Here is a 57,671-nt window from a genome sequence, read left to right on the forward strand (position 1 = left end):
GGTCACAGTTCTTCGGACGGCAAGAAAACCCGGATCTACGCGGCGACCAAGTTCTTCATCTTCACTCAGGCTTCCGGCCTGATCATGCTGGTGGCGATCCTCGGTCTGGTCCTGGTCAACTTCAACAGCACGGGCGTGATTACGTTCAACTACGCCGACCTGCTGAAAACCAAGATGTCGATGACCACCGAGTACATCCTGATGCTCGGCTTCTTCATCGCCTTCGCGGTCAAGCTGCCCGTGGTGCCGTTCCACTCCTGGCTGCCTGACGCTCACGCCCAGGCACCGACCGCAGGTTCCGTCGACCTCGCCGGTATCTTGCTGAAAACCGCGGCCTATGGCCTGCTGCGTTTCGCCCTGCCGCTGTTCCCGAACGCCTCGGCCGAGTTTGCGCCGATCGCCATGGCCCTGGGCCTGGTCGGGATCTTCTACGGTGCGTTCCTGGCATTTGCCCAGACCGACATCAAGCGCCTGATCGCGTTCTCCAGCGTTTCGCACATGGGCTTCGTGCTGATCGGTATCTACTCCGGTAGCCAGTTGGCCCTGCAAGGCGCGGTGATCCAGATGCTTGCCCACGGCCTGTCCGCGGCGGCACTGTTTATCCTCAGCGGCCAGTTGTACGAGCGCACCCACACCCGCGACATGCGTGAAATGGGTGGCCTGTGGTCGAAGATCGCCTACCTGCCGGCCATCAGCCTGTTCTTCGCAGCCGCCTCCCTGGGCCTGCCGGGTACCGGCAACTTCGTCGGTGAGTTCCTGATCCTGATCGGCACCTTCGCCAGTGCCCCATGGATCACCGCGATTGCCACCTCCGGCCTGGTGTTCGGTTCGGTCTACTCGCTGATCATGATCCACCGTGCCTACTTCGGCCCGTCCAAGTCGGACGCGGTGCTGCACGGCATGGATGCTCGCGAACTGATCATGGTGCTCGGCCTTGCGGTACTGCTGATCTACCTCGGCGTCTACCCGCAACCGTTCCTCGATACCTCTGCTGCGACGATGCATGGTGTGCAGCAATGGCTCGGTACCGCCTTCACTCAACTCGCTTCGGCCCGGTAAGAGCGCTATGGAATTCACGATTCAACACTTTATCGCGCTAGCGCCACTGTTGATCACCAGCCTCACCGTGATTGTGGTGATGCTGGCTATCGCATGGCGCCGCAACCACTCACAGACGTTCCTGCTCTCGGTGGCGGGTCTTAACCTGGCCTTGCTGTCTATCCTGCCGGCACTCAAGGTCGCGCCGCTGGTCGTCACCCCGCTGATGCTGGTCGACAACTTCGCGCTGCTGTACATCGCACTGATCCTCGTGGCGACCCTGGCCTGCGTCACCCTCGCCCACGCCTACCTCGGCGAAGGCGGCACTGGCTACCCGGGCAACCGCGAAGAGCTGTACCTGCTGATCCTGCTGGCTGCGGCCGGCGGTATCGTGCTGGTCAGCGCGCAACACCTGGCCGGCTTGTTCATCGGCCTGGAGCTGCTCTCGGTACCGGTCTACGGTCTGGTGGCGTATGCCTTCTTCAACAAGCGCTCGCTGGAAGCCGGCATCAAGTACATGGTGCTGTCGGCCGCCGGTTCCGCGTTCCTGTTGTTCGGCATGGCGCTGCTCTATGCCGATGCTGGCAGCCTGAGCTTCAGCGGTATCGGTCACGCCCTGGCCGCCAGCGGCGCAGCCAGCCCGCTGGCGCAATTGGGCATGGCGATGATGCTGGTGGGCCTGGCGTTCAAATTGTCCCTGGTGCCTTTCCACTTGTGGACGCCGGACGTGTACGAAGGTGCTCCGGCCCCTGTCGCCGCGTTCCTGGCGACTGCCTCGAAAGTCGCAGTGTTTGCGGTCATGGTGCGTCTGTTCCAGATCTCCCCAGCCGCCAACACCGCCGTGCTGAGCAACGTCCTGACCGTGATCGCGATTGCCTCGATCCTGTTCGGTAACCTGTTGGCACTGACCCAGAGCAACCTCAAGCGTCTGCTGGGTTACTCCTCCATTGCCCACTTCGGCTACCTGCTGATCGCCCTGGTGGCGAGCAAGGGCCTGGCCCTGGAAGCCATCGGCGTGTACCTGGTCACCTACGTGATCACCAGCCTCGGCGCGTTCGGCGTGATCACCCTGATGTCCTCGCCGTACAAAGGCCGTGACGCCGACGCCCTGTACGAGTATCGCGGCCTGTTCTGGCGCCGTCCGTACCTGACCGCCGTGCTGACCGTGATGATGCTGTCCCTGGCCGGCATCCCGCTGACCGCAGGCTTCATCGGCAAGTTCTACATCATTGCCACGGGTGTCGAAGCGCACCAATGGTGGCTGGTCGGCTCGCTGGTGCTGGGTAGCGCCATCGGCGTGTTCTACTACCTGCGCGTGATGGTTACCCTGTTCCTGATCGAGCCTAACCTGCGCCGCGTCGACGCTCAGCTGCACTGGGAGCAAAAGGCTGGTGGCGTGATGCTGCTGGCCATCGCCGCCCTGGCGTTTTTCCTGGGCGTCTACCCGCAACCGTTGCTGACCCTGGTCCAGCAAGCCGGCCTGGCGGGCTGATCGCTCAAGCGAATCGCAGCAACAAAAAAACGGCACCCTCGGGTGCCGTTTTTGCATTTCATCAATCCGTTCAGGCGCGAGCGTGCAACGCCGGACCGTAGCCTTCGATGAACTCGGCGGGCATGCGCTTGGGTTTGCCGCTGGACAGCTCGATACAGACAAAGGTGGTTTGCGCGCGCAGCAGGGTCGCGTTGTCACTGGGGCGAACCAACTGGAAATGCCGGGACATTTTCAGGCGCTGGTCCCAGTCGACGATCCAGGTCGCCAACTGCAACTCGTCACCTTCATAGGCCGCTGCCAGGTAATCGATCTCGTGGCGCACCACGGCCATGGCCCGGTCCAGCCGCCGATACTCCACCAGGTCCAGCCCCAGACGCTGTGAATGGCGCCAGGCGCAGCGCTCGAGCCAGGTAACGTACACCGCGTTATTGGCGTGCCCCAGCCCGTCGATGTCCTCTGCGGCCACCTGCAGGTCAATCACAAAGGGTGTTGCCCGATCCCAGCCCATGCCTCACTCCCGGTCCGCTTATTCGACCGGGAGCAGTGTAACGGATGATCAGGCCGATTGCCGCGCCTGCAGGCTGCTACCCGCGAGCAATCCCAGCACCCCTTCGATCACTCGCGGGTCGGCCAGCACCCGTTGGTGACCGCCCTCCTCCAGGAGCAGCAGGCGACTGTCGAACCAGGCTTCGTGGATCAGCTGCGACTCGCTCACCGGGACAAAGGTGTCGTCCTCGGCATGCACAATCAATCCGGGCATATCCAATTGATAGTGGGCGACATCGAGCCTTGAAGCCTGAATGCCGACATCCTGCTCGACCTTGCGGATAAACGCCGAGCGCGCACGCGGTGGCAAACCGAAGTAGCGGGCAAAACCACGCAGCACGCCAAGAATCCGCGCCGGTGCCGCGATGCTCACCAGGGTCTGTGTACGCAGCCCCAACTGCACCGCAAGCATTGCACTGGCGCCGCCCATGGAGTGGCCGACGACCCCTTGCAGCGGCGGCAACTCGGCCGCCGCTTCGAGCATGGCGCGGGCAAACAGTACGACGTTGGCCTCGCGTCCCGGCGAACGACCGTGGGCAGGACCGTCCAGGGCAATCACCGTATAACCGGCGTCCACCAGGGCGCTGATCAGGCTGGCGAACTGGGTCGGCCGCCCTTCCCAACCATGCATCAGCAACACTGCCGGGCCCTGGCCCCAGCGCAAGGCCGAGAGCCCAAAGCGCAAGGTAATGCGCTCGGCACTGGCCAGCAGCGGCATCTCCCAGTCACGGGGTGGCAATTCACGCGGCGTCATGAACACCTGACGCATCTTGTTCGCAATCAACTTCGGCGCCACCCAGCCCAACGTGCCGTTAACGCCGCGAACCCAACTCAAGGTGTTCATCGCTCATCTCCAAAGGCCAACGCTTCAGGTCACAGCACCGCCGACTTGGCGGCACGCAGCAATCGATCAGACAACTCACCGGCTCCCAGCGCTCGCGCCAGGGCCAGGCCTCCCACCATCAGCGCCAGGTCCGCGAGGACCTTATCGGCGTCTTCCGGGCTGCTGGCCAACTGCGCGACCATCAGCTCGACGTGCTCGTTCAAGGCCACCCGGAAGTCATCCGGCAGGCGACCCAACTCCCCCACCGACGCCGGAATCGGACAGGCGTTTTCGGTGGAGTCGCGGTGTTTGCGCGACAGGTAGAACGCCGCGACCAACGCCCGGCGCTCTTCCCCGGTCAGCTCGGCATCCATGTCGGCGATCAACGCCCGACGCTGGCCGAGCAACTGGGTGAAGGCTTCCAGCATCATTGCGTCCTTGCTTTCGAAGTGCGCATAGAAGCCGCCGACGGTCAGGCCGGCCGCCCCCATCACTTCGCCCACGCTCGGTTCCGCCGGGCCACGTTGAATCAGCGCAGAGCTGGCGGCCTGGAGAATGCGTTCACGGGTTTGAGCTTTTTTGTCGTTCATCGTTGCCTCCGAATATTACGATAGAAATATTATTCTCATAATAAATTTACGCAAGGGCTGGATTTGACCGTTGGTCAGAAGAGCAGAGAGGGTATGGGGGAATTGGCCAAACGCCAGACAAACAAAAGGGCCATTCAATAATTGAATGACCCTTATAAAATCCCGCAGAGCGGGTAATCGTGGCGTCCCCTAGGGGACTCGAACCCCTGTTACCGCCGTGAAAGGGCGGTGTCCTAGGCCACTAGACGAAGGGGACGCAAACCCTTCTATACACTGATCAGCGCTGAGTACTGATCGCTTCAAGGCCGGTGTGGCCAGACCTTGAAGTGTAAAATTGGTGGAGCTTAGCGGGATCGAACCGCTGACCTCCTGCATGCCATGCAGGCGCTCTCCCAGCTGAGCTAAAGCCCCGGATTTTTCGCCTCGCGGCGGAGTGACATCTTGCAACATCACTTCTGTAAAACTGGCGTCCCCTAGGGGACTCGAACCCCTGTTACCGCCGTGAAAGGGCGGTGTCCTAGGCCACTAGACGAAGGGGACACAAACCTTCTATACAACTGATCAACGCTGAGTGTTGATCGCTTCAAGGCCGGTGTGGCCAGACCTTGAAGTGTAAATTGGTGGAGCTAGACGGGATCGAACCGTCGACCTCTTGCATGCCATGCAAGCGCTCTCCCAGCTGAGCTATAGCCCCTCATCGTTGATGTCATCGCTGAGGACGGGGCGAATCTTAAGGGCGTATCGAATGTCTGTCAAACTTATTTTTCAAAAAATTTAAAATTTTTTGCCGACATAACAATCACTTACCGCCCTCCCCCCGGAAATCCGGGGGTTTGGCACAGGCCAAGGGCCTGCCAGGAGCTACCGCAGGGAATCAGGCAATCGCGGCCAGCAGCTTTTCCCACTCCTTGTTTTCTTTCTTCGACACGCCACCGAGCAGGTCGATGGCCTGGCGCAGGCGGAAACGGGTCAGGTCCGGGCCGAGGATTTCCATGGCGTCGAGCACCGACACCGAGCTCGCCTGGCCGGTAATCGCGGCGAACATCAACGGCATGGCATCGCGCAGTTTCAGCTCGAGGGATTCGACCACCGCCTGAATCGTCGCGGTGATGTTGTCCTTCTGCCACTGACGCAGGCTCTCCAGCTTCCACAGGATCAACTGCATCAACTGGCGCACCTGGTCGCCCGAGAGCTTCTTGGATTCGAACAGCTTGGCATCCGGGTTGACGCCACCGGCGAAGAAGAACCCGGCGAGCGGTGCCACCTGGCTGAAGGTTTCCACCCGGCCCTGCACGTGGGGGGCGATCTTCATCATGTACTCGGGGTTCAGCGCCCACGTCTGCAGGCGGCTGGCAAACTCTTCCACCGGCAGGTCACGCAGCCACTGGCCGTTGAGCCAGGACAGCTTCTCGATGTCGAAGATCGGCCCGCCCAGGGACACGCGCTTGAGGTCGAAGTTGTCGACCATCTCTTGCAGGGAGAACTTCTCGCGCTCGTCCGGCATCGACCAGCCCATGCGCCCCAGGTAGTTGAGCATCGCTTCCGGCATGAAGCCCATGCGCTCGTAGAAGGTCACCGAGGTCGGGTTCTTGCGCTTGGACAGCTTGCTCTTGTCCGGGTTGCGCAACAGCGGCATGTAGCACAGCTCCGGCTGTTCCCAGCCGAAGTATTCGTACAGCAGGATCAGTTTGGGCGCCGATGGCAGCCACTCTTCGCCGCGCAGGACGTGGGTGATGCCCATCAGGTGGTCATCGACCACGTTGGCCAGGAAGTAGGTCGGCAGGCCGTCGGTCTTCATCAGCACTTGCATGTCCATGCGATCCCACGGGATCTCGACGTCGCCACGCAGCATGTCCGGCACCACGCAGACGCCTTCGGTCGGCACCTTCATGCGGATCACGTGAGGTTCGCCAGCGGCCAGGCGGCGAGCCACTTCTTCCTTGGACAGCAGCAGGGCACGACCGTCGTAGCGCGGGGTCTCGCCGCGAGCCATTTGCTCGGCGCGCATCTGGTCCAGCTCCTCGGCGGTGCAGAAGCACGGGAACGCGTGGCCCATCTCCACGAGCTGCTGGCAGTACTTCTGGTAGATCTCGCCACGCTCGCTCTGCCGGTACGGGCCGTGCGGGCCGCCGACGTCCGGGCCTTCGGCCCAGTCGATGCCCAGCCAACGCAAGGCATCGAAAATCTGCTGTTCGGACTCGCGGGTCGAGCGCAACTGGTCGGTGTCTTCAATGCGCAGGATGAACTCACCGCCATGCTGCTTGGCAAAGCAGTAGTTGAACAAAGCGATGTAAGCGGTGCCGACATGGGGATCGCCGGTAGGCGATGGCGCGATGCGAGTGCGGACGGTGGTCATGGCGTGTCTCGAAAGATGATGAAAAGCGGAGATGAAACAAAGGGCGAATGGTAACAGGCGACACCCGCCCGGCTCCAGTGAGCAGGGCATATAAGCCAAGATTGAGGCTACAAAAGGCGCTAACAGCGGCAAATGCCTGATTATCATTTAGTGGCATTTACCACCTGTCGGCTATGTGCCAGATTCACCGCCTGTTAAATTTCCTTACACTTTATCGACTACAAGCTGCCCATGCCTGCCCAACTCAAGCGTCGCCTGTTTATCTTCCTGTTTATCGTCCTGCTGGTCGCCGGCGGCTTTTTCGCCGAATGGTTCTTCAAGGGACGGTTTTACGAAAGCACCGATAACGCCTATGTGCAGGGTGAAATCACCCGCGTTTCCAGCCAGTTGAGCGCGCGCATCGACGAGGTGCTGGTGCATGACAACCAGCACGTGGAAAAAGGCCAGTTGCTGATCCGTCTCGAAGGTGAAGACTTCCGCCTTGCCGTCGACCGCGCCGCCGCCGCCCTCGCCACCCGCCAGGCAGAGCGCCTGCAGGCCCAGAGCAAACTGACCCAGCAAGCCAGCCTGATCGCCTCCAGCGAAGCCCAGGTCGCCTCCAGCCAGGCCAGCCTGGGGCGCTCGCAAATAGACCTGTCCCGCGCCGAAACGCTGCGCAAACCCGGCTATGTCTCGGAAGAACGGGTCACCACCCTGTCGGCGGAAAACCATATCGCCCGCTCACAAGTCACCAAGGCCCAGGCCGACGCCCAGGCACAGCGCCAGCAGGTCAACGCCCTGAGCGCCGAAATCAAGCGCCTCGACGCGCAGATCGCCAACGCCCAGGCCGACCTGGCCCAGGCCGAGCTGAACCTGACCCGCAGCGAGATCCACTCGCCGATCAGCGGCCTGGTTGGCCAGCGCGCGGCGCGCAACGGCCAGGTGGTGCAAGCCGGCGCGTACCTGCTGTCGATCGTCCCGGACCAGGACATCTGGATTCAGGCCAACTTCAAGGAAACCCAGATCGGCCACATGCAGCCCGGGCAAAAGGCCGAGCTGATTTTCGATGCCTACGGCGACACCCCGATCGAAGCTCGGGTCGACAGCCTGTTCGCCGCCTCCGGCGCCCAATTCAGCCTGCTGCCGCCAGACAATGCCACCGGCAACTTCACCAAGGTGGTGCAACGGATTCCAGTGAAGCTGACGTTTGCCGCGGATAACCCGCTGCACGGCAAGATCCGCCCCGGGATGTCAGTCACCGCCAAAGTGAACATCAAAGACCCTGTCGATGGCCGGTGATCAACTGATCCGCCCGGTCGGCGAACCGACCCGGCGGGACTGGATTGCGGTGATGAGCGTGATGCTCGGCGCCTTCATGGCGGTACTCGACATCCAGATCACCAACTCCTCGCTCAAGGACATCCAGGGCGCGCTGTCGGCGACGCTTGAGGAGGGCTCGTGGATTTCCACCTCCTACCTGGTGGCGGAAATCATCATGATCCCCCTCACCGCCTGGCTGGTGCAGTTGCTCTCGGCACGCCGCCTGGCGGTCTGGGTCTCGGCCGGTTTCCTGTTCGCCTCCCTGCTCTGCTCCATGGCCTGGAGCCTGGAAAGCATGATCGTGTTCCGCGCCTTGCAGGGCTTCACCGGCGGCGCGCTGATCCCCCTGGCATTCACCCTGACCCTGATCAAGCTGCCCGAGCACCACCGCGCCAAAGGCATGGCCATGTTCGCCATGACCGCCACCTTCGCCCCCTCCATCGGCCCGACCCTGGGTGGCTGGCTCACGGAAAACTGGGGCTGGGAGTACATCTTCTACATCAACATCCCGCCCGGCCTGATCATGATTGCCGGCCTGATGTATGGCCTGGAGAAGAAAGAAGCGCACTGGGAACTGCTCAAGAGCACCGACTACACCGGCATCCTCACCTTGGGTGTCGGCCTGGGCTGCCTGCAGGTATTCCTCGAGGAAGGCCATCGCAAGGACTGGCTGGAGTCGAGCCTGATCGTGACCCTGGGCAGTATTGCCCTGGTCAGCCTGATCACCTTTGTCATCGTCCAGGTGTCCAAGCCCAACCCGCTGATCAACCTGGGCATCCTGCGCAACCGCAACTTCGGCCTGTCGAGTATCTCCAGCCTGGGCATGGGGGTGGGGCTGTATGGCTCGATCTACCTGTTGCCGCTGTACCTGGCACAGATCCAGAACTACAACGCGCTGCAGATCGGCGAAGTGATCATGTGGATGGGCGTGCCCCAGTTGTTCCTGATTCCGCTGGTGCCCAAGCTGATGCAGTACATCTCGCCGAAGTGGCTGTGCACCCTGGGTTTTGGCCTGTTCGGCCTGGCGAGTTTTTCTTCGGGAGTGCTCAACCCGGACTTTGCCGGGCCGCAGTTCAACCAGATCCAGATCATCCGCGCGCTGGGGCAGCCGCTGATCATGGTCACCATCTCGCTGATCGCCACCGCCTACATCCTGCCCCAGGATGCCGGCTCGGCGTCGAGCCTGTTCAACATCCTGCGCAACCTCGGTGGCGCCATCGGCATCGCCCTGCTTGCCACTCTGCTGGATGCCCGGACCAAGACCTACTTCGATTACCTGCGCGAGGCCATCGTGCCGACCAATCCGCAAGTGGCCGAACGCCTGGCCAGCCTCACCGACCGTTTTGGCAGCGAGACGGCCGCGCTGGGCAAGCTCAGTGAGATCGCCCACCAGCAGGCATCGATCATGGCGTACAACGACGCCTTTCATTTCGTCGGGATTGCGCTGGGGGTGAGCATGTTGGCGATTTTGCTGACCAAGGCATTGCCGGCGGGGCTCAAGGCGGGTGAGGCGCACTAGGTGAATTTGTAGCGCACTGGCGGGCCTCATCGCGGGCAAGCCCGCTCCCACGGTGATTGAAGGACCCTGTGGGAGCGGGCTTGCCCGCGATGAGGCCCTGCCAGGCGCCGAGGATCAGACCGCCAACAACCGCTCGCGCATCTTGGCGATTTCGTCGCGGGTCTGGGCCGCGGCTTCGAATTCCAGGTCGCGGGCGAGCTGGTACATCTTCTCTTCCAGTTGGCGAATGCGCTTGGTGATCTCGCTCGGCGAGCGCAGTTCGTTTTCGTACTTGGCGCTTTCCTCGGCCGCCTTGGCCATGCCCTTGCGCTTCTTGCTGCGCGAACCCGGCACGGTGGCGCCTTCCATGATGTCGGCGACATCCTTGAACACCCCTTTGGGGGTGATGCCGTTGGCCAGGTTGAAGGCGATCTGCTTGTCGCGACGACGCTCGGTCTCGCCGATCGCCCGCTCCATCGAACCCGTGATGCGGTCGGCATACAGAATCGCCCGGCCGTTGAGGTTACGCGCGGCGCGGCCGATGGTCTGGATCAGCGAACGCTCGGAACGCAGGAAGCCTTCCTTGTCGGCATCGAGAATCGCCACCAGCGATACTTCCGGCATGTCCAGGCCTTCACGCAACAGGTTGATCCCCACCAGCACGTCGAAGGTGCCGAGGCGCAAGTCGCGGATGATCTCCACCCGCTCCACGGTGTCGATGTCCGAGTGCAGGTAACGTACGCGCACGCCGTGGTCCGCCAGGTAGTCGGTGAGATCTTCGGACATGCGTTTGGTCAGCGTGGTGACCAGCACCCGCTCCTCCAGCGCCACCCGCTTGGTGATCTCCGACAGCAAGTCGTCGACCTGGGTCAGCGCCGGGCGGATTTCGATCTGCGGGTCCACCAGGCCGGTCGGACGCACCAATTGCTCGACCACACGCCCGGCATGTTCAGCTTCGTAGTTGCCCGGGGTGGCCGAGACAAAAATCGTCTGCGGGCTGATGTTTTCGAACTCGTCGAAGCGCATCGGCCGGTTATCCAGCGCCGAGGGCAGGCGGAACCCGTACTCCACCAGGGTCTCCTTGCGCGAACGGTCGCCCTTATACATCGCCCCGACCTGCGGCACGCTGACGTGGGATTCGTCGATCACCAGCAAGGCATCGGCCGGCAAGTAGTCGAACAAGGTCGGCGGCGCCTGGCCAGAATCCCGGCCGGACAGGTAGCGCGAGTAGTTTTCAATGCCGTTGCAGTAGCCCAGCTCGAGGATCATCTCCAGGTCAAACCGGGTGCGTTGCTCCAGGCGCTGGGCTTCCACCAGCTTGTTGTTGGAACGCAGGTAGTCGAGGCGCTCCTGCAACTCGACCTTGATCCCGTCGATGGCACCGAGCAGGGTTTCGCGGGGCGTCACGTAGTGGCTCTTGGGGTAGAAGGTGAAGCGCGGCAGCTTGCGGATCACCTCCCCGGTCAGCGGATCGAAGGCCGAGAGGCTTTCGACCTCATCATCGAACAGCTCGATGCGGATCGCTTCCAGGTCGGATTCCGCCGGGTACACATCGATCACGTCGCCGCGCACGCGAAACGTGGCGCGGGCGAAATCCATGTCATTGCGGGTGTACTGCAGGTCGGCCAGGCGGCGGACCAGGGCACGCTGATCGAGCTTGTCGCCACGATCGATGTGCAAGACCATCTTCAGATAGGTTTCCGGACTGCCCAGGCCGTAGATGCACGACACCGTGGTGACGATAATCGCGTCCTTGCGCTCGAGCAGCGCCTTGGTCGCCGACAGGCGCATCTGTTCGATGTGGTCGTTGATCGAGGCGTCCTTCTCGATGAAGGTATCGGACGACGGCACGTACGCTTCCGGCTGGTAGTAGTCGTAGTAGGAAACGAAGTACTCGACCGCGTTGTTCGGGAAAAACGCCTTGAATTCGCCATACAACTGCGCGGCCAGGGTCTTGTTCGGCGCCAGCACCAGGGTCGGACGCTGCACCTGGGCGATCACGTTGGCGATACTGAAGGTCTTGCCGGAGCCTGTCACACCGAGCAGCGTCTGGTGCGCGAGCCCGGCCTCGATGCCCTCGACCATCAGGCGGATGGCTTCCGGCTGATCGCCGGCAGGCTCGAAGCGGGTGACTAGCTGGAATTCGGACATACCTACCTCTGGTTTTGCGCGGCGCGGGTGCCTGCCTGAGCGGGAGGGCCAGGCAGCCACGATAAACAACGCTGACGACGGATGTCGCGGGGAAAAATCATGATAACCGTTGATGTGGTGGCGAATACCTGTAGTTTCAAGGTAATCGTCCTACATGCCCCGTAATAGACCGTCACGACAATAAGACTAACGGTTGGCAAATAATCCGAAAAACTTGCCGGAAAAGGTCAAACGCCTGTCGCCCTGCCCGGTGATGGCCTCTATACTAGCTCCCCGTTTGTGCACCGCTCTAGTGCATTCGGCTGGAGCGCTACACGTCCCTCCATATTCCATTCAGAGCCGCCGCAATAATGAGCCTGTTCTCCGCTGTCGAAATGGCACCACGCGATCCAATCCTGGGCCTCAACGAAGCATTCAACGCTGACACCCGAACCAACAAGGTCAACCTGGGGGTCGGTGTTTACTGCAACGAGGAGGGGCGAATTCCACTCCTGCGCGCCGTAGTCGAAGCCGAGACAACTCGCGCCGCTCAACACGCTTCGCGCGGCTACCTGCCGATCGACGGCATCGCTGCCTACGACCAGGCCGTGCAAAAGCTGCTGTTTGGCGCTGATTCGCCGCTGCTGGCCGCTGGCCGCGTAGTCACTACCCAGTCCGTGGGCGGTACCGGCGCACTGAAAATCGGTGCCGACTTCCTCAAGCAACTGCTGCCGGACGCCGTAGTCGCCATCAGCGACCCGAGCTGGGAAAACCACCGCGCGCTGTTCGAAACCGCTGGCTTCCCAGTGCAGAACTACCGCTACTACGACGCCGCCACCCATGACGTCAACCGCGCCGGCCTGCTGGAAGACCTCAACGCCCTGCCTGCCAACTCGATCGTGGTGCTGCACGCCTGCTGCCACAACCCGACTGGCGTTGACCTGAGCCCAGCGGACTGGAAAAACGTCCTGGAAGTGGTCAAGGCGAAAAACCTCGTGCCGTTCCTCGACATGGCCTACCAGGGCTTTGGCGACGGTATCGACGAAGACGCCGCTGCCGTGCGCTTGTTCGCCGAGTCGGGGCTGAATTTCTTCGTTTCCAGCTCGTTCTCCAAATCGTTCTCGTTGTACGGCGAGCGCGTCGGCGCACTGTCGATCGTCAGCGAATCAAAAGAAGAAAGCGCGCGCGTGCTGTCGCAAGTCAAGCGCGTGATCCGCACCAACTACTCCAACCCGCCAACCCATGGCGCGGCAGTGGTTGCCGCCGTGCTCAACAGCCCGGAACTGCGCGCCCAGTGGGAGCAGGAACTGGCCGAGATGCGCCTGCGCATTCGTGGCATGCGCACCCAGATGGTCGACCTGCTGGCACAGCACGCCCCGGATCACGATTTCAGCTTTGTAGGCCGCCAGTGCGGGATGTTCTCCTACTCCGGCCTGACCGTTGAACAAGTGACCCGCCTGCGCAACGAGTTCGGCATCTACGCCCTGGACACCGGCCGCATCTGCGTGGCCGCACTGAACCAGAACAACATCGACGTAGTGACCAAGGCCATCGTTGCGGTGATCTAAGCCACGCCCGCGACAAGCAAAGGGGAAGCCGTCTGGCTTCCCCTTTTCGTTGCTGCGCGGACAATCACTAGACTGAAAGATCCATCCAGTAGCCCGCCCTTTCGAGAGATCCCATGAAAAACGACAATTTACGCGCCGACCGCGATGACGACCTCGATCACTTCACCCCTCGCCCCACAACCAAGCGCGGCAACAGCCTGGTGCTGCAAGTGGCAAGCGGCGTGTTTCTCGGCGGCCTGGCCTTGTGGCTGGTGCAACTGGCCGCCACTTCGCTGTACGCCAAGTTCATGCTCGGCACCGTCACCTTCGGCGGCTGACGCTTCAGCCGGCCAGTTGGCTCGAACGCTGGCTGGCGGCATCGTCATAGGCCACATACAAGGCCTCGGCCACCTGGCTCTTGATCGCCTTGGCGCTTTCCAGCCCCAGCACAAACCCTTCGGCCTTGCCCCCGGCACGGTTGAGCTCCTCAGCGGTGCCCGCCTGGGTGATCGCTTCGAGCAGTTTTTCGGCCGGCGCACCCACGCCTTTGGGCAGGCTGATCTGGGCAATGCTCATGCAAGCACCCCGTACGCCAGGATTGGGGAGAACTGCGGTTGTTGAGTCATGACGCCTACCTTGTGGACGAATGGCCGGCAGCGCGTGAACCACGCCCGGGAACGCATGGTAGTCCTCTACCGCGCTTCTGGTAACCGCCAATGGCTGTCGACTGCCCGCCCCGCAACAAATCGATACCACTCACCGGAAAAGCCGCCACAGATACAATTTTTTGTTGACTTGTTCTTTTTAATCAGTAACATACGGCGAATTCCGCGATAGCTCAGTTGGTAGAGCAAGTGACTGTTAATCACTGGGTCCCTGGTTCGAGTCCAGGTCGTGGAGCCAGACAGCAAGATCAAAAAGCCCCTGAATCGAAAGATCAGGGGCTTTTTTGTGGCCACTAAAAAACTGCGCCGGTTAAAGATCGCTGCCCGATAAAAAAGGCCGACCTGTCTAAACAACAGGTCGGCCTCTTTTTTCAGCAGTGACTGCGGTCAGACGTGCTCACTACTCTTCAGCTGCGCAGGTCGATGTTCCGGCGCGCCGTGACCGTGGTCCTCGACTATCACCGGCACTTCATTACCGTCGCAGTCATGCAACTTGCCATCACTGAAGTAGTCGCCTTCACGCAGCGCAGCCAGGTCCTGGAAGCGCAAGGTGCGCTCGGTGCCCGCAGCGAATACCGATTGCTGGTCCGAGTTGCCGGTGGTGAAGTGGTTGAACGCCAGGTTCAACAGGATCGCCATGATCGCCGACGAACTGATGCCGGAGTGGAAGATGGTGGCGAACCAGCTTGGGAAGTGATCGTAGAAGCTCGGCGCGGCGATCGGGATCATGCCGAAGCCGATCGAGGTGGCGACGATGATCAGGTTGACGTTGTTGCGGTAATCGACCTTGGACAGGGTACGAATGCCGCTGGCGGCCACGGTGCCGAACAGCACGATACCGGCTCCACCAAGTACCGAGGTCGGTACTGCGGCAATCACCCGGCCCATGAACGGCAGCAGCCCGAGGATCACCAGGAACAGGCCGCCGGTGGCCACCACGTAACGGCTCTTGATCCCGGTCACCGCCACCAACCCGACGTTCTGGGCGAAGGCGCTCTGGGTGAAGGAGCCGAAGATCGGCGCGATCATGCTCGACAGCATGTCAGCCCGCAGGCCGTTGCCCAGTCGCTTGGAGTCGACCTTGGTGTCGATGATCTCACCGACCGCGAGGATGTCCGCGGAGGTCTCGACCAGGGTCACCATGACCACAATGCACATCGATAGGATCGCGGCGAAGTGGAAAGTCGGCATACCGAAGTGGAACGGTGTCGGGAAGCCGAACATCGGCCCTTCGCTGACGCTTGAGAAGTCAGCCATGCCGAGGAATACCGCGATCAGGGTACCGATGACCATGGCCAGCAGGATCGACAGGCGGGAGATGGTGGCGCTGCCGATCTTGCTCAGCAGCAATACCAGCATCAGGGTCACGGCCGCCAGGCCGATGTTGGCCATGCTGCCGAAGTCTTCGGCATGACTGTTGCCACCCATGGCCCAGCGCGCGGCCACCGGCATTAGCGTCAGGCCGATGGTGGTGATCACGATACCGGTCACCAGCGGCGGGAAGAACTTGGTGATCCGCGAGAACACCGGGGTGATCAATAAGCCGATCAACGAGGCGGCAATCACCGCCCCCAGGATCGACTGGAAGCCGCCCTCCCCACCACTGCTGACAATCGCCACCATGGTCGCGACGCCGGAGAACGACACACCCTGCACCAGCGGCAACTGACAACCGAAAAACGGCAGACCCAGGGTTTGCAGCAGCGTTGCCAACCCCCCTGCAAACAACGATGCCGCGATCAACAGACCAATGTCCGCCGGAGAAAGCCCGGCCGCCTGGCCGATGATCAGTGGTACCGCAACGATACCGCCATACATGGTCAGAACGTGTTGCAGGCCGTAAGCCATATTCGCGCCGACCCCGAGGTTTTCATCCTCGGGCCGTTGGTGTGAAACAGAGGGCGTTTTCATCGTGGGGGGTTCCCTGGGTTTTTGTTATGCGCACACTGTATTCAACACCCAAGACAAATGTCCATAGAGTTGTATACAACTTATCAGTCACATAATGGACAAGCATCCACCCAAGCCCGCTTCGAACCGTCTAGCCTGCACTTTCCGGGCTTTACCGTCGGTCGAAAAAAGCTGATCAACTGATCAGCTTTTTTTTGCGAAGTCGCTACTTATTGCTCAATGGCGATCAATCCTGCCAGGGTCGCCCGCAGTGCCGGATGCTCGGGTACCTCGAGCAAGAACTCACTGCGCAGCAACTCGATCAGCTCCTGCACATCATTGATCTCGCGCCGCTCGCTGGGGCTGCCCAGGCGATGCACGGCATAGCTGCCGTTGTTCAGGGTGCGGCGCACGCCCTCCCCGGTCCGCGCCACCATCAGGCGCTGCAAGAACGGTGATTGCGGGTGAGTCGAGACGTACCAGTTGCCGATCTCATAATCGATATCGCCCTGACGCTGCAGGTCGAAGACATACATTGCCCGCCACTCGCCAGCGACCTTGGCGTGCAGGGTGTAGCTTTCGTCCTCGCGGAGGATGCGATACGGCTCATGGGGCGTGGCCTGCTCCTGTTCGGTATCGAGCAGCAGCGGCGCCGTCGGCACCATGCCGCCAAAGCCGACATCGGTGATGTAGCGCAGGCCATTGAGGGTCACCAGAGTCAGGCGATGGGTACGGGCCGCCCAGGCGTCCTGTGGCGCGTTCATCACCACGCGCCCGGTGATACCGCGCACCTGGTACCCCAGGTGCTCCAGCAGGGTCATGTATAGATTGTTGAGCTCGTAGCAATAACCGCCACGCCCCTCATGCAGCACTTTGTGCTGGATCGATGGCAGGTCGAGGGGCACCGGCAATCCGGCCAGGGGCGAGAGATTTTCGAAAACAAAGGTGCTGGTGTGCCTTAGCTGCAGTTCACCCAAGGCTTCCAGGGTGGGCTTGGGTGGCGTGGCAAAACCAAGACGCTGAAGGTACAGGTCGATGTGTTCGAGCGCAGTCGCGGTCATGAGCGATTCCTTGGACATGAAGGCGCACCGGACCTGGAGCGGTCGAGTGCCGTGCCGATGGGCAAACGTTATACGATAGCCGCCACAGGCAACGACAATTGATTTCCCTCATCGGCCCGGTGAAGAAAAGGTGACGCCCGAACATGCACATCGACCCACAGCTGATCGTCCATCAAACCGCCCACTGGATCGTCAACCACCGGATCAACTCGCGACTGCCGGGCTATCTGATGCTCGGGGCCAGGGCCAACGTCAATGCGCTCCACGAGCTGCCCGCCGAGGCGCTGGCTGAACTCGGGGTGTTAATGGCGCGCACCCAACAGGTGATGCAGAGCCAGTTGCAGCCAAAACGCCTGTATATCGGCCGCTACGGCCATACCCCCGACCAGCCCATCCACTTTCACTTCATCCCGGTGTTCGACTGGGTGGAAAACCTGTTCTGGCAGGACTCGCGCTATCGGCTCCTGCAGGGTTTTGGCGCGCCCAACCCCCAATCCCTTACCGATGGCGCAGAGCTGACGCTGTTTGTCTGGCGCGAGTTCTGTGAACGCCCGGATCCGCCGCCGGCTCCCGGGCTGTCCACCGAGCAGACCATCGCACGGCTACGCAAGGCGTTCAGCGCCGACTAGGGGCATCGCTCGGACGCCCCTCCATGGAGGCCACCTGCGTGCGATTCCTGCCGAAGTTCTTGGCCTGGTACAACGCCGCATCCGCGCACTCGATGAGCCTCTCGATGCTGTCGCCCTCCCTGGGCACAATCGCATGGCAGCCAAGACTGACGGTCAACTGCCCCGAAGGCGCGCCGCTGTGGAGAATGTTGGCGCCCTGGACGCTGTGCCGAATCTGCTCGGCAATGGCGACGGCACCCTGGATATCGGTATCCGGCAACAGCACCGCAAACTCTTCCCCGCCGTAGCGCACCACCAGGTCGGACGGGCGTTGGCAGCACCCCTTGATCACGCCAGCCACCTGCGCCAGGCATTGGTCGCCGGCGACGTGGCCGTAGTTGTCGTTGAAGCGCTTGAAGTAATCAACATCGAGCATGATCAGGCTTAGCGGACGTTGCTGGCGCAGTCCCCGGGCAAACTCGATCTGCAGCGCCCGCTCGAACAACCGTCGATTCGCCAGGCCGGTCAGGCTGTCATGGGTGGCGATCACTTCCAGGCGCTCCTGGGCCGCACGCAGGTCTGCCTCGATGCGCTCACCGTTGCGCACCTGCAGCACGAACACCCAACCGAACAGACTCACGCCGAGCACCACCAGGGCCACGATGACACTGGACTGCACCGCATTGGCATACCAGCCGCGCAGCACCACCGCCTCAGGAGTAGCCGCCGCTACCACTAGCGGATACGCGTCCAGCTGCTGGTAGCCGTACAGCCGCAGCTCGCCGTCCACCTTCGAGCGAATCATCGCAGTGCCCGAGGGTGCATTCGGCAAGTAGTCCTTGAAGATCGCCCCCTGGGCCAGCGACTCACCAATGCGCAACTCCGCACCTGGCCGCCGGGCCAATAAAGTGCCATCCGCCAGGGCCAGAAACATCAAGGCGTGGTCGTCGAGGCTGAAGCTTTTGAAAAACCGGTCGAAATACTCCATGCGGATGCCCGCCATCAGCACGCCCTGGAATTGACCATTGTGGTCATTCACCCGTCGCGACAACGGGATGATCCACTCACCATTCTGCCGACTGCGGATCGCCGGACCGATATGCGCCTGCAACGAAGCGTTCTGTTGATGGAACCGGAAATACTCACGATCGGCGATGCCCTGCCGGGTCGGCAACTCACCAAACGAGGTCACCACCCACTGCCCTTGGCGATCGAACAGAAACAGTCCATGCAACTGTTCCAGGGCCTGCACCCGACGGGCAAAGGTGCGCTGCAGGCGCGGGCTCGACGCCACGCCAAAACCGTCGGCCTGAATCCAGTCGACCAGGCTGGTCACCACCAGATCGGCAGCCAGGAAGGTATCCTCGGCCTGTTGCGCCATCGCCCGCGTGAGGTTCACCGAAGCAATTTGCGCCTGGGACAAATCGTGATGCCGGGATTGTTCGAGCTGCAGGTACAGCAGGCCACACAGGCTCAGACACACCGCCGCAATAAAGATCACCGCCGCCTTGCGCAGGGGTAAACGCTTCAATGGGCCGCCGAGCGTATCGCGGGAATCGTGAATGGGGGTTGGCAAATGCATCATCCTTGAAGGGTAAAACGCGAGCAGACGCCCGGATCCCTTGATCGACAAAGCTTAGCCTACGGCGGTGACGAGGGGCAAACCACGGCAGCGCGATAACACCTATACCGGCAGCCCCCATGTGTTCTGCTAGGCTGGGACCTTCATTCTTATCGGCTATCCATGGAGGAACGCATGAACCATCAGGACCATCCGTCCGCCATCGACACCGTGGTCTTCGACCTGGGCAATGTGCTGATTCGCTGGAACCCGAGAAACCTCTACCGCAAGCTGTTTGGCGCTGACGAGCACGGCATGGAGACCTTTCTGTCCGAGGTCTGCAGTACCGACTGGAACGAACGCCAGGACGCCGGACGCTCATGGCAGGAAGCCATCGACGAAGCCATCGCCCACCACCCGACACACGAGACGCTGATACCCCCAACATCGAAGGCGCCCGCCGCGAAGGCTTCAATGCACTGCAGTTCAGCAACGCCGGGCAACTGCGCAAAGACCTGGCCGCCCTGGGCCTGCCCCTATAAAAGCGGCCGTGTCGAGCAGTTGTGCACCTGTAACGACTGCGGACCACTTGTAGCAACTGTCGAGCGTAGCGAGGCTGCGTTCGGCTGCTACAAAAACGCATCCAGCCCCTCAACGCTTCGGCGGCACTCGGATATCACCCGAGCGACACTGGTTTTTCACTCCCTTGCCGCACGCCTGGAACGACAGGTCCTTGGCCATGCACACCCGCACCTCAGACAACTCCGGGCCGCGACAGATCACCGCAATACCGTCAGCCGGTATCCCGGGGTTGCTGCGGCGAAACATCTGCGTGATGTCCTGGGCAGAGAAATACACCTCTTTGCTCAAAGGCTGCAGCGGCTCGGGTATCTTCACCGCGCCGAGCGCCTTGTCCGCAGCCGCCAGGTAGCCCATGGCACCCAGCCCGCTGCAGGTACCGTGCTTGGCCCACTCATGCTTGAGCAAGGCCGGCGTGACAAACAGCGTCAGCCCCCTCGCCCGCTCGGCCGCCGACAACCGCGCATTCGGCACGCAAGACTGCGGCCAGCCACCCTTGGCGTACTGCGGCCACAGACCGTGCAACACAAACCCGTAGCCCTTGCCCGAACACTGGGCATTTTCCGGACGTGTCAGACAAAAGGTCGGCGACCAGGACAACGCCAGCAGGTAATAGTCGAACACCCCCGACGCCGACTCGTTCTGCTGTTTGTTGCGCGAGGATTGCGGTGTATTGCTCAGGATCACACTGCCAATCGCCAGCACAGCAAACAGGACCCATACAGACAGTTTTTTCATTCACCCACCTGAAAACCAAACATCCAATGGGCCTATTGTGAGGGCTGGCCGCGCATCAGCAGAAGACATTCTTGTCTAACCCGCACCAGGGTGGTGCCGGCGACTGGCAATCACTCGGTCAAGTGCAGTACCTTGAAAGCGCAGACTACTCTGAACGCACGATAGGGAATCGGAATGAGCAAGGCAGACGAACTCGCCACGAAACTGAAGCAAAAACAAAAAACCCGTGTGGACGCCGAGGCCCGCGCCGACCTGGCCATTGAACACTGGCCAAGCCAGGTCTATGACATGTACCACCAACTGGAAACCTGGCTCGAGCCGCTGACCCACGCCGGCCTCAACATCCGCAGGGTACCGACCCGCGTGTTCGAGAGCCTGCCATCCGGCGAGACCTTCAACTACGCCATCGACAAGCTGCAGATCGAGGGCAACCACAACACCATCACCCTGGACCCCATTGCCCGTTTCGTCATCGGTGGCACAGGCCAGGTCGACATCCGCGGTAAAGGCCAGGCGCTGTACATCCGCCGCACCGAGAACGACATGGCCGAGCCCGTATGGCAAATCCAGCCCGTGGCCCGCACCGGACAACCACGCCCCACTCCGGTGGCACTGGATGAGCTGAACTTTCTCGCGGTGATCGAGCAAGGGCTGGAGCTCTGACGACTCCCGAGCGATGCACTAGAACGGGCGACCCACAACGGTCGCCCTTTTCGTTTAAGCCGCCGGCGCCGCATCGATAAAAATCACTCCCGCGCTTTACCTAATATTCGATAATTCGTATATTCGATAATCCATATGTATGACCAGTCACGACTCTGGCCTACACACCACGGAGAAATCGATGAAAGTCCTGTTCATGTGCACAGCCAACAGCTGTCGCAGCATCCTGTCCGAAGCGCTGTTCAACCACCTCGCCCCCACAGGCTTCACGGCAGTGAGTGCCGGCAGCTTCCCCAAGGGCCAGGTCCTGCCCCGCAGCCTGAGCACCTTGCAGGCGGCCGGTATCGCCACCACAGGATTGCACAGCAAAGGCAACGAGGCCTTCGCCGACAGCCCGCCGGACATTGTCATCACCGTCTGTGACAAAGCCGCCGGGGAATCCTGCCCCGTGTACTTCGGCCCCGCACTCAAGGCCCATTGGGGCCTCGAAGACCCCTCCGAGATCAGCGGCAGCGAAGCCCAGATCAATGGCGCATTCAACGCCACGCTGGCCATCATCGAAACCCGTTGCCGCGCATTCTTCCAACTGCCCTTCGCCCAACTCGACGCCGCCGCCCTGCAAACCGAACTCGAACGCATCGCCCGCCTTTGACCCGGAGCCCCTGATGAACGAACACCTGCCCAACCTCGACACCCTGCTGTCCAACACCCTGCTCCCGACCAGCAACGACCAGCACCCACCGCGCATCCTGCTGCTCTACGGCTCGACCCGCCCGCGCTCCTTCAGCCGCCTGCTGGTAGAGGAAGCCGCCCGCCTGCTGCAACACTTCGGCGCCGAGACCCGCATCTTCAACCCATCCGGCCTGCCCCTACCCGACGACGCCCCCAGCGACCACCCGAAAGTCCAAGAACTGCTACAGCTGATGCAATGGTCAGAAGGCCAGGTCTGGTGCTCACCAGAACGCCACGGCTCAATGTCCGCCGTATTCAAGGCGCAGATCGACTGGGTGCCCCTGGCCCTCGGCGCCATCCGCCCGACCCAGGGTAAAACCCTGGCCGTGATGCAAGTCTCAGGCGGCTCGCAGTCCTTCAACACCGTCAACCAACTGCGGGTCCTGGGCCGCTGGATGCGCATGTTCACCATCCCCAACCAGTCCTCCGTGCCAAAAGCCTTCCTCGAGTTCGACGAACACAACCGCATGAAACCCTCGGCGCTCTATGATCGAGTAGTGGATGTCATGGAGGAACTGGTGAAGTTCACGCTGCTGCTGCGTGATCGGCCGGACCTGGTGGATCGGTATTCGGAGCGCAAGGAGACTGCGCAGGAGTTGAGTGGGCGGGTTAATCAGCGGGGGATTTGAGCAAAGCGAACCGACCTTTATAGTTACACCCCACTCCCTCAATCAGCCATTGCTCGCAACCGCTGACGCATGCCGGCGCTGGCCGCCGGCCCCGCCTGGACCGTGCATTGCGCCAATGGCACCAGATGCCCATCAGCAATATCCGCCATCATCGGCTGCACCGGCCTACCAGTCTCACGCTCGACAATCTGCACGCTCTGTCCTTCCGGCGCATAGTGCGTATTACCCCATGCCACAAAAGCCATGAGCACCACACGAAAGTCTTCCCCTTTAGCGGTTGGCACGTATTCATAACGCAACGGCCGCTTACTGTAAGCGTGGCGCTCCAGTAACCCATCCTCGACCAATGAATTCAGGCGCCGGGTAAGCATGTTCGGCGCAATGTCCAGGCTGCGGGAAAACTCGTCGAATCGGCGCAACCCGTGCAAGGCGTCACGCATGATCAAGATACTCCACCACTCACCCACCCTTTCCAGGCTGCGGGCGATTGGGCATTCGGCGTGGGCCAGGGTTTTGCGTTGCATGGCGGCTCCTCGGGTGATGCGCTCGGACATTTGTCGTACGGGCATGTTACTTTCATGATGATAGTTACGTCCATACATCACTACCCCCCTACAAAGCTGAAGGAGCTGGACTGTCATGAGCAAACGCATTGTTGTCACAGGCATGGGCGCATTGACCCCGCTGGGCTGCGGAGTCGAACCGGTTTGGCAACGCCTGCTGGCGGGCGATTCCGGTATTCGTCGACTCCCGGAATCGCTGATTGGTGACCTGTCGATCAGCATCGGCGGCCAGGTTCCCGACCGGACGCAGGACCCTGAAGCCGGCTTCGACCCCGACCAACTGCTGGCGGCAAAAGAACAGCGCAAAATGGATCGCTTCATTCTGTTTGCCCTCGCCGCCGCCCATGAAGCCCTGGCACAAGCCGGTTGGGCGCCACAGACCGCGGAGCAACAGGAGCGCACGGCAACCATCATCGCCTCGGGCGTGGGTGGCTTTCCGGCGATCGCCGAGGCCGTACGCACCACGGATAGCAAGGGGCCGCGACGCCTGTCGCCATTCACCATCCCTTCCTTCCTGAGCAACATGGCCGCCGGCCACATCTCCATTCAACATGGGTTCAAGGGACCGCTTGGAGCCCCGGTGACGGCCTGCGCCGCTGGGGTTCAAGCCATTGGCGACGCCGCACGCATGATTCGCGCAAGCGAAGTGGACGTTGCTGTTTGTGGCGGGGCCGAAGCGGCCATTCACCGGGTCAGCCTGGCCGGCTTTGCTGCGGCACGAGCACTATCAAGCGATCACAACGAAACACCTGAACAGGCCTCTCGCCCCTTCGATACGGCGCGCGACGGTTTTGTCATGGGCGAAGGCGCCGGCCTGCTGGTGATCGAAGAACTGGAGCACGCCCTGGCTCGTGGCGCCAAGCCAATCGCCGAACTGGTGGGCTACGGCACCAGCGCCGATGCCTACCACATGACCGCCGGCCCGGAAGACGGAGACGGCGCCCGCCGAGCGATGCAGCAAGCCCTGCGCCAGGCCGGCGTGCAAGCCTCCCAGGTCCAGCACTTGAACGCCCACGCTACCTCGACCCCGGTCGGCGACAAAGGTGAGCTCGCGGCGATCAAGACGGTGTTCGGCACCCACAGCGGCCTGGCGATCAGCGCCACCAAATCCGCCACTGGCCACCTGTTGGGCGCTGCCGGAGGCATCGAAGCGATCTTCGCCATTCTAGCCCTGCGTGACCAGGTAGCCCCGGCAACGCTCAACTTGCACACGCCAGATAGCGCAGCCGAAGGCCTGGACCTGGTTCAGGGTGAGGCGCGGCACATGCCGATGGAATACGCACTGTCCAACGGCTTCGGGTTTGGTGGGGTGAATGCCAGCGTATTGTTTCGACGCTGGGCCTGAATCGCGGTACACATCAGATCAAATCGATCGTTCAGCCGAGGTTTCAGCGCCGACTCGCTGGGGCCTCGACTTTTCCGTCCAGCCTTGGTGTCAGTTGCTGATGAAGCCTCTCTGAGACTCGAGAGCAAAACCTGTGGGAGCTAAGGTAGCTGTCACTACATTACAAACACCGCACTGCGATTAGTCTCTGAGAGCCGTGGGACAAGTCGCAGTTTGAGTGAGATAAAACGAACCCACATGAATGAAATGCAATGAACACCGCTTTATGTTTCGACATCTATCTAGATGAAATGCTGCTCAATACTGCTGCGATTGAGATACAAAGACTGGGACAATCGTCCCAGTCAAGCGCTGACCTAGTAGCCTCTATACATACTCGCACCATCATTCAATAGCCGAGGATCAACTCGTACCTACCGCATATTCATACACATCTAACTTACTTACCGCCTCGATCATCGCCACCAACGCCTTTCCAAATCCAAAATCTGCGGCTCCCCCCATGCAATTTCACCGCCGTTTCCGAGCGGAATCCCGTATGCACAATCTTTCAGAGCCACAGTAACCACCTGCCTACATCCTACAAACCTATCGCGCGCCAGAGGCTTTGCCCGGTATCCACTCTTTGTGAAAGTTGTAACCAGTCCACCTAAACGCCAAAGAAATATACAAATAATTTATCTTGTACAACTTTCTCAGGTTGTACTGGACATATTAGGCAACGCACAATTGATAGCTTTTTGATATCACCGAGCCCACCAACATAAATCTGTCATTTGTAGGAAGTATGCTCGCTAAATGTCAGCATTATCTCCACCGAATACCAGCCATGCACGTAGGCAGATTGAAAGGGATGTGTAGGAACATGGAAGGATTCTCACTTGACGCTAATACCACCCAGCGATTAATCTCCCGGCCCTTAGAGCACGGAAGCCGCCCGAATCCCCAAATCACCGCGCGGGAAACGGGCATTTCCTGAAATGAATTCACCGGTGTGCCCAGGCACGCCGCTTCGCTGTGCGGTAACCATCTTGAAATCTCGCTCCTCCTTCCAGATTCAAAAATCGGTCATCTTCGCCTTGGTGTTACGCGAAGCCCGAGCCCGTTTTGGTGAGCGGCGCATGGGGGCGGTTTGGACGCTGATCGAGCCGATTTGCCATCTACTGATTTTTACCCTCCTATTCACCCTGATTCGTGGCCGCACCGTGGCAGGCGTTGAGTATCCAGTATTTGTCCTCGTAGGCATGGCCCCTTTCCTACTCTATCGCAACATCGCCCTGCGACTGATGGACAGCCTGCGGGAGAACCGATCGTTATTTGCCTATAAACAGATCAAACCACTGGACACGTATATAGCGCGGGCTCTGGTGGAAGCCTGCATCAGCGCTACGGTCTACGCTATTCTACTGTTCGGCTTTGCGTGGTTTGGTTTCGACATGACGGTAAGCGACCCAATTCAGTGGGCGGCGACCCTGGGCTTGGGTCTATGTTTTGCCTTTGGTCTGGGTATGCTGCTCGCACTGATCACCCATGCCATGCCTAGCCTCAAGCTCGTAATACGCATGGCATTCTTTCCACTGTACTTCATCTCAGGCGTACTGATGCCCGCCGCCTACCTCCCGCAGGCGATGATGCCATTGCTGCTGCTGAATCCGTTCCTGCATTTGGTCGAGCTGATTCGAGCTGAAGTTCTGCCCCACTACACCCCGGTCGATGGTGTTTCTGAAGAGTATGTAATCACGTTCACGGTGGTTTTGCTGTTCATTGCCTTGGGCAGCTATCGCGCCCGTCGATTGCACCTGATTTCCACGAAGAACGGATGAGTACAGGCCCACGTGTTCGAGCTTAAGAACGTCACCAAATCCTACCTGACCCCCAAGGGGCGTCGGTATGTTTTTCGCAACCTGTCACTGTCCATTCCGCCAGGTAAAAACATTGGCCTTATCGGCCGAAACGGCGCGGGCAAGTCGACGCTGATGCGCCTGCTTGGCGGTGCCGATATCCCTGACTCAGGCTCCATAGTGACCGACAAAAGCATTTCCTGGCCTGTGGGTTTGGCGGGAGGTTTTCAAGGCAGCATGACCGGCCGCGATAACATAAAGTTCGTCTCCCGGATCTACGGCGCGGAAGGCGAAGCCATGCGCGAGAAGGTTCGTTACGTCCAGGAGTTTGCCGAAATTGGCGACTGGATTGATGAGCCTATCAAAACTTACTCATCCGGCATGCGCTCGCGCGTGGCCTTTGGCCTGAGTATGGCTTTTGACTTCGATTACTACCTGATCGACGAAGTGATGTCAGTTGGCGACGCCCAGTTCAAACGCAAATGTGCAGAAGTATTCCAGCAAAAACTTCAGCAATCGAAAGTCGTGCTGGTTACCCACACCATGCCGGAAGTAGAAAAGCTCTGCGACATAGTCTTGCTGGTACGCGAAGGCGGCATCCAGATCTACGAAGACGTCGCCGAAGGCATCAAGGCCTATAACACCTGATACCCCCCCCCTTATATCGCAGCACCGTTCCATTTCAAGGATGCATCACATATGAGCAGTACGGGTAAACTCAAGGGCTGGCGCCTGGCAATTGGCCTGGTGATCCTGCCACTCGCCTTGGCAGCCATTTACTACGGCGTGTTCGCCACTGACCGCTACGTCAGCTCCGCCCAGGTAGTCGTCCGCCAGGACGGTGGCAATCAAGGCGCTGCCGTACCTGGGTTGGCGACCCTGATCACCGGCACCAATCCGGTCTCGCGCGAAGAGACCCTCTACCTGCGTGAATATATCGTGTCCATGGACATGATGTTGTTGCTCGAAGAACGCCTGCACTGGATCGAGCAATACGCCACCCAACGCAGCGATATCTTCTTCTGGCTAAACAAGGACGCAGAGCGCGAAGACCTGCTCAAGTACTATCAGCGCATGGTTTCAGCTCACTACGACGAAACCACCGGCCTGCTCCGGGTGGAAGTGCAAGCCTTCACCCCTGAACTGTCGGAACAGATGCTGCGCACCATCCTTGAGGCCAGCGAACACTTCGTCAACGAAGTCAGCCACAGCATCGCCCGTGAGCAGATGAACTTCGCCAAAGGTGAATTGGCAACTGCACGCGCCAACTATGCCGAGCGCAAAACCGAGCTGATCGATTTCCAGAACGTCAACAAAGTACTGGATGGCGGCAACACGGCCCAAAATCGTGCAACCATCATCGCCGACCTCGAAGGCCAGTACACCAAAGAGCAAGCCGTGCTCACTGAGATGCAATACAAACTGCGCCCTGACTCCCCCCAGGTAAAACAGCAAAAGCAGAAGGTCAACGCCATCACCCAGCAACTGGCCAAGGAAAAACGCTTGCTGGTTTCCTCACCCAACGGCTCGCAACTGAACGTTGTCGCATCGCGTTTCCAGCAATTGACTCTGGACGCCGGTATTGCCGAAGAAAGCTACAAGACTGCAGTAGCCGCGCTCGACAACGCCCGGATCGAAGCCAGTAAAAAGATCCGCACCCTGGTTACCGTAGTCAGCCCGAACACGCCACAACTCGCCCTGTACCCAGAGCGCTTGTATAACCTGGCAACCATTTTGCTTGGCCTGCTCATGCTGTACGGCATCACCCGCTTCATCCTGGCTTCGATCGAGGATCATCGTGATTAAATCCCTGGCTGTCCCACCAAAGTTCAAACTGAAACTGGCAGCATTGGCCCTGGCAACATTGGGCCTGGCCGGATGCGGCGGCACATTGTCGGGCGCAGGCCCGTACAAGGGCGATATTGAAACCAAGAACGAGTCGTACAACCTGGTCGAGATCAACGCCAACACCATCGCGCCATACATGCGTGGTGCAGCGCGGCCGATGCAAGCCTCCATCGCCAAGCCGGTCGCACCCTCCGCGCGCTTGATGGCAGGAGACATCCTGAGCGTACTGATCACCGATAACGCTCCGGAGGGTTCGGCATTGTTTGCCCCGCTCTCCAGCGGCGGCACCCAACTGAAGACCCGCATCGACGACCAGGGCATGATCTCCTTGCCTTACGTGGGCCGTCAGTTCGTCGCCGGCATGACCCTCAACCAGGTTGAGGAAATGATCCGCAAGCAACTCAAGGGTGTAACCACCGACGTGCAGACCCATGTCGAACTGGTGGGCGACCTCTCCGGCTCGGTACTGGTAGCCGGTGCCGTCAAATCCCCAGGTCGGTTCAGTACCTTGCAGGGCCCCCTGACCTTGCTGGACGCAGTTAACCAGGCCGGTGGCCCGGTCATGGAACCACACCTGGCAAACGTCACCGTGCGCACCGGCAGCCAAGTCCAGCAATTCAACTACGAAGATGTACTGGCCGGCAACAATATGGTGCTGCGACCAAATTCGGAAGTTGTTCTGGACCGTGCCCGCCAACGCTTCGTTGCCATGGGTGCTGTCGGCGAACCCGGACTCAAGGACCTGCCAGCGCAAAACACCAGCTTGCTGGATGCACTGGGTAGCGTCGGCGGCCTGAAAGAAGCCAATGCCAACCCGGAAGGTGTGTTTGTATTTCGCATGGGCGAAGGAACCAATCCTAAACCCACGGTCCTACGTCTGGACATGCGTGATCCAGCGGCCGTTTTCTACGCCCGCCAGATCATGATTAAACCCGACGACACCATTTACGTGACCAACGCAGCGATCTACGAATGGCAAAAAGTTATCTCGCCAGTCGTACAAACCATGCTGTTAGGCCGCGCCACAGGCGCATACAAGTAATTATTTCAATTTGATCAGCGATAGGGAAATTACATGATCCCGGTAATTCTTTCTGGCGGCTCCGGCTCCCGACTTTGGCCACTGTCTCGTGCCATGCACCCGAAACAGTTCCTGACCCTCAGTGGCGATCAGTCACTGTTCCAGAGCACGCTTTCGCGTCTTGCTGGCATTCAGGATGGACCACTGACACCCATTGTGGTCAGCAATGAAGATCATCGCTTCCTGGTTGCCGAGCAGTGCCGCGCGCTAAATATCAATCCGCAAGCCATTTTGCTTGAGCCCGTTGGCCGCAATACTGCCCCTGCAATCGCCGCCGCGGTTGTAAAAGCCCTGGCAACCGGCAAGGATGAATTACTGCTGGTACTGCCTGCCGACCACGTCTTCGATGACCTGGACGCGCTGCGCGAAGCCTTTGAAAAAGGTGCTCCGGCAGCCCGTGATGGCCGAATCGTGACCTTCGGGATCGTGCCAAACAAAGCAGAAACGGGCTACGGCTACATCCGCGTGGCAGATAAGTCCAACCAGATTCAGGCTGTTCAAGCGTTTGTCGAAAAGCCCGACCTAGCCACCGCTGAGCAGTATGTGGCCGACGGCCGCTACTACTGGAACAGCGGCATGTTCCTGTTCCAGGCGTCGAGCATGCTCGCCCAATTGCGCGAGCACGCCCCTCAAGTGCTGGCAGCGGTAGAAGCGGCACTGAGCAACGCCAAAGAAGACATGGATTTCACCCGCCTCGACATGCTGAGCTTCGCGGCAGCTGAAAACATCTCGATCGACTATGCCGTGATGGAACGCTCCGATCAGGTCTCGGTAGTGCCCCTGAATGCAGGCTGGAACGACGTGGGCTCGTGGTCGGCAGTCTGGGAAATCGCTGACAAGGACGCGCAAGGCAATGCCGCTCGTGGCGACGTTATGCTTGAGTCCACCAGCAATGCCTATGTTCACGCTGAACATCGTATGGTAGCGGTACTGGGCCTGGATGACGTAATCGTGGTTGAAACCGCAGACGCCGTGATGGTCGCCGCCAAAGACAAGTCACAAGACGTCAAGCTCCTGGTTGATCGCATCAAACAGAGCGCCCGCACGGAAGCGACCAACCATCGCAAGGTATATCGTCCATGGGGCGCCTACGATTCCATTGATAATGGACCTCGTTACCAGGTGAAGCGCATCACTGTTTCCCCAGGACAGAAACTCTCGGTACAGATGCACCATCACCGTGCAGAACACTGGATTGTTGTGACTGGCACAGCAAAAGTGTCGATTGGCGAGAAGCAGATACTGCTCACTGAAAACCAGTCGACCTACATTCCAGTTGGAGTAGTACACGCACTTGAGAACCCAGGGAAAATCCCTCTGGAAATGATTGAAGTGCAGTCTGGCGGTTACTTGGGCGAAGACGACATCGTTCGGTTTGAAGACCGCTATGGTCGTGTAGATGCAGCTATCGAACCCGCCTGAATGCCAACATCCATTTTCTCATCGGCAACCTTATTCTCATGAAACAAGAAAAGCACATACTCGTCCTCACTCCCGAGATTCCTTACCCAGTTTTCAAGGGTAATCAGAGCCGCATTGATCAAACTCTAAAAGTTCTACTGGAGGCTGGTCACAAAGTCTCATTAGCTATCTTGAATTTCAATCAAGAAGACAGAAGTTCAATCACTGTACAAACAGAAATAAAGAACCACTACCCAACGATTGAGGAAGTGGAAGTAAGGCGGCACCCACGCTTCAACAAGCAAGCGGCAAACCCTATTCTCGCAAAGCTCAAAAAACTTACCGACACCGGGCAAGTTTCAAATACAGACTCCTGCCCGGACAGTTACAAAAAGCTTGTACACCAGATGGTGAAAACCATTAAGCCTACACATATCCTGGTGAACTACGTCAAGCTAGATCGCGCCATCCCGAGCAGCTTTCGCGGCACAAAAATTGTAGACACTCACGACATCCAAACCAACATCATCAGCGCAGCGATAAAAAGCGGGACTTTTAAAAAACAAATCGACATGAAAAAGTTCGAGGCGGAGGAATTCGGCCTCCTATCGAAGTACGACTACGTCATTTCGATCAACCCAAATGAAACAAAGGAAATAAAGGACAGACTTCCACAACAGAAAATACTGACACTTCCGGCATTTAATGATTTTCAGCACGAACACATTTCCGGCAAAGAGACTTATGATATTCTCTTTGTAGGATCTGCGTCGCCATTTAATGCTGAAGGCATCAAAAATTTTATTCGCCATAGCTTTCCGGCGATTAGAAAAGCATTACCAAATGTACGCCTCGCCATTGCTGGCGAAGTGAGCAATATCGCATCTGTAAAAGCATTAAAAAATGACAACATACTGTACCTTGGGCGTGTAGAAAATCTGACTCAAACTTACGCCACCTCTAAAGTCGTCATTTCGCCGATCGTGAGCGGCGCCGGAATGAAGGTCAAAAACATAGAAGCCTTCTCGCACGGCATGCCCCTTGTTGCCACCAACTTCTCGATGGACGGCATCGAAGGCACAGACGGGCTGAATTGTCTCATTATAGACGACAACGCCGAATTCGCGGCAGCCGTACTCAAACTTCTGAAAGACAACTCTTTGCGGGCAAAAATATCTAAGAATGCCTTTTTACTTGCCCGAAGCATGTACAGCAAAAGTACAGCCGCCAAAAGTTACAACACCATCATCAACAATGACTTTACTTATCGCCCCGAACTAGTATCGAGCGAAAGCACGGTCACGATGCTACCCCCAACTGCCGTGGTTCAGCGACGCACCAAGGCACTTATTTATAGCTCGGATGCTGACTATCTTATTTCTTACAAGCTGATCCTTGCGGAAAACTTCAAGAGACTCGGCATCTACTCCGAATTCGTAACGATGGACTCTGCCCGCACCAATCGCTTTCTCTCCGAAGGCTACTTGGCTCATGCGACCAGACCTGATCTTGATAAGAAAAAACGAGCAAGCGTAAAAGCAGAACTGGAAGCTCAGCTGCAGTCAGAGGGCAAAATCAATATCACCCTCAAAGGTGTAAACATCACTGACGACATTAACACTTACAAAGAAATGTTTCCTGAGCACTTTGAAGGTAAGAAGCTGATTGACGTGGCAGCTCACGCAATTCTAATTCTTGATTCTATTCTGCGCAGAATAGCGAAAACCGCTCCCGACTTCATGGTGGGCTGGAATGGCAATGGGCCACACTTTATCTTTTTAATGAAGGTGGCAGCCAAGATCTCTAACCTGCCAATATTTCATGTCGAACGAGGCCTGCTACCGGATACGCTTGTTTTTGACCCGCAAGGGGTAAACTTCAAGAGTTACATTTCCGGGAGTTTCTTACCGCTAATCACAAACGATGAGCGCGCTATCGCAAGAAAGTATATTGAGCAATTTTCAACCCAAGGCAAGACCATTGTTGGCGCAGACGCTGACAATTCATTATCGCGAGAAGATGTTCTTAAGCATATCGGCCTAGCGCCCACAAGCCGCTATATTTTCTTCCCGATGCAAATTGAAGGTGACTCAAACATCATCCTTAACTCCCCCATCTATAAAAAGATGGTCGAAGTAATAGAGGATCTTAAGCATACTTCTCGCCGCACCGGCATAAAGGTAGTTTGCCGCCCTCACCCAGAGAACAAAATCACTCTCTCGGAACTGAAAGCACGCTTCCCAAGCATCACATTCGACAACTCGCTGCACCTACACACGATGCTCAAACACTCAGTTGCGAACATCATTATCAACTCAACCGTGGGACTCGAATCGATACTACTACAACGACCGACTATCGCCCTTGGCCACAGCGTTTACTCAGGGAAAGGCATCACACTAGATGCTTTCCATAAAGAGCACATCGAAAAAGCCGTAAAGAAAATTGTTAGCGGTCAAATCGATAATGATACCATTTCACTTCGCACCGATGCATTGGTTCACCAGTTATTCAGCGCCAGTCTGATTCGTCTAGACAACATCGAAGCCAACAAGGGCGTCATCGAGTCCGCACTGTTAAAAAATGGAGTTATCGTAAATAATAATATGGCAGAGCCCAAGCCGGCCCAACTCGCTTCGCGCTACATGCAGCACTACAAAAACTATATTACCGCACTCGGAAAAGCCAAGAAAATAGTAGTACGCAACATGCTTGAGCCCGAAACTTATCTCTGGCTCAACGGCAATACCAAACCAATGGTTACCGAAGAAACAATTTCTGCATACTTCAAAAAATCGACCACTGCGGAAATCGAATTCACCAATGAGGCCAATCAACATCTCGCCAGTGATGCTGACGATCTCTCGATAACAATCGTTTCTTCTAAAACTGCCAAGAAGCCAAAGAATATCGCAGCAAATGAATACTACGTGGATGAGTACTTCTACCCTGTGAATAGCTAAGAGTACGGGCTGCCAGACCAGCTGACAGCCCGCCCCCCTTCACCTCGATTGGCGTTGGCGCCCCATGTGAAGGCGCCTCTCAAGCATACCTATCGAGATCGACCATTGACGCTAGCACCTTTGTCAATACACGCCTCAGTAAAAATATGTATCGTTGCCCGTCGAGCAATGTAACTCCCCACGTAATTTCCAAAGGACAAGCTATCTTGAAAATCACCCCAACCATCGAATGCTCCAACAACGCCCCCTTCGTCCTGTTCGGCGGCATCAACGTCCTTGAATCCCTGGACCTGGCCCTGACCGCTTGCGCCGAATACGTGCGCGTCACCGAGAAGCTGGGCATCCCTTACGTATTCAAGGCCAGCTTCGACAAGGCCAACCGCTCTTCGATCCACTCCTATCGTGGCCCAGGCATGGAAGAAGGCCTGCGCATTTTCGAAAAGGTCAAGGCTGAATTCGGCGTACCGGTGATCACCGACGTCCACGAGATCTATCAGTGCGCTCCGGTTGCCGAAGTCGCCGACGTGCTGCAACTGCCTGCATTCCTGGCGCGCCAGACTGACCTGGTAGTGGCCCTGGCCAAGACCGGCAAGCCGGTGAATATCAAGAAGCCGCAGTTCCTGAGCCCTTCGCAGATGCAGAACATCGTTCACAAGTTCAAGGAAGCCGGTAACGACCAGTTGATCCTGTGCGACCGCGGCACCTGCCTGGGTTATGACAACCTGGTGGTGGACATGCTCGGTTTTGGCGTGATGAAGCGCACCTGCGAAAACCTGCCGATCATTTTCGACGTGACCCACGCACTGCAGCAACGCGATCCATCGGGCGCTGCGTCCGGCGGTCGTCGCGAACAGGTCGTCGAACTGGCTCGTGCTGGCATGGGCGTTGGCCTGGCCGGTCTGTTCCTGGAAGCTCACCCAAATCCTGACCAAGCCAAGTGCGACGGCCCTAGCGCCCTGCCGCTGGACCAACTTGAGCCGTTCCTGGCACAGATCAAGGCTCTGGATGACCTGATCAAATCGTTCGCCCCGCTGAACATTGCCTGAAACAGCGGTTCTTGACGCAAGGATTGTGAACATGGCAAGTACAGAACAACGGGTCGCGATCGTCATTCCGGCCCGCTATGGCTCGACACGTCTGCCGGGCAAACCGCTGGCCGACATTGCCGGCAAGCCGATGGTGCAGCACGTTTACGAACGCGCCCTGCAAGTGGGCAATGCCCAGGTAGTGGTAGTAGCCACTGACGATGAGCGCGTCGCGCAAGCGGTGCGGGCTTTCGGCGGTGTATGTGTAATGACCTCGCCGGACCATCCGTCCGGCACCGACCGCCTGGCAGAAGTCATGGCCCAGGTCGAGGCGGACATCTACATCAACCTGCAGGGTGATGAACCGCTGGTGCGTCCGGCAGACATCAAGGCCCTCGCAGCCGGCATGCTGGCCGATACGCAAGTCAAGGTCGGCACCCTGTGCCACCCGATCGACGCGCACGAAGCCGGCAACCCCAACACCGTGAAAGTGGTGCTGGCCAATAACGGCAACGCCCTGTATTTCAGCCGCTCACCGATCCCCTACCCACGGGATGGCGAAGTTGCGCACTACCTCAAGCACGTAGGTGTGTATGGCTATCGTCGCGAAGTGCTGGCCGACTACAGCGGCTTGCCACAACCGATGCTCGAGCACGCCGAGAAACTCGAACAACTGCGACTGATGGCGGCTGGTTACTGCATTCGTGCGTATCTGGTTGAACCGACCGGTCCGGGGGTCGATACACCGGAGTGCCTGGAGCAAGTGCGGGCAATCATGAGCGGCCAGGCGCCTGCGCCACAGCCGACCCTGAACGACGTGCGCCTGGTGATCACCGATGTCGATGGCGTGCTGACCGATGGCGGCATCTACTACGACGCCACCGGCGAATGCCTGAAGCGCTTCCATGTGCGTGATGGCATGGGCATGCGCCTGCTGGAAGAGAACGGTGTGCGTGTGGCGGTGCTCTCCGGCCGCGACTCGGCGACGCTGCGCAAGCGCGTGGCTGACCTGGGCATCACCCTCTGCCAGTTCGGCGTCAAGGACAAGCAGGCCGCCTGCAATCAACTGATGGCCGAAGCTGGCGTCAGCGCCGCGCACACCGCGTGCATCGGCGACGACTGCATCGACCTGCCGGCCTTTGCGGCCTGCGCCCTGTCCTTTGCGGTGGCGGATGCACCCGTATACGTGAAAGCCGCGGCCACCCATACGCTGAACGCAGCAGGCGGTACTGGCGCGTTCCGTGAAGTTGCGGACGCCATTCTGTTTGCCCAGGGCAAGGAGGCCGTACTCGGCACTGCGGCAGGTTATGCGCAGGTGATGGCGAAGATGGCGCAATAGTGGATGGACTAGCTGGCGCGGGCGATCTGTTGGTCGCCCTTGCTGACTGAAACAAAAAAAAACGGTAGGAGCCACTAGCTCCTACCGTTTTTTTTGCTACCGAGCAAGGCAGCTCAGGGCCGTCTCGACCCCGAACTTTGCCTGCAATACGATCAGTCGAAGATCTCGACCACGCCAACCACCGCGTTTTCGTGGTTGGTCACAGCCAGGGCACGGATCTTGTTATCAAGCATGTAGGCTTCGGCCTCGGCCAACTGCGAATCATCCTTGATGGTGTGCGGTTTGGGGGTCATGAAGTGAGCGACGGTGGTGTGGATTACCCCTTCGTCTTCCAGCAGCGCACGACGCAAGTCACCGTCGGTAACGATGCCGACCAGGACACCGTCTTCCATCACTACCGTCAGGCCCATGCGGCTCTGGGTCATGACCATCAGGCAGTCGTGGAAACTGGTGGCCGGCGTCACGATCGGTGCCGGTGTGTGCATCACGTCGCTGACGCGGGTCAGCAGTTTACGGCCCAGGCTGCCGCCCGGGTGGTAGCGTGCGAAGTCCATTGGCTTGAATTGCAGGGCCTCGATCAAGGCCACTGCCAGGGCATCGCCCATGGCCATGGTTGCCAGGGTCGAAGTGGTCGGCGCCAGGTTGTTCGGGCACACTTCGCGCTCGACGGAGATATCCAGCCAGATATCGGCGTGCTTGGCGAGGGTCGATTTACCGTTGCCGGTCATCGCGATGATTTTATTGCCGAAGGATTTCAGGCTAGGGATCAGCTTGATCACTTCTTCGGTTTCGCCGCTGTAGCTGATCAGGATCAGCACGTCGATCGGCTTGAGCATGCCCAGGTCGCCGTGGAAGGCTTCGGCTGGATGCAGGAAGAAGCTCGGGGTGCCGGTGGAAGCAAAGGTGGCAACCATTTTTTGCCCGATCAGGCCGGACTTGCCCATGCCACAGACCACAGCACGACCTTTGCAACCGAAGATCAGCTCGACGGCATTCTGGAACTCACCATCCAGGCGAGCGGCCATCTGAGTGACGGCCTGCGCCTGGGCGATAAGGGCTTCTTTAGCGATAGCGAGGTGATTCATGTTTGACTTTCGTCCCTGAAAACAACGTAGTGTTAAGCGGCGAATTTTAAGGTCTTTGCAACATTTAGCAAAGTCCCAATCCTGCACGCAGTGGAGTTTAACCGGTTTAATGCCGTGTCGAGCCACGGTGGCGGCGCTTTTAGTAAACTTTTCGTTGAATCAGTGATCTGTATCACGCAGCATATTGTTACCAAAACCGCTACAAATCGGACATACGGCACTTGCCTAAGTTGAAGTCATGAATCTGGATCTACACCCCCTGCAAGGCCGCAGAACCCTCTACCGCTGGCAACAAGGCACCCTGGAACAACACTTACGCGCCTTGCTGCCCCATTGGGGCAATGAGCCACTTTCCATCAGCAGTCAGGACCTGGACTCCAACGCCTCGTTCGTCAATTACGTGCGTCATCATCGTCTGGTGGATCCAAGCAATGGTCAGACCTTGGACCTGGTGGAAAAGTCCATTCGCAAAGTGGCTTTTATTGGCAGTCAGGAAGCGCGCTTCTATCGCACCGGGGAAATGCTCGAGGGCAGCGAGCATTTTCAGTACCCGGCCTGCCTGGGGGTAATCGAAACCCCCTGGGAAAGCTTGATCTTCACCGACTTCGTCATTGGTAAACCGCCACGCATGCACGCGATCGCCCCCCAACTGGCGCTGGGCATCGCTGAGCTGGAAAGCCTCAGTCACCGCTTTCTCGATTCTCGTCCAGTGCACCAGGCGCCCCTGTACTGGAGCATGGACTTTTACCGCCCGTGGTTCCTGCTGCGCCCGCGCTTCAACTTCGCCCGCTGCCTGCCCGAGCTCGAACGCCTGGCCCAGAGCGATGAGCGCTTCGCCGGCCTGGCCGATTCATTCAAGGCTTTCGAGCCCGTGCTGGCCCGCCTTGGCCGAGCCGCACGTCGTAGCCCACGCTGCATCAGCCACATGGACTATCTGCGCAAAAACCTGTTCGTCGATGGCGCAAAACTGCAATTGATCGACTGGAGCGAGGTCAAGGTCGGGCGCGTGGGCTTCGATGGCGGAGCCTACCTGGGGAGCTTGTTCCGGCGTAAGGACATGACATTGTTTCTTACCGCACAAAAGCAGTTCATCGAGACTTATCGCAAAGCATTACCGGCAGAGTTCGATGCCGACGATGCGCTGCGTAATCTGCACTACATGTTCCTGCTTAATGCGCTCTTCCATTGCCTGCGCCCGGAGACTATCGCCGAATACCAGGAAAAGGAGCGCATGCCATTGCTACGCCAAAAATATGATTACTTGCTGAGCTTGCTCTAACGCCTCGGCGAAAATGATGGCACACTGTCATCAAGGATTTTGTTGATCTTTACTACGTATTCGTCCGAAAGACCGTTCTCCAATTATTAAATTGTATTAACATCCTCGCGATATTTGTTAACGGTGGAAACCTCCAGCGTTAACACCTCCACAGCACACACTCGAATGGATCTGCGCTTCACGTTTATGGATGACGTTTCTCCTCGCCCGCGTTTGTTGGTCCTCTCCAAGGGTGCCCAACGCATCGTCACGCTGCCCTCGTTGCTGCCCGATTACGCGCTGCATAACGGGAGCGTGGGCGACATTAACCAGGTCGACTGTGTCATGGCCTGGGGCCGTAAACCCAGTGCGTTGAAGGCTATTTCCCACGCCGCACAAGCGAACTTGCCGATCCTGACGTTGGAAGATGGCTTCATTCGTTCGGTGGGCCTGGGTGCCGATGAGCCACCACTCTCCCTGGTTGTCGACGACATGGGCGTCTACTACGATGCCAGCGCCCCTTCACGACTCGAGGAGCTTATCGCCGAACCACTGAGTGGCGCCCAGGCCGAGCGAGCCCTCGCGCTGCAACAACTGTGGCAGCAGCAGCGAGTGTCAAAATACAACGACGCGCGTATCACCAACCCCGAACTGCCCGCGGACTGCGTACTGGTGGCCGACCAGACTTTCGCCGATGCGTCCCTGCAAGGGGCCACTGCGGCCGATTTCAGCGCCATGCTCGAAGCCGCCCTGGCGCGCTACCCCGCCAGCACCATTGTGCTCAAGGTCCACCCGGATGTGATCGCCGGGCGCAAGCGCGGGCATTTCGACCTCGCAGCCCTGGCCAACCACCCGCGAGTGCAGGTGTTGGCACAGAATGTCCACCCCGCCGAACTGCTGCCACGCATGCGCGCGGTGTACGTGATGACGTCGCAATTGGGCTTCGATGCCCTGCTGTGGAATGTCCCCGTGCACACCTGGGGCATGCCGTTCTACGCCGGCTGGGGGCTGACCGAGGATCGTCTGCCTGCACCGTCACGGCGCCAACCCGCCAACCTTGCGCAGTTGATACACGCCAGTCTGGTGCGTTATCCGCGCTATGTCAGCCCCGAAACCGGTCAGCCGTGTACACCAGAAGTGCTGATGAATTGGCTCGGGCTGCAACGTCGCCATCGCAGTGCGCTGCCGGAGTCCATTCAGATGCTCGGGTTCAGTCGCTGGAAGGAACCGCTGGTGAAGTTGTTTTTTAACGGCTCGGCCATCCGTTTCGTAAAGCCCAAGAGGATCCCGACCCCGCATTTGGTTGTGGTTTCCTGGGGTTGCAAGCATGACACCGACCTCACCACACACCCCCGGCCGGTGATTCGGGTCGAGGATGGATTCTTGCGCTCCGTGGGCCTCGGCGCCGGCAAGGCCCGACCGCTTTCCTGGGTCGTCGATGACTTGGGCATCTATTACGACGCCACGCGCACCTCGCGCCTGGAACGTATCTTGCTCGATGAAAGCTTTGATAGAACCCTGATGACTCGGGCGCGGATTCTGCGCGAAGCCATCTGCCACGCCGGGCTGACCAAATACAACTTGCCCGGCAATGCCTGGCAACGCCCCACCGCGGCACAACGAGTGATCCTCGTAACCGGCCAGGTGGAAGGCGATGCGTCTATCCGTTTTGGGGCAAACCGCATCCGCAGCAACCTGCAATTATTGCAGGCAGTACGCGAGCAGAACCCCGGTGCCTGGGTGCTCTACAAGCCGCACCCCGAAGTACTGGCTGGCACCCGCGCCCGAGGCGACGACGAGGCGCAGACCGTTAACTGGTGCGACGAAGTGATCGGCGATACACCGTTGCAACAATTGCTGGAGTTGGTCGACGAAGTTCACGTCCTGACCTCGCAATCGGGCTTCGAAGCCCTGCTGCGCGGCGTACCGGTAACCACCTACGGCCAGCCGTTCTATGCCGGCTGGGGGCTGACCCAAGATCAAGACCTGCAACCCGAAGTACAGGCCAGGCGCATGCGCCGGCTGGACCTCGACGAACTGGTGGCCGGCACCTTGCTGCTCTACCCCACCTATGTAAGCCGCATCACCAACCGCTTTACCACTGCAGAACAGACTCTTTACGAATTACAGAATTGGCATGCTTTACCGCAGCCAGGAGCACCATCCAGATGGCAGGAATTGAAACAGCGCTTGAGCAGTTTATTGGGCATCAGTCGCCTGAGAAGCTGAAGGCGCGGGCGCCCGATCGCCCTCTTCCGCCTCAGCCACACAACAGCTTCTTGTTCCTGCAGGGCGTCAGCTCGCCGTTCTTCGCTCGACTGGCGAAGGCCCTGCGGGCGATCGACCAGCGGGTGCACAGCATCAATTTCAACGTCGGTGATGTGCTGTATAGCGCCGGCTCGCGCCATGGGTTTTCGGCGCGCCCAGAAGAGCTCGAGGCGTTCTATAGCCAACGGTTTCGCGATCTGGACATCACCGACCTGGTGCTGTTTGGCGACTGCCGCCCGGTACATCGCCCGGCCATCGCCCTGGCCCGGCGCCTGGGCATTCGTGTGCACGTGTTCGAAGAAGGTTACTTCCGCCCCTACTGGATCACCCTTGAGCGCGATGGAGTCAACAACAACTCCCTGCTGCCCCGGGACCCGGATTGGTACCGTGAAGTCGGCAAGCACGTACCGCGCTATGACAATGGCAGCCCGTTCAAATTGTCGTTCGTCTCCCGCGCCGCACACGATGTGGCCTACCACTGTGGCGGCGCACTGAACAAACTGTGCTTCCCGCATTACCGCACCCACGCGCCCTTCAATGCCGCCAAGGAGTACGCCGGTTTCATTCGCCAGGGCGTGCGCCTGCTGTTCGCCGGCCGACGTGACGACGCGCTGGTGACCGAAGTGGCGCGTGAACGCCACCCGACCTTTTTGCTGCCGCTGCAACTGGACAGTGATGCGCAAATCAAGGATCACTCGGCGTTCGCCAACATGTTCGAAGTCATCGACCATGTCATTGCTTCGTTCGCCGCCTTTGCCCCAGGCGAGGCCCGCTTGCTGGTGAAAAACCATCCGCTGACCCCGGGACTGGTGAACTATCACCGCATTACCCAGGCGCTGGCCAAGCAGTATGGCGTGGCCGACCGGGTCGACTTCCTGCAGAGCGGGCACATGCCGACGCTGCTGTCGCACATCGCCGGGATGATCACGGTCAACAGCACCGCAGGTGCCTCGGCACTGCTGCACAAACGCCCGACCTACACCCTCGCCAACCCGATCTACGCCATGCCGGGGCTGACCCAACAGGGCAGCCTCGACGACTTCTGGCGCCATCGCGAAGCGCCGGACATGGCGCTGTTCCGGGATTTTCGCAATAGCGTGATCCACACCACCCAGATCAATGGCGGCTTCTACACCGGCTGCGGGATCGACATGGCGGTGAACAACTGCCTGGACGTGTTGCTGGCTAAAACTTCGAGAATCGAAAACTTCCTATGACGCACCCGTCTGCACCCCGCTGCATCCTCATCACCGGCGCCACGGGCGGCATCGGCGGCGCCCTGGCGCCTGCCTACGCCGCGCCGGGCGTGACTTTGATCCTGCAAGGCCGGCGCATGGACCGCCTTGAGGAGATGGCCAGCGAATGCCGCGCCCTCGGTGCCCGAGTGTTGCTCGAAGCCCTCGACGTACGGGATCTGGACGCCTTGCGTGCCATGGTCCGGCGGGTCAACGAGGCCGAGCAGCCAGACCTGGTGCTGGTCGGTGCTGGCCTCAACACTGCCGTTGGCAGCAACGGCGAGGCCGAGTGCTGGGACGACAGCCGTGCCCTGTTGGAAGTCAACGTAATGGCCGCCCTGGCCACCGTGGAAGCAGCGTTGCCGGCCATGCGTGCGCGCGGCAATGGGCAGATCGCCCTGTTCAGCTCACTGGCCGGCTGGCGCGGCTTGCCGGTCACTCCGACCTACAGTGCCAGCAAGGCGGCGATTCGGGTCTACGGCGAGGCGATCCGCGATTGGCTGGCGCCGGAAGGGGTGAAGATCAACGTGATCCTGCCGGGTTATGTCGAATCGAAAATGTGCTTCGAGATGCCCGGCCCCAAGCCGTTCCTGTGGACCGCCGAAAAAGCCGCGCGACGCATCAAGCGCGGCCTGGCCGCCAACCAGGGGCGCATCAGCTTCCCGTTTCCGCTGAACCTCGGCACCTGGTTGCTGGGGGTGATTCCCCAGCGCCTTTCTTCGTTCATCCTGCGTGGTCTGAATTACAGTGAGTGAATTGTCCATCCTCCAGGCTGCGGTGATCGGCCTGCTCCTCACCGTACTCATCGAACGCTTGCTGGTCCCGCGCCCGAACCTGCGCCGCCCGCTGAACAACTGGTGGTTGCACGCCGGCTTGTGGTGCGTGTGCCTGGCCGTGCTCTACGCACTGACCGCTCGCCCGCTGTTCAGTGCGATCAACGTACTGCTGTTGTGGCTGTTGATCGTGATGGTCAGCAACGCCAAATACCACTCCCTGCGCGAGCCGTTCGTGTGCGCCGACTTCGAGTATTTCAGCGATGCCGTGCGCTTCCCGCGGCTGTACCTGCCGTTCTTCGGTTTCGGCAAGGCGGCGCTGCTGGCGGTCGGTTTCCTGGTGTACCTGTGGGCCGGATTGACCTTCGAGCCCGAAGTTGCGGGTGGCCGCAACAGCGCACTGTGGCTTGGCCTGGCCGGGTTGCTCCTGTTGCGTCTCGGCCACCGCCGCCGCACTACACCGACCTTCGACGCCGAAGCCGATGTGCAGCGCTGGGGCCTGGCAGGCAGCCTATGGGGTTACTTCTGGGCCGCCCGTGCCACAGTCGATCCAACCACCCTGGGTTCGCCATTCAGCAAAGCCCCCTCGCCTATACCGCCGGCCGCCCTGCCCGATCTGGTATCGGTGCAGAGTGAATCTTTTTTTGACGTACGCGACCTGTGGCCCGGGGTGAAAACCCAGGTGCTCAGCGAATACGACCGCCTTGCCGCGCAAGCACTGGCGCGGGGCAAGCTGCAAGTGGCCGCCTGGGGCGCCAATACCGTGCGCACCGAATTTGCCTACCTGACCGGCATTCCCGGCGACCGCCTCGGCGTGCACCGCTTCAACCCGTATCGGGTGCTGGCCCGCCAAGGCCTGCCGAGTATTGCCACGCACCTCAAGGCGCAGGGCTATCGCACCATCTGCGTGCACCCCTACGACGGCAGTTTCTATGGCCGCAACCAAGTGCTGCCCGCCCTGGGCTTCGACGAATTCATCGATGTGCGCGCCTTCAACGATTCGCAAAAGGCCGGGCCGTTCATTGGCGATTGCGCAGTGGCCGAGAAGATCCGTGAACTGCTCGATGACCCGACTCGTACCCAGCCCCTGTTCATCCACGCAGTGACCATGGAAAACCACGGACCGCTGCACCTGGAAACCGTCGACGCCAGCGAACTGCCGAACTGGTTCGACCGTCCGCTGCTGACCGGCATGGACGACCTCGCGCCCTACCTGCGGCACATCAGCAACGCCGACCGCATGCTCGGGCAACTGCGCACCACCTTGCTCGAACAGCCGCGCGAGGCGTTGCTGTGTTTCTTTGGCGACCACGTACCGATCCTGCCCAACGTCTACCAGGCCGTAGGCGCGCCAGTGGGCGACACCGACTACCTGATCTGGTCCAACCGTCACCAGCCCGGTGCCAGCCCCTGTCCGATCCGCGTCGAGGCGCTGTCCAGCCAACTGCTCGCCTGCGCCCATCCAGCGCGCACGCCGACAGTTGCGGCGCAGGTACTCTGAGGTCGTGGCCAAGATCATGCTGGGCAGCGACCTGACACCTGAGGCGCTGGCGGATCCGCAACTGGCGCGCCTGGTCACGGGCGGGCGCGGCTCCCTGGCATTCCTGATCGGTGACAACGCCTGCCGCGAGCGGTTGCTCGGCCCCAGCATTCATTGGGACCGCGTGCTGCTGGCCTTTGAAGACGGCGTCGCGGTGGGTTATGTCGCGTTCAAGCATCACCGCCGCGGCCCCTTCGGGCTGCGCCCGCAACCCTTTGTCCGTGAGTTCGGCTGGCTGATGGGCTGGCTGCGGTTTGGCGGATTCTGCTTGAGCGAACTGCGCGAGTGGCGCTATCCATTCCTGTTGTACGGCCTGCGCGTGAGCAAGACGGCGCGCAACCACGGCGTCGGCTCGGCGCTGGTCCAGGCCTGCTGCCAACAGGCGGCGGCCAGTGGTTTTCAGGAGGTGTTCCTGGAAGTGCCGCTGGACAACGATCGGGCCCGCGCGCTCTACCTGCATAACGGTTTCCGCCTGCTGCGCAAGCGCTGGGTGCCCTGGCCGCCGGTGCGCAGCATGCAGCGGCGCCTGGAGGCAATCCATTGAACGGCCTCGAATCGCCACCGATCAATCTCACGCCGCTAGTGGAAGGCCCGGGCTGGGTCGGCATCATGCAGCAGTGGGTGGCCTGGAACGTCCTGCACCTGCCGCAGTTTCTTGGGCCAGAGGGCTCGCCCTTCTGGTTGTGGCGCCGTGGGCGGCACGCGCCCAAAGGCCTGAAGGCGATTGCCGGGATCGGCTACAAGGACTCCTCGGCCCAGGCGCGAGTGCTGTGCAAGCGCTGGGGCCTGCCCTACATCGCCATCGAGGACGGCTTCCTGCGCTCCTCATCGCTGGGCATCGAGGGCGACACGCCGATGTCGCTGGTGGTCGACCCGGTGGGCATCCACTACCTGGCCGACCGCCCTTCGCTGCTGGAAAACATCCTCCAGGACCCCGCCAGCCTGACCGCGGGCGAACTGGACAGCGCGCGCCAGTTGATCGCCCTGATGCGCAGCAGCGGCATCGGCAAGTACAACAATGCCCCGGACCTCGACCCCAATGACCCCTTGGGCCGCGAGCGTCCATTGGTGTTGGTGGTGGACCAGACTGCCGGCGACTATTCGATCCCCGGTGGCGGTTTGTGCGAGGCCGACTATGTGCGCATGCTCGACGCAGCCATCGCGGAAAACCCCGACGCCGAGGTGCGCGTGCGCATTCATCCGGATTGCGTCGGCGGCCAAAAACCCAGCTGCCTGTTGGCTGCCGCCACCGAGCGTGGCGTCACTCTGGAAGCGCGCCCGGTGTCCTGGGCCTCGTTGGCCCGGCGTGCCCGGCGGGTCTACATCGGTACCAGCCAGGCAGGATTGGAAGCCTTGATCCAGGGTGTGCCGGTGACCTGCTTCGGCCTGCCGTTCTATGCCGGCTGGGGCCTGACCGACGACCGCATGCCGATTGCCCGGCGTCAGGCGCAACCGGACTTGGTGCAACTGGTGGCCGCGGCCTATGTGCGCTACTGCCGCTACGTCGACCCGTTGACCAGCCAGCCCACCGACGCCCTGACCGTGGCCCATCAACTGGCGCGCCAGAAGGCCCGGGACAGCGAGTTTGCCGGGGACTTCACAGTATTGGGGGTCAAGCGTCACAAACAGCACAACGTCCGACGCTTTTTCAGCAGCCGCTGGGGCCACCTGGAGTTCACCGAAGACCGCCCGGCACTGGTCGCGGAAGTCGCGGCCAAAGGCGGCAAGTTGCTGGTTTGGGCGGCGCGTGAGCCGGCCGATCTCAAGGCTCGCGCCAACAGCCATGGGGTCGCTCTGTGGCGAATTGAAGACGGTTTTCTGCGCTCCAACGGGCTCGGCGCACTGAATGCACCCGCCCTGTCACTGGTGCTCGACCGCAGCGGCATGCACTTCGATGCCAGCGCCAGCAGCGACCTGGAGTCGCTGCTCGAGCACGGGGAGTTCGCTGCGGCCACGCTGGCCGAGGCGGCGCGTCTGCGCGAGCGGATCGTGACCTTGGGGGCCAGCAAGTTCAACCTCAAGAGTGACCTGGCCGCTCAGGTCGGCGCGCGTCCCGGCCAGCGTCGGATCCTGGTGCCCGGCCAAGTGGTGGACGATGCCTCGCTGCGCTGCAGTGGCGGCCCCTTGCACGACAACTTCGAGCTACTGAAACAAGTTCGGCTTAGCGCTCCCGATGCCTGGATCGTCTACAAACCGCACCCGGATGTCGAAGCCGGCAAGCGCCATGGCGCGGTGTCGGCCGATCGCCTGCTGGGCCTGGCAGACCAGGTGCTGCCGGGGATCGATATCGCCCGTCTGTATGGGCAGGTCGATGAAGTGCACACCCTCAGTTCCACCGCCGGTTTCGAAGCGTTACTGCGTGGTCTCACGGTAGTCACCTACGGCACCCCGTTTTATGCTGGTTGGGGCCTGACCCGTGACCAGCAGCCTTTGCCGCGCCGCACCCGGCGCCTGACCCTGGACCAGTTGGTAGCCGGCGCCCTGTTGCGCTATGCGCGCTATGCCGACCTCCAGCAAGCTTTGCCCTGCGATGCCTGGCATGCCCTGACATGCCTGTCGACCCCGAGGCCGCCGCGCCTGACGCTCCCTGCGCGTCTGCTGCCGCTGCGCAACTACACCCGGACCATGCTCGGCTGCGACCGTGCAGCGGTCCCACTCAAGGATTAGACCATGCCTGCATCACTCAAGGATCTCGGCCGCTATGCGGCACTCCCCTGGCATTGCCTGCAATTGCTGACCCACGCCAAATCGTTCGAGAACAACCCAGTACTGGGCAGCGCCCGGCTCAACGCCCTGGGCTTGCACGTACAGCGCCGACAGTTGGCTATGGGCATGGCCGCGATGCGTCGCCGGGCCCTGGCACCACGGCTGGACAGTGCAGAACTGGCGAGTTTCGAGGAGCAGGGGTTTTTCGTGCGCGAGAACGCCCTGCCCGCCGAGCAGTTTGCGGCCTTGCGCGCCGAACTGGGCGACCTGCGCAGTACTGGCTGGGAAATGCGCCAAGGCAAGGCGGTGACCCGGCGGGTCAGCCTCGACCAGGACGTGCTGGCGAAAAACCCGGCCAGCGCCGCCTTTGTCGCCGACCGTAGCGTGCGCGACCTGATTGCGTATGCCTCGTCGAACACCGGCGGGATCACCTATCAATTGCAGTCAATCGTGATCGATGGCGTGAACGCCGAGCAGGACCCGCAAACCCGCCTGCACGCCGACACCTTCCACCCAACGGCCAAGGCCTGGCTGTTTCTCGATGACGTGGCCGACGATCAAGGGCCGTTCAGTTACGTACCCGGCTCCCATCGCCTGACGCCAGAGCGCCTGGCCTGGGAGTATCGCCAAAGCCTCGGTGCGGCACGCTCCCACGAGCAGATGCACCGCGAGGGCTCGTTCCGTATTCATGAACACGAATTGGCCGAACTGGGTTTGCCGGCACCTCGACGCTTCTCGGTCCCGGCCAACACCCTGGTGGTGGCCGACACCTCGGGCTTCCACGCCCGCTGCCCGAGCTTGCGCCCTAGCCATCGCGTGGAAATCTACGCCAGCCTGCGCCGCAACCCATTCATCCCCTGGCGCGGCGCCCACCTGTTCGCCCTGCCCTGGATCGCCAACCACCACATGCGCTGGGACATCCGCCTCAAGCGCATGATGGGCTTCGACAAACGCAGCCACTGGCGCTTCATCGAACAGCTCAACGCCTACGAAAAGCCGTACATCTGAGACAGCGGTTTACAAGGCTTGCCCGCGGCGCTCTCCAGACCATCGCGAGCAAGCCGCAAGCGGGCGCTCGCTCCCACAGTGATTTTGGCTGTTCACAGATTCTGTATACACCACATCAAACCTGTGGGAGCGGGCTTGCTCGCGATGGCGGTGTGTCAGGCAACATCGATTTTGACTGTGCTGGCCTCATCGCGGGCAAGCCCGCTCCCACAGTGGTTCTGGGTGTTCGAAAATTTTGCATACACCCACCAGACCTGTGGGAGCGGGCTTGCCCGCGATGGCGGTGTGCCGCCTGGGCTCAACCAATCTTGGCCAACTCTTCGGCGACTATGGCCACGGTCTGGGTGATTTGCTCTTCCGTGTGCTCACACGAGACAAAGAAGCGCACCCGTGCGACGTGCTCGGGAACTGCCGGGTAAAGGATCGGCTGGGCATTGATGCCGCGGTCGAACAAGGCGCTGGACAACCGTCCGGCCTTGAATGAACTGCCGGTGATCACCGGGATCACGGCCAGGCCGCTGCTGGTGGCGGTGTTCAGGCCGGCGGCCTTGGCCAGGCGCAGGAACAGCTCACCTCGCGCCTGCACCGTCCGCACCCGCTCACCGTCGTTGGCCAGGCAACGCAACGCCGCCAGTGCCGAGGCCGTCACCGAAGGCGGCATGCCGACGCTGTAGAGGAAACCCGGGGCGAGGAATTTCAGGTGCTCGACCAGCGCCGTGCTGCCGGCAATATAGCCACCGCAACTGGCGAGGGTCTTGCTCAGCGTGCCCATCCAGATATCGACGTCATCACCGGCCAGCTCGAAGTGCTCGCGAATACCTTTGCCAGTCGCCCCCATCACGCCCAGCGAATGCGCCTCATCGACCATCAGGAAGATTTTGTGCTTGCGCTTGAGTTCGACGAAACGCGGCAGGTCCGGGTAGTCGCCGTCCATGCTGTAGATGCCTTCGACCACCACCAGTACCCGCTCGAAGTGCTGACGCTGCTCACCGAGGATCCGGTCCAGGGCCTGCCAGTCGTTGTGGGCGAAGCTCAGGCGTCGCGCACCGGACAACTGGATGCCTTGCAGGACACTGTTGTGGATCAGCTCGTCGTGCAGCACCAGGTCACGGGGGCCGAACAGATGGCCGATGGTAGTGACGTTGGTGGCATGCCCACTGACGAACACAATGGCGTCGTCGACCTCATACAGATTGGCCAACTCACGCTCCAGCTCGCGGTGCAGCGGACGATCACCGGACACCAGCCGGCTGGCCGACACCGAGGTGCCGTAACGGTCGATGGCGGCCTTGGCCGCTTCGGCCACCGCAGGGTGACCGGAGTAGCCGAGGTAGTTGTAGCTGGCGAAGTTGACGTATTCGCGGGCACCAATGCGGGTCTCGGCGCCTGCCAGGCCTTCGTGCAAACGAAAGAACGGGCTGCTCAGGCCCAGGCGCGCCGCGCCCTGTTGCATCACGCGCAACTGCTGATAACCGGGGTGCTGGTCGAAGCGATAAAACGCTTCCGGGACCTTCAGCGCCGCCTGTTGCGCCTGCTCCAGGGTGGCACCGCCGGCCGCGTCGCCCGCCTCGCTGCGACGGCGCTCCAGCGCTTGCTGGATCAACCGTTGCTTGATTCCGACACTCAGGCCGGTGGGCGTTTTTGCAGTCATCGCACTATCACTCAATCAAACATCACTCAATCAGACGGTTAGGTGCCGCAGCGCTGTCAGCCAGTTCGGCGTTCAGCTCGGCCATTTGCTCGCGGCTCAATTCACTGCCGTGGCGGGCCAATACGTTTTCCGCCAGGGCTGCAGGCGCCGCAGTTTCATTGGCCCCCGCTTCACCACGCAGCAGGTCAAGGATGCGCACGCTGAGCTTATCGATGCTGGAACTCTCGCTGAGTTCCATCACCGGCAGGCGAATGCCGAAGCGTTCTTCCAGCGCCACCACCAACTCGACACTCATCAGCGAGTCCAGGCCCAGCTCCTGCAGCGGACGCTGGGTATCCAGGCGCGCGGCCGGCAAGCGCAGAATCTCGCAGACTTCGTGCTTGAGCAGTTCGACGAAACGCTCCAGCAGTTGCTCGTCATCAAGCTCGGCGAGCATGCGTTGGATGTCCTCGGCGTCGTTCTCATCGTCCTGGTCACCGCCATGGGCACGAACCAGCTCGACGAAACGTGGGGTCGCAGCGCTCGGCAGGAAGCGCGACAGGGCTTTCCATTCCAGCTCCAGTACGCCAATCCCGTCGTCACCCTTGAGCAGCATCTGCTCCAAGTGTGCCAGCGCCACTTCGGCGCGCAGCGCGGCGCCACCCATGCGGCTTTGCAGTGCGTCCTTGATTTGCTCGTTGCGCGCCAGGAAACCAACGTCGTCGATCGCACCCCAGAGCACCGCGGTGGCGGCCAGGCCGTGACCTCGACGATGCCGAGCCAACGCTTCGAGCCAATAGTTGGCAGCCACGTAGTTGGCCTGGCCCGGGTTGCCGAACAGCGTGGTGGCCGAGGAGAACATCACGAAGAAGTCCAACGGCAACTCGCGGGTCAGCTCATGCAGGTATTGCGCACCCTTGGCCTTGGGCTCCAGCACGCGCTGCAGTTGTTCGGCATCCAGGTTGCGAATCAGACTGTCGTCGATCACTGTCGCTGCATGCACCAGGCCACGCAATGGATACGGGCTAGCGGCAATGCGTTCGAACACGCCGCGCACTTGCATCACATCGGTGATGTCGCAGGCCAGCGCCTGTACGTCGATGCCCTGCGCTTGCCAGGCCGCCAGGCACGGCTGCGCCTCGACACTGGCCGGGCCACGACGACCGAGCAGCACCAGGTGCCGCGCGCCCTTGTCCACCAGCCACTGCGCGGTGCGCAGGCCGAAGCCGCCCAGGCCGCCCGTGACCAGGTAGGTCGCCTCGGCACTGAGTTGCAACGACTGCACCGGCTGTTCGCGGGTTTCCACCAGGCGTTCGATCGGGTTGCCATAGGTCACCACGATCTTGCCGATCTGCCGCGCCTGCTGCATGTAGCGGAAGGCCTCGGTCACGTGGTTGGCGTCGAACTCGCGGAACGGCAGCGGGTGCAGGATGCCCTGCTCGAACAGCCCCATCATTTGCCCGAACAGGCGCCGGGTCAGGTCTGGACGCTCACTCATCAACTGGTCGGCGTCGATGCCGAAGTAGCTGATGTTGTTGCGGAACGGACGCAGGCCGATGCGGGTGTTCTGGTAGAAGTCGCGCTTGCCCAGTTCAAGGAAGCGGCCGAACGGCTTGAGCACCTGGAAGTTGCGGTTGATCGCTTCGCCAGCCAGGGAGTTGAGCACCACGTCGACGCCACGCCCATCGGTCAGGGCCAGCACTTCGTCGGCATAAGCCAGGGAGCGCGAATCAAAGACCTTGTCGACGCCCAGCAGACGCAGGAAGTCGCGCTTCTCGTCGCTGCCGGCGGTGGCATAGATCTCGGCACCACACCACTTGGCGATCTGGATCGCGGCAATCCCGACACCACCAGCGGCGCCGTGGATCAGCACCTTCTCGCCCGGTTCCAGGCGCGCCAGATGATGCAGCGCGTAGTACACGGTGAAGAAGGTACTTGGAATCGTCGCCGCGGCCTCGAAGGACATGCCTTCGGGGATGCGAGCCACCGCGTTGGCGTTGGTCACCAGGCGGTTGGCGAAACTACGCGGGCCAAAACCCACCACGCGATCGCCCGGGGCGAAATCGCCGAACACGGCAGACCCTTTGCCGTGGACCACACCGGAAAATTCAAAGCCCATGGTCGGACCGGAGAAGCCATTTTCGATGGCCTCGTCGGACAGCAGGCCGAGGGCAAACATCACGTCACGGAAGTTCAGACCGGTGGCGCGTACTTCGATGTCCAGCTCGTCCGCCGCCGGCGCGGTCAGCTCACGGGCTTCCCAGCGCAGGTTGCGCAATTGCCCCGGCAGGTCGAAGCCCAGGCTGATGCGCGTGTTGCCGTCAGCGCTGGCACCGTTTTGTTCGTGCAGGACGCGCAAGCGCGGCACATAACGCTGGCCGGCGGCGCTGATCGCCACTTCGGTCTCGGCGTCGGCGTGCAACATGGCCGCGACCAGGCTGGCGACAGGCGCGGCGAAAGCCAGGTCGAGTAGACGGATCCGGCAACCGGCAGACTCGTTCGCCAGGGTTCGACCGAAGCCCCAGACCGCCGCATCGGCAATCGCATCGACATCGCTGCCTTGCTCGGCAGCGTACAGGTGACCAGCCGCGCCACGGGTCAGCAGCCAGCACTGTGGCGCGATATTCAGCGACTCGCAGGCCTGGACCAGCGCCGCCGCCAGCATGCAGCGCGCGCCCTGGCCATCGAGCCCTTGGCTGCTGTCAAAACCGGCCAGGTGCAACACGTGCTCTGGCGCTTGATCCAGCGCGCCGAGTTGTTGTGCCAGGGCCTGGGCATCGCCAGGCTGCAACAGACTGACCTGCTGGCCTTGCTCACGCAGGGCCTGGGCCAGTTGCTCGGCAGCCGCCTGCCCGGATTCGGCCAGCAACGCCCAGCGTTGCACGGTGACCTCCGGTGAAGCGGCCGCTGCATTCACGCCATGAGCGGCCAACAGCAGATAACTGCCGCAGGCATTGCCCGGCAGTGCTTCCAGGGTGTGGCTGACGCTCAGGCCGTGACGCTGCAACTCATGCAGCCAGAACTGCGGCCGCTGTTGACGCGACAACGCCTGCTCAGGGCCTGCCAGCCACCAGTCGGCCTGGGCGCCAAACACGAAGTCGGCCCAGCGCGACGGGTGTTGCGCCAGCACGGCCAACTGCCCGTGCGGGTTGAGGTGACTGGCTGCCTGGCGCAGCGCTTCGCCAATGTTGTCCAGGGCCGCCAGATCGGTCGGCAACAGCACCCAGTCGTAACCAGAGGCGCTGCTCAGTTGTGCAAAATCAATGACCTGCAGTGCCGGGCAATCATCGCCGAGCATCTGCACCAGTTCTGGTTCCGCTACGCAGTAGTTGTAGTCGACGCGATCAAAATCGATCCCGGCGTACAGCGATTCGGCGAAGGATGGCCCACCAAAACCAAACTCCAGCACCCGCAGGCGTTGCCCGGCCGGCAACGCGGCGAGACGCTGAGCCAGGGTTTCGCGCAGGCCGGCGAGCAGACGCTGCTGACCTGCGGCACCCAGCACCAGGCGCGACAGATTGGCGCCACTGGTTTCCCGTGGCAGCAACTGCTCCAGGGTTTGGCGTGCGTCAAGCAGGGACAGCAGGTGGCGACCGATCCGTCCTACCGAATGGATGATCTGGAAGTGCTCCGGATAGCTCTGGAACAGCTCTTGCCAGATCGCCTCGGAAGTTGGACGCTCGCCCACATCGGCGACACACCAGTTGCCGTCGGCATCGCAATTCAAGCTGCCGTCTTCCAGGCCCTGGCGCAGCAAGGTCGCCAGGTAATCGCTTGGCACACCGTCCTGTTGCGACCACAGCGCAACCTGCTCGGCGCTCAAGCGGCCGCCGGCTTGCTCGATCAGGTCCTGCACAAAACTCGCGCACAGGGCATCGAGCAACGGCTCGACTTCATTCAAATAACGCTGCTGCACCGGCTCATCGGCCAAGCCCTGCAGGTGTTCTACCAACGGCGTGGCGCTGCTGGCTGCACGCAGCACGGGCACTGCCTGACCTGGCGCGGCCAGGCCAACATGGGCCAGGCGCTTGATGTCATGGGAGCGGTCGCGTTGCAGGCGCACGCCACGGAAACGTGCGTCCTTGATGAACAGCACCGCTGCGCCGGTCGCGTCGTACAGGGTGAAATCCACCAGCAACGAATGCTCGGTACGCTTGAGCTGGCGCACTTGGGCCAGGCACGGCACGCCGCCGGCCTTGGCAAACGCGACGCGCCCGAGCTTGACCGGGATGAACGCCAGGCCCTTGTTGCTGCCCGGCTGGCCGACCAGCAATTCGGTGATCAGTTGAAACGCGCCGTCGAGCAACGCCGGGTGCAGGTGCAGGGTCGCCAGCTCCTGGCTGATGGTCTCGGGAACGCTCAGTTGCGCCAGGATGTGGGCCGGTTCGACCCACACCGCCGCCACGGCCTGATAAGCCGGGCCATAGTTCAGGCCCACCGCACGGGTCAGCGCCAAATGCTGTTCGCCGGTGAAGTCGGCCGGGCGTTGCGGCAGTTCCGGTGCACGCGTGCCGAGCAAGACGCCACGGGCTTCGCCGGGCAGACGCGCGACCACGTGCTGGACCCACTCTTCCCGCTGCGCCAGGCTGCGCGAGGTGATCCGCAAGGTGCCGTCGGCTTCCTCGATGTTGACGCGGATCTTCTTGCTGCCTTCGTTGCCGAGCAACAGCGGGTTGTGAATCTCCAACTCTTCGATGTCGACGAACTCGCCCGGCTGGTGCAGCAAGGCCACCGCCAGCGCCAGCTCGGTGAAACCGGCGCCGGGGAACAGCACCGCTTCACCGACCTTGTGGTCAGCCAGGGTCGGGAACAGCTGCGTGTCGAGTCGGTTTTCCCAGGTCAGGGCACGATCGGCCAGTGGGTAGCCGAGCAATGGGTGCACACGTTCGCGCGCCAGCACGCCGAACGACTCGGCGCTGACCGGCAGTTGAAAACGTTCGCGCTGCCAGGCGTAGTTGGGCAGGCGCAGGTTGCTGCCGGCCACCGGGAATTGTTGCTGCCAATCCGGCTCTGCGCCAGCAATCAACAGCCGCGCCATGCAACGCTCAAGCAGTGCTGGACTGTCGTCCTTGCGCAACAAGGTGGCGACCACCTGACCGGGCAGCTCGCGCTGGGTCAGGGCATCGCTGACGTAAGAGCGCAGGATCGGGTGCGGACCCACCTCGACGAACAGGTTGAAGCCCTGCCCCACCAACTCGTCCATCGCCCCCTGGAACAGCACCGGGAAGCGAATGTTCTGCCACCAATAACGGCTGTCCAGACGTTGACCATCGAGCTCGCCGCCGACCACCGTGGAATAGAACGGAATCTGCGCACTGCGTGGACGGATGTGCGCCAGATCGGCAATTACTTGCTGCTCGATCGGGTTCATCGCCGGGGAGTGGAAGGCGTAGTCCAGGTCCAACAGGCGGACAAACACCTGGCGTTCGGTCAGGGCCTGTTCGAGTTCGCTGAGGGCATCGACAGGGCCGGCCACCGTAGCGCCTCGCGCACTGTTTTCGCCGGCCAGGACCACCCGATCGTCCAGCCCCAGTTCCACCAGCAACATCGCCGTGGCCTCGCCACTGAGACCAACGGCAGCCATTTTCCCGGTGCCGCGGGTCGTTCCCTGCAAACGGCTGCGATGGAAAATAACCTGGGTCGCGTCTTCCAGGCTCAGCGCGCCACTGGCCCAGGCCGCGGCGACTTCACCCACGCTGTGCCCGATCACCGCTGCCGGATGGAAACCCTGGGCTGCCAGTGCGCGCGTGACCGCCACTTGCAGGGCGAACAAGGCCGGCTGGGCGATCTCGGTGCGCGCATAACGCCCCTCACCGTTTTCGCCCAGCAGTTCGGCGCGCAACGAATAGCCGGCCAGCGGCTGGAACAGCGCATCGACTTCAGCCACCGCGGTTTCGAACACCGGCTGGCCGAGCATCGCCCGGCCCATGCCTTGCCATTGCGACCCATTGCCGGAGTACACGAACACCGGGCCCTGGGCTTTGTCCAGCGCCTGGCCCACCTCAAGCACCGAGCTCAGCTCGCTGAGGCTCGGGTCCTGGGCATAGTCGGCCAGCGCCTGAGCAGCCTCGGCCGGGTCGGCAGCGATCAACAGCAAACGATGGGGATGGGCATCGCGCCGGAACATGGCCTGGTAGGCGACATCATAATAATTGCCCTGCGGGTGGGCGGCCAGGTACTCGGCAAAACCCTCGGCTGTGGCGCGCAGGCCTTCGGCATCCTTGGCGCTGAGCAGCAGCGGCACACGCCGGGTGTTGCCCGCCGTGGTGGACGCCGGCAGCGGCTCGGCACTTTGCAGGATCACGTGCGCGTTGGCGCCACCAAAACCGAACGAGTTGATGCCGACAGTCAGTTGCCCTTCAGCTTTCAGCGCACGGCTTTCGGTGACTACCTGCAAGTTCAGGTCGGCAAACGGGATATTCGGGTTGAGTTCTTCAATGCCGATGGTGGCCGGCACTTCCCGTTCGATCAGGCAGTTGAGGGCCTTCATCAGGCCGGCAACGCCGGAGGCTGCCTCGAGGTGACCGAGGTTGCTCTTGATCGAACCGATCGGCAACGGGTTGCCGGCCTTCCGGGCCTGGCCCAGGGCCTCACCGATGGCGCGGGTCTCAATCGGATCACCGACAGCCGTGCCAGTGCCATGGGCTTCCAGGTAGTCGAGCTGCGACGGATCGATCCCGGCCTTGGCATAGGTGCGTTTGAGCAGCGCCGCCTGCGCATCGGCACTCGGCAGGGTCAGGCTCGACTTGCGACCATCGGTGTTGACCGCACTGGCGGCGACCACCGCCAGAATCGGATTGCCATCGGCCAGGGCCTGATCGTAATCCTTGAGCAGGAACAGACCACCGCCCTCGGAACGCGCATAACCGTCGCCGCGTTCATCGAACGCCTGGCAACGCCCGGTGCGCGAGAGCATCGAGGCCTTGGCGAAAATCATGAAGCCGAAGGGGTGCATGTGCAGGCTGATACCGCCCGTCACTGCCTGGTCGATATCACCGCTGATGATCGCCTGGCAGGCCTGGTGAAAGGCCACCAGGGACGACGAGCAGGCGGTATCGATGGCCATGCTCGGCCCGCGCAGGTCATAGAAGAAGGACAGGCGGTTGGCGGCAATGCTCATGGTATTGCCGGTGGCAGTGGCCGCATCAATCGAGGCCAGGTCTTCGACCAGGCGATAGGCCTGCTCGACGCCAGCAATGCCCAGGTACACCCCGCAGTTGCTACCACGCAGGCTCGACGGCTTGACCCCGGCGTTCTCGAAGGTTTCCCAGCACATCTCCAGCAACATCCGCTGCTGAGGGTCCATCACGGCTGCTTCACGGGGCGAAATATTGAAGAAGCCCGCGTCAAACGCACTGATGTCGCCCAAAGATCCGGCGGCGAAGGTGTAGCTGGTGGCAGGATTGGCCTTGTCCGGGTGCAGGAACTCGGCATGGTCCCAGCGCGAGGCATCGACCTGGGTCACCAGGTCCTGCCCCGTCATCAGGTTCTGCCAGAAACTGCTGGTTGTGGACCCAGGGAAACGAAAAGAACAACCAACAATTGCTACCTGTCTACGCTTTGTCAAAACCCATTCCTTTAAAACGCTACCGGACACCGTCCCATCCTGCGGACAGCCGCATGCCTGGCCGATATATTTTTTGGCAAGTCGCTAAACGTCACCTGAGGAGAATCTTTTTTATCTGGAGGTTGCCTTGCATAGCACGCTGGGGCGCAAGGCTGATGACCTGACGGTTACACACAGGAAATCTTCAGACATATTTGTGGGAATAATACGCGGTCTCGACGGCCAGGGAAAACCCTAAGCGACGGTTGCTTGATTAAATGTTCGAATCGGTTCACATCAGCAAAAGCCCGCAAGAGGCCGGGCTATATACTGTCGATAGGCCAGCTCCCCGCTGACGCCCACGCTTTTGCCTCGCCAGCCCACGCCCCGCCTGCCACCAGATTTGGCTACTATTCAAAAGACACTACGGGAGGCAATCGACATGACAAAGGCAGATGAACTGGCCGCAAAACTGAAGCACCGCCTGCAAGGCTCCGATGAGACAGAAATCAGCACCGATACCGCAATCGATCATTGGCCGACCCAGGTCAACGACCTGTACCTGCAGATTGAAACCTGGCTGGCCCCCTTGAGCGAAGCCGGTCTCGGCATCCGCCGCAATTCCACCCATGTGTACGAGCGTCACCCAAGCGGCGCTACGTACAACTACGCCGTCGATCAACTACTGCTCGAAGCCCTTTATCGAACCATTACCTTCGACCCGATCGCCCGCTTCAGCCCCAAAGCAGAGGGGCTGATCGAGATTCATCT

The 57,671-nt window shown here is 60.6% G+C and carries 43 protein-coding genes and 5 tRNA genes (1 of these 48 cut by a window edge); 30 read left to right on the top strand and 18 right to left on the bottom strand.

What is annotated here, in order from left to right; translation table 11 throughout:
* Together nuoM and nuoN are read left to right on the top strand one after the other, a co-directional pair.
* The coding region (gene nuoM / locus ACIOVD_RS22060; RefSeq protein ID WP_401130180.1) for an NADH-quinone oxidoreductase subunit M at positions 1 to 1,059 on the top strand (1,059 nt) is incomplete at its 5' end.
* Between the two features lie 7 nt (positions 1,060 to 1,066).
* Positions 1,067 to 2,530, top strand: coding sequence for an NADH-quinone oxidoreductase subunit NuoN (nuoN, locus tag ACIOVD_RS22065; RefSeq protein ID WP_159996950.1), 1,464 nt, complete (start codon positions 1,067 to 1,069; stop codon positions 2,528 to 2,530).
* A 70-nt stretch (positions 2,531 to 2,600) separates the two neighbouring features.
* On the opposite strand, the gene ACIOVD_RS22070 is transcribed toward nuoN, so the two are convergent.
* From ACIOVD_RS22070 to gltX, 8 genes are all read right to left on the bottom strand, one after another.
* Entirely contained in the window at positions 2,601 to 3,038 is a 438-nt protein-coding gene (locus ACIOVD_RS22070) for an acyl-CoA thioesterase (RefSeq protein WP_401130182.1), read from the bottom strand.
* 48 nt (positions 3,039 to 3,086) lie between these two features.
* Positions 3,087 to 3,920 carry an alpha/beta fold hydrolase gene (locus ACIOVD_RS22075; RefSeq protein ID WP_401130184.1) on the bottom strand — a complete coding sequence of 278 codons (834 nt, stop codon included), beginning with the start codon at positions 3,918 to 3,920 and terminating at the stop codon, positions 3,087 to 3,089.
* Between the two features lie 29 nt (positions 3,921 to 3,949).
* Complete coding sequence (locus ACIOVD_RS22080) at positions 3,950 to 4,489, bottom strand: TetR/AcrR family transcriptional regulator (RefSeq protein WP_159996956.1); 540 nt, start codon at positions 4,487 to 4,489, stop codon at positions 3,950 to 3,952.
* A gap of 180 nt (positions 4,490 to 4,669) precedes the next feature.
* A tRNA-Glu gene (locus ACIOVD_RS22085) sits at positions 4,670 to 4,745 on the bottom strand.
* Positions 4,746 to 4,824: 79 nt separating this feature from the next.
* Positions 4,825 to 4,900: transfer RNA gene (locus ACIOVD_RS22090), tRNA-Ala, on the bottom strand.
* 53 nt (positions 4,901 to 4,953) lie between these two features.
* Positions 4,954 to 5,029 (bottom strand) — tRNA-Glu (locus ACIOVD_RS22095).
* Between the two features lie 78 nt (positions 5,030 to 5,107).
* Positions 5,108 to 5,183, bottom strand: a tRNA-Ala gene (locus ACIOVD_RS22100).
* A 180-nt stretch (positions 5,184 to 5,363) separates the two neighbouring features.
* A complete protein-coding gene (gene gltX / locus ACIOVD_RS22105) occupies positions 5,364 to 6,845 on the bottom strand; it encodes a glutamate--tRNA ligase (RefSeq protein ID WP_095165252.1) in 1,482 nt (493 codons plus the stop codon).
* Between the two features lie 231 nt (positions 6,846 to 7,076).
* Between gltX and ACIOVD_RS22110 the strand changes: the two genes are divergently transcribed.
* The gene (locus tag ACIOVD_RS22110; RefSeq protein ID WP_095165253.1) at positions 7,077 to 8,123 is read left to right on the top strand and encodes an HlyD family secretion protein; all 1,047 of its coding nucleotides are present in this window, start codon (positions 7,077 to 7,079) and stop codon (positions 8,121 to 8,123) included.
* A gap of 49 nt (positions 8,124 to 8,172) precedes the next feature.
* Positions 8,173 to 9,663 carry an MDR family MFS transporter gene (locus tag ACIOVD_RS22115; RefSeq protein ID WP_177440576.1) on the top strand — a complete coding sequence of 497 codons (1,491 nt, stop codon included), beginning with the start codon at positions 8,173 to 8,175 and terminating at the stop codon, positions 9,661 to 9,663.
* A 114-nt stretch (positions 9,664 to 9,777) separates the two neighbouring features.
* Here the strand turns inward: ACIOVD_RS22115 and uvrB are convergent, their stop codons facing one another.
* The gene (gene uvrB, locus ACIOVD_RS22120) at positions 9,778 to 11,793 is read right to left on the bottom strand and encodes an excinuclease ABC subunit UvrB (protein ID WP_095165255.1); all 2,016 of its coding nucleotides are present in this window, start codon (positions 11,791 to 11,793) and stop codon (positions 9,778 to 9,780) included.
* A 350-nt stretch (positions 11,794 to 12,143) separates the two neighbouring features.
* On the opposite strand from uvrB, the gene ACIOVD_RS22125 reads away from it, so the two are divergent.
* Complete coding sequence (locus tag ACIOVD_RS22125) at positions 12,144 to 13,340, top strand: amino acid aminotransferase (protein ID WP_401130188.1); 1,197 nt, start codon at positions 12,144 to 12,146, stop codon at positions 13,338 to 13,340.
* Positions 13,341 to 13,453: 113 nt separating this feature from the next.
* Positions 13,454 to 13,657: a hypothetical protein gene (locus tag ACIOVD_RS22130; protein ID WP_095165257.1), complete on the top strand. Its 204-nt coding sequence runs from the start codon at positions 13,454 to 13,456 to the stop codon at positions 13,655 to 13,657.
* Between the two features lie 4 nt (positions 13,658 to 13,661).
* Here the strand turns inward: ACIOVD_RS22130 and ACIOVD_RS22135 are convergent, their stop codons facing one another.
* The gene (locus tag ACIOVD_RS22135; protein WP_401130190.1) at positions 13,662 to 13,895 is read right to left on the bottom strand and encodes a hypothetical protein; all 234 of its coding nucleotides are present in this window, start codon (positions 13,893 to 13,895) and stop codon (positions 13,662 to 13,664) included.
* A gap of 251 nt (positions 13,896 to 14,146) precedes the next feature.
* Here ACIOVD_RS22135 and ACIOVD_RS22140 point away from each other — a divergent pair.
* Positions 14,147 to 14,222, top strand: a tRNA-Asn gene (locus tag ACIOVD_RS22140).
* A gap of 149 nt (positions 14,223 to 14,371) precedes the next feature.
* Here ACIOVD_RS22140 and ACIOVD_RS22145 read toward each other — a convergent pair.
* Together ACIOVD_RS22145 and ACIOVD_RS22150 are read right to left on the bottom strand one after the other, a co-directional pair.
* Entirely contained in the window at positions 14,372 to 15,895 is a 1,524-nt protein-coding gene (locus ACIOVD_RS22145; protein WP_095165259.1) for a nucleobase:cation symporter-2 family protein, read from the bottom strand.
* A gap of 209 nt (positions 15,896 to 16,104) precedes the next feature.
* Positions 16,105 to 16,935, bottom strand: coding sequence for an arylamine N-acetyltransferase (locus ACIOVD_RS22150; RefSeq protein ID WP_401130192.1), 831 nt, complete (start codon positions 16,933 to 16,935; stop codon positions 16,105 to 16,107).
* A 143-nt stretch (positions 16,936 to 17,078) separates the two neighbouring features.
* Between ACIOVD_RS22150 and ACIOVD_RS22155 the strand changes: the two genes are divergently transcribed.
* Positions 17,079 to 17,564, top strand: coding sequence for an HIT family protein (locus tag ACIOVD_RS22155; RefSeq protein WP_401130194.1), 486 nt, complete (start codon positions 17,079 to 17,081; stop codon positions 17,562 to 17,564).
* Here the strand turns inward: ACIOVD_RS22155 and ACIOVD_RS22160 are convergent.
* Positions 17,551 to 19,119 carry a diguanylate cyclase gene (locus ACIOVD_RS22160; protein WP_320332618.1) on the bottom strand — a complete coding sequence of 523 codons (1,569 nt, stop codon included), beginning with the start codon at positions 19,117 to 19,119 and terminating at the stop codon, positions 17,551 to 17,553. The genes ACIOVD_RS22155 and ACIOVD_RS22160 overlap by 14 nt on opposite strands.
* Positions 19,120 to 19,484: 365 nt before the next feature.
* Here ACIOVD_RS22160 and ACIOVD_RS22165 point away from each other — a divergent pair, with 365 nt between their 5' ends.
* Entirely contained in the window at positions 19,485 to 19,646 is a 162-nt protein-coding gene (locus tag ACIOVD_RS22165) for a hypothetical protein (protein WP_320332619.1), read from the top strand.
* Between the two features lie 109 nt (positions 19,647 to 19,755).
* Here ACIOVD_RS22165 and ACIOVD_RS22170 read toward each other — a convergent pair whose 3' ends face one another.
* Positions 19,756 to 20,421 carry a ribonuclease gene (locus tag ACIOVD_RS22170; protein WP_401130197.1) on the bottom strand — a complete coding sequence of 222 codons (666 nt, stop codon included), beginning with the start codon at positions 20,419 to 20,421 and terminating at the stop codon, positions 19,756 to 19,758.
* Between the two features lie 174 nt (positions 20,422 to 20,595).
* On the opposite strand from ACIOVD_RS22170, the gene ACIOVD_RS22175 reads away from it, so the two are divergent.
* The 3 genes from ACIOVD_RS22175 (at position 20,596) to arsH (ending at position 22,445) form a co-directional block, all read left to right on the top strand.
* Entirely contained in the window at positions 20,596 to 21,084 is a 489-nt protein-coding gene (locus ACIOVD_RS22175) for a hypothetical protein (RefSeq protein WP_095165266.1), read from the top strand.
* 181 nt (positions 21,085 to 21,265) lie between these two features.
* Positions 21,266 to 21,736, top strand: a complete 471-nt coding sequence (locus tag ACIOVD_RS22180) for an arsenate reductase ArsC (RefSeq protein WP_401130199.1) — start codon at positions 21,266 to 21,268, stop codon at positions 21,734 to 21,736.
* 13 nt (positions 21,737 to 21,749) lie between these two features.
* Positions 21,750 to 22,445, top strand: coding sequence for an arsenical resistance protein ArsH (arsH, locus tag ACIOVD_RS22185; protein ID WP_401130201.1), 696 nt, complete (start codon positions 21,750 to 21,752; stop codon positions 22,443 to 22,445).
* Between the two features lie 38 nt (positions 22,446 to 22,483).
* On the opposite strand, the gene ACIOVD_RS22190 is transcribed toward arsH, so the two are convergent.
* Positions 22,484 to 22,969: a winged helix-turn-helix transcriptional regulator gene (locus ACIOVD_RS22190; protein WP_401130250.1), complete on the bottom strand. Its 486-nt coding sequence runs from the start codon at positions 22,967 to 22,969 to the stop codon at positions 22,484 to 22,486.
* A 115-nt stretch (positions 22,970 to 23,084) separates the two neighbouring features.
* On the opposite strand from ACIOVD_RS22190, the gene fabF reads away from it, so the two are divergent.
* From fabF to kdsB, 9 genes are all read left to right on the top strand, one after another.
* On the top strand, positions 23,085 to 24,353 hold the full coding sequence (gene fabF / locus ACIOVD_RS22195) for a beta-ketoacyl-ACP synthase II (protein ID WP_401130203.1): 1,269 nt from the start codon (positions 23,085 to 23,087) through the stop codon (positions 24,351 to 24,353).
* Between the two features lie 1,031 nt (positions 24,354 to 25,384).
* Positions 25,385 to 26,176, top strand: a complete 792-nt coding sequence (locus ACIOVD_RS22200) for an ABC transporter permease (protein WP_401130205.1) — start codon at positions 25,385 to 25,387, stop codon at positions 26,174 to 26,176.
* A 12-nt stretch (positions 26,177 to 26,188) separates the two neighbouring features.
* Complete coding sequence (locus tag ACIOVD_RS22205) at positions 26,189 to 26,842, top strand: ABC transporter ATP-binding protein (RefSeq protein ID WP_401130207.1); 654 nt, start codon at positions 26,189 to 26,191, stop codon at positions 26,840 to 26,842.
* Between the two features lie 51 nt (positions 26,843 to 26,893).
* Positions 26,894 to 28,000 (top strand): ABC transporter permease, encoded by a 1,107-nt coding sequence (locus ACIOVD_RS22210; RefSeq protein ID WP_401130209.1) that lies wholly within the window; start codon positions 26,894 to 26,896, stop codon positions 27,998 to 28,000.
* A complete protein-coding gene (locus tag ACIOVD_RS22215; protein ID WP_401130211.1) occupies positions 27,993 to 29,084 on the top strand; it encodes a polysaccharide biosynthesis/export family protein in 1,092 nt (363 codons plus the stop codon). Before ACIOVD_RS22210 ends, ACIOVD_RS22215 begins: the two co-directional genes overlap by 8 nt.
* A 33-nt stretch (positions 29,085 to 29,117) precedes the next feature.
* Positions 29,118 to 30,545 (top strand): mannose-1-phosphate guanylyltransferase/mannose-6-phosphate isomerase, encoded by a 1,428-nt coding sequence (locus tag ACIOVD_RS22220; protein WP_401130213.1) that lies wholly within the window; start codon positions 29,118 to 29,120, stop codon positions 30,543 to 30,545.
* A gap of 38 nt (positions 30,546 to 30,583) precedes the next feature.
* Positions 30,584 to 33,487, top strand: coding sequence for a glycosyltransferase (locus ACIOVD_RS22225; protein ID WP_401130215.1), 2,904 nt, complete (start codon positions 30,584 to 30,586; stop codon positions 33,485 to 33,487).
* A gap of 203 nt (positions 33,488 to 33,690) precedes the next feature.
* The gene (gene kdsA / locus ACIOVD_RS22230) at positions 33,691 to 34,533 is read left to right on the top strand and encodes a 3-deoxy-8-phosphooctulonate synthase (RefSeq protein ID WP_401130254.1); all 843 of its coding nucleotides are present in this window, start codon (positions 33,691 to 33,693) and stop codon (positions 34,531 to 34,533) included.
* A 31-nt stretch (positions 34,534 to 34,564) separates the two neighbouring features.
* The gene (gene kdsB / locus ACIOVD_RS22235) at positions 34,565 to 35,851 is read left to right on the top strand and encodes a 3-deoxy-manno-octulosonate cytidylyltransferase (protein ID WP_401130217.1); all 1,287 of its coding nucleotides are present in this window, start codon (positions 34,565 to 34,567) and stop codon (positions 35,849 to 35,851) included.
* Positions 35,852 to 36,003: 152 nt separating this feature from the next.
* Here kdsB and ACIOVD_RS22240 read toward each other — a convergent pair whose 3' ends face one another.
* Positions 36,004 to 36,936 carry an SIS domain-containing protein gene (locus ACIOVD_RS22240; protein ID WP_095165279.1) on the bottom strand — a complete coding sequence of 311 codons (933 nt, stop codon included), beginning with the start codon at positions 36,934 to 36,936 and terminating at the stop codon, positions 36,004 to 36,006.
* Between the two features lie 238 nt (positions 36,937 to 37,174).
* Between ACIOVD_RS22240 and ACIOVD_RS22245 the strand changes: the two genes are divergently transcribed.
* The 8 genes from ACIOVD_RS22245 to ACIOVD_RS22280 all read left to right on the top strand — a co-directional run bounded on the left by ACIOVD_RS22245 (position 37,175) and on the right by ACIOVD_RS22280 (position 47,724).
* Positions 37,175 to 38,215, top strand: coding sequence for a phosphotransferase (locus tag ACIOVD_RS22245; RefSeq protein WP_401130220.1), 1,041 nt, complete (start codon positions 37,175 to 37,177; stop codon positions 38,213 to 38,215).
* A gap of 186 nt (positions 38,216 to 38,401) precedes the next feature.
* Positions 38,402 to 40,423, top strand: a complete 2,022-nt coding sequence (locus tag ACIOVD_RS22250) for a capsular polysaccharide biosynthesis protein (protein WP_401130256.1) — start codon at positions 38,402 to 38,404, stop codon at positions 40,421 to 40,423.
* Positions 40,363 to 41,679: a capsular biosynthesis protein gene (locus ACIOVD_RS22255; RefSeq protein ID WP_095165282.1), complete on the top strand. Its 1,317-nt coding sequence runs from the start codon at positions 40,363 to 40,365 to the stop codon at positions 41,677 to 41,679. Before ACIOVD_RS22250 ends, ACIOVD_RS22255 begins: the two co-directional genes overlap by 61 nt.
* Positions 41,676 to 42,452: an SDR family NAD(P)-dependent oxidoreductase gene (locus ACIOVD_RS22260; protein ID WP_401130222.1), complete on the top strand. Its 777-nt coding sequence runs from the start codon at positions 41,676 to 41,678 to the stop codon at positions 42,450 to 42,452. Before ACIOVD_RS22255 ends, ACIOVD_RS22260 begins: the two co-directional genes overlap by 4 nt.
* A 7-nt stretch (positions 42,453 to 42,459) precedes the next feature.
* Positions 42,460 to 43,971 carry an LTA synthase family protein gene (locus ACIOVD_RS22265; RefSeq protein WP_401130258.1) on the top strand — a complete coding sequence of 504 codons (1,512 nt, stop codon included), beginning with the start codon at positions 42,460 to 42,462 and terminating at the stop codon, positions 43,969 to 43,971.
* Between the two features lie 4 nt (positions 43,972 to 43,975).
* Complete coding sequence (locus tag ACIOVD_RS22270; RefSeq protein WP_401130224.1) at positions 43,976 to 44,554, top strand: GNAT family N-acetyltransferase; 579 nt, start codon at positions 43,976 to 43,978, stop codon at positions 44,552 to 44,554.
* The gene (locus tag ACIOVD_RS22275) at positions 44,551 to 46,677 is read left to right on the top strand and encodes a capsular polysaccharide biosynthesis protein (RefSeq protein ID WP_401130226.1); all 2,127 of its coding nucleotides are present in this window, start codon (positions 44,551 to 44,553) and stop codon (positions 46,675 to 46,677) included. The genes ACIOVD_RS22270 and ACIOVD_RS22275 overlap by 4 nt, the downstream gene beginning before the upstream one ends.
* Before the next feature lie 3 nt (positions 46,678 to 46,680).
* The gene (locus tag ACIOVD_RS22280) at positions 46,681 to 47,724 is read left to right on the top strand and encodes a phytanoyl-CoA dioxygenase family protein (protein ID WP_095165287.1); all 1,044 of its coding nucleotides are present in this window, start codon (positions 46,681 to 46,683) and stop codon (positions 47,722 to 47,724) included.
* 298 nt (positions 47,725 to 48,022) lie between these two features.
* Here the strand turns inward: ACIOVD_RS22280 and ACIOVD_RS22285 are convergent, their stop codons facing one another.
* Both ACIOVD_RS22285 and ACIOVD_RS22290 read right to left on the bottom strand, forming a co-directional pair.
* On the bottom strand, positions 48,023 to 49,375 hold the full coding sequence (locus tag ACIOVD_RS22285) for an aminotransferase class I/II-fold pyridoxal phosphate-dependent enzyme (protein WP_401130228.1): 1,353 nt from the start codon (positions 49,373 to 49,375) through the stop codon (positions 48,023 to 48,025).
* A gap of 22 nt (positions 49,376 to 49,397) precedes the next feature.
* A complete protein-coding gene (locus ACIOVD_RS22290; RefSeq protein ID WP_401130230.1) occupies positions 49,398 to 56,921 on the bottom strand; it encodes a type I polyketide synthase in 7,524 nt (2,507 codons plus the stop codon).
* Positions 56,922 to 57,342: 421 nt separating this feature from the next.
* Here ACIOVD_RS22290 and ACIOVD_RS22295 point away from each other — a divergent pair, with 421 nt between their 5' ends.
* Positions 57,343 to 57,671 carry the 5' portion of a hypothetical protein gene (locus ACIOVD_RS22295; RefSeq protein WP_401130232.1) on the top strand. The gene runs 160 nt beyond the window's last position, so only the first 329 of its 489 coding nucleotides appear in the window; its start codon is at positions 57,343 to 57,345; the stop codon falls past the right edge of the window.

It is taken from the genome of Pseudomonas sp. NPDC087626, from assembly GCF_044743405.1.
Classification (GTDB): Bacteria; Pseudomonadota; Gammaproteobacteria; order Pseudomonadales; family Pseudomonadaceae; genus Aquipseudomonas.

Bases quoted from the DNA above. Each gene is read 5' to 3' on its own strand.
- ACIOVD_RS22240 (WP_095165279.1), bottom strand. From the start codon at position 36,936: ATGAATCACCTCGCTATCGCTAAAGAAGCCCTTATCGCCCAGGCGCAG.
- ACIOVD_RS22070 (WP_401130182.1), bottom strand. From the start codon at position 3,038: ATGGGCTGGGATCGGGCAACACCCTTTGTGATTGACCTGCAGGTGGCC.
- ACIOVD_RS22080 (WP_159996956.1), bottom strand. From the start codon at position 4,489: ATGAACGACAAAAAAGCTCAAACCCGTGAACGCATTCTCCAGGCCGCC.
- ACIOVD_RS22180 (WP_401130199.1), top strand. From the start codon at position 21,266: ATGAAAGTCCTGTTCATGTGCACAGCCAACAGCTGTCGCAGCATCCTG.
- ACIOVD_RS22155 (WP_401130194.1), top strand. From the start codon at position 17,079: ATGCACATCGACCCACAGCTGATCGTCCATCAAACCGCCCACTGGATC.
- ACIOVD_RS22175 (WP_095165266.1), top strand. From the start codon at position 20,596: ATGAGCAAGGCAGACGAACTCGCCACGAAACTGAAGCAAAAACAAAAA.
- ACIOVD_RS22125 (WP_401130188.1), top strand. From the start codon at position 12,144: ATGAGCCTGTTCTCCGCTGTCGAAATGGCACCACGCGATCCAATCCTG.
- ACIOVD_RS22170 (WP_401130197.1), bottom strand. From the start codon at position 20,421: ATGAAAAAACTGTCTGTATGGGTCCTGTTTGCTGTGCTGGCGATTGGC.
- ACIOVD_RS22225 (WP_401130215.1), top strand. From the start codon at position 30,584: ATGAAACAAGAAAAGCACATACTCGTCCTCACTCCCGAGATTCCTTAC.
- ACIOVD_RS22130 (WP_095165257.1), top strand. From the start codon at position 13,454: ATGAAAAACGACAATTTACGCGCCGACCGCGATGACGACCTCGATCAC.
- ACIOVD_RS22285 (WP_401130228.1), bottom strand. From the start codon at position 49,375: ATGACTGCAAAAACGCCCACCGGCCTGAGTGTCGGAATCAAGCAACGG.
- ACIOVD_RS22260 (WP_401130222.1), top strand. From the start codon at position 41,676: ATGACGCACCCGTCTGCACCCCGCTGCATCCTCATCACCGGCGCCACG.
- ACIOVD_RS22110 (WP_095165253.1), top strand. From the start codon at position 7,077: ATGCCTGCCCAACTCAAGCGTCGCCTGTTTATCTTCCTGTTTATCGTC.
- ACIOVD_RS22280 (WP_095165287.1), top strand. From the start codon at position 46,681: ATGCCTGCATCACTCAAGGATCTCGGCCGCTATGCGGCACTCCCCTGG.
- arsH (WP_401130201.1), top strand. From the start codon at position 21,750: ATGAACGAACACCTGCCCAACCTCGACACCCTGCTGTCCAACACCCTG.
- ACIOVD_RS22220 (WP_401130213.1), top strand. From the start codon at position 29,118: ATGATCCCGGTAATTCTTTCTGGCGGCTCCGGCTCCCGACTTTGGCCA.
- ACIOVD_RS22255 (WP_095165282.1), top strand. From the start codon at position 40,363: ATGGCAGGAATTGAAACAGCGCTTGAGCAGTTTATTGGGCATCAGTCG.
- uvrB (WP_095165255.1), bottom strand. From the start codon at position 11,793: ATGTCCGAATTCCAGCTAGTCACCCGCTTCGAGCCTGCCGGCGATCAG.
- ACIOVD_RS22145 (WP_095165259.1), bottom strand. From the start codon at position 15,895: ATGAAAACGCCCTCTGTTTCACACCAACGGCCCGAGGATGAAAACCTC.
- ACIOVD_RS22135 (WP_401130190.1), bottom strand. From the start codon at position 13,895: ATGAGCATTGCCCAGATCAGCCTGCCCAAAGGCGTGGGTGCGCCGGCC.
- kdsB (WP_401130217.1), top strand. From the start codon at position 34,565: ATGGCAAGTACAGAACAACGGGTCGCGATCGTCATTCCGGCCCGCTAT.
- gltX (WP_095165252.1), bottom strand. From the start codon at position 6,845: ATGACCACCGTCCGCACTCGCATCGCGCCATCGCCTACCGGCGATCCC.
- ACIOVD_RS22210 (WP_401130209.1), top strand. From the start codon at position 26,894: ATGAGCAGTACGGGTAAACTCAAGGGCTGGCGCCTGGCAATTGGCCTG.
- fabF (WP_401130203.1), top strand. From the start codon at position 23,085: ATGAGCAAACGCATTGTTGTCACAGGCATGGGCGCATTGACCCCGCTG.
- ACIOVD_RS22250 (WP_401130256.1), top strand. From the start codon at position 38,402: ATGGATGACGTTTCTCCTCGCCCGCGTTTGTTGGTCCTCTCCAAGGGT.
- nuoN (WP_159996950.1), top strand. From the start codon at position 1,067: ATGGAATTCACGATTCAACACTTTATCGCGCTAGCGCCACTGTTGATC.
- ACIOVD_RS22165 (WP_320332619.1), top strand. From the start codon at position 19,485: ATGGCAGGAAGCCATCGACGAAGCCATCGCCCACCACCCGACACACGA.
- ACIOVD_RS22075 (WP_401130184.1), bottom strand. From the start codon at position 3,920: ATGAACACCTTGAGTTGGGTTCGCGGCGTTAACGGCACGTTGGGCTGG.
- ACIOVD_RS22245 (WP_401130220.1), top strand. From the start codon at position 37,175: ATGAATCTGGATCTACACCCCCTGCAAGGCCGCAGAACCCTCTACCGC.
- ACIOVD_RS22190 (WP_401130250.1), bottom strand. From the start codon at position 22,969: ATGCAACGCAAAACCCTGGCCCACGCCGAATGCCCAATCGCCCGCAGC.
- ACIOVD_RS22150 (WP_401130192.1), bottom strand. From the start codon at position 16,935: ATGACCGCGACTGCGCTCGAACACATCGACCTGTACCTTCAGCGTCTT.